Below are 57,671 nucleotides of genomic sequence, written 5' to 3' on the forward strand. Positions count from 1 at the left end.
GTTGAGGATGGGTCTGAATCGGACCGACACACGGACTCGAATGAGACCGCCTCCGAAGATTAACTCAACCCTCGAGTGGTCCCGACTCAGGCCGTCACAGCGGGTCTGCGGCAAGCCGCCCTAGCCAGCTGCTCCAATGGCAAGGCCAGTGATAGCAGCGCCTTGAAGAAGGGCCAGAACAGCCTGAACGGCGACTCGTCCGCATCCGGATCCGAGCCCACCTACGCCATCGGGCTCGAAGCCCCGCTGTCCGGGCAGTACGCCGGGCTCGGCGTCAACGTGCAGTACGCCGTCCAGGTCGCCGTCGACCAGGCCAACGCCTCCAACAGCTTCGGATTCAAGGTGAAGCTGATCAACGGTGACGACCTGGGCGACCCCGCCAAGGCGCCGGCCGCGGCCACCTCGCTGACGCAGGACCCGGCCGTACTTGGCGTCATCGGCCCCACGTTCTCCAGCAGCGTCCTGGCCACCGCCAAGATCTACGGCTCCGCGGGCCTGGCGTTCATCACTCCGTCGGCGACGAACTCGTCCCTGCAGGACCAGAGCTTCGCCGCGTTCCACCGGATCGTGCCGGACGACAACGTCGAGGGCTCCCAGGCCGCCGACTGGCTCCAACACCGCGGGGTGAAGAAGCTGTTCGTGCTGCAGGACTTGAGCGCCTACGGCAAGGGCGTAGCGGACACCGTCGCCGCTGAGGCGCACAAGGACGGTGTTTCCGTCACCGAGCAGGGCCTGGACGCCCAGACGACGACCAACTACAACCCGATGGCCCAGACCATCGTGTCCAGCGGAGACGACGCGGTCTTCTACGGCGGCTACGACGCACAGGCCGCGCTGCTGGCCAAGGCCCTGCAGTCGGCCGGTTTCAAAGGCATCGCGGTCGGCGGCAACGGCATCAAATCCAATGTGTTCACCACGGGAGCCGGTACGGCCGGCAACGGGTGGTACATGACCTGCGGATGCCAGGACGCGACCGTGGCACCCCAGTCCAAGGCGTTCGCCGCCGCGTATCAGAAGACGTTCAACACCCCCGCGTCCACCTACTCCCCGGAGTCCTACGACGCCGCCAATGCGCTGCTCACCGCGATCAAGGATGCCGCGGCCACAGGGGCGCCCACTCGAGCCGGTGTCGAGGCCGCCCTCAACGCGATCGACTTCAAGGGCATCACCAGCGAGATCAAGTTCCAGTCCGACGGAGACGTCGCAGCCTCCGTGCAAACGGTGAACCTCTATCAGCAGCGCGACGGCGCGATCACCGAACTCGGCAACGTCAGATCTGAGAACTGATCCGGCGGTCGGCGGGCCGCGTGGGGCCCGACCCGCCGACGCCGACGCCGACCACCAAGGCCGTAGCGCCGACAACCCGAGGAGTGGAACGTGACGTCGGAAAACTGGTTACAGGAGTTACCACAGAACCTGGTGCTCGGGCTCGAACAGGGGAGTCTGTACGCACTGGTCGCTCTGGGCTACACCATGGTCTACGGCGTGCTCCAGCTGATCAACTTCGCAAACAGCGAAGTGTTCATGTTCGGCGCGTTCGGAAGCTTCCTCACGGTCAACGCCATCCTCGGCAACTGGCACCTCACCGGCGCCTGGATCCCCATGTCCCTGCTCGCGGGCATGCTCAGCGGCGCAGCGTGTGGAGCGGGCGTCGCCTGGTTGCTGGAGCGGGTCGCCTACAAGCCGCTGCGCCGCCGGCGTGCGCCAGGTGTCGCCTTCCTCATCAGCGCGATCGGCGCGTCCCTGTTCCTGTCCAGCCTGGCCGGCAAACTGTTCGATCGGCTTCCCAACAACGCCTTCCCCGGCACCACCGGCGGAGACCGCACCTACTTCGACCTCTCCCACAACCTCATCAGTTCCGGCCACTTCCACGTGCAAACGATCGAGGTGCTCGTCGTCGGCGTCGCCGTCGTCGTCATGTTCGGCCTCGACCGGCTGGTGAACAGGACCAAGCTCGGCCGCAGTATCCGCGCCGTCGCCGAGGACGCCCCCACCGCCGCGCTCTTGGGCGTCGACATCAACCGGACGATCTCCCGCACCTTCGTCATCGGTGGGGCGCTGGCCGGCATCGCGGGCTTCATGTTCGGGGCCGCATTCGGGGTGAGCGCGACCATGGGCTTCGCACCCGGTCTCAAGGCGTTCGCCGCTGCGGTGCTCGGCGGTATCGGCAACGTCCGCGGCGCCATGCTCGGCGGTCTGCTGCTCGGCGAAGCAGAGGTCCTGATCACGAATCTGAGCTTCGTCGGCGCACAGTGGACCAATGCCATCAGTTTCATAGCCCTGGTCCTCGTGCTCATCGTGCGCCCGACCGGCCTGCTGGGCGAACGTCTGGGGCGAGCCGCATGAACACCTCGCCGGCTCAATACCGAGTTCGTACCAGGGCGCTGGTGCGCCGCCTGACCGCCTGTCTGTTCGGCGGGTTCGTCGCGGCATTGATGGTGGGCCCGCAAGAGGGCTCACAGACCGACTTCGGCCTGTCCTTCCACGAGGCGACACGGCCTATACGGCTGCTGGTCTTCCTGTCGATCGGGCTCGTGGTGTTCGGGCTGGTCACGGCCTGGCCGCAGCTCAAGTCCCAGCTGGACAAGCCCGGATCCGCAGCGATCGGCGCCGGCCTCGTCTTGATCGTCACCGGTATGGGCCTGCTGCGCTGGTACGACCCGGTGGGCAAACTCGGCGCGGTGGACAGCGCTGTCAGCTCGACGTCGGGCGCTCCGCCGCTTGTGGCCGCGTTCTTCAGCCCGGCCGCTTGGGCGCTGGCCGGCGTCGGCGCCGTCGTCGGTCTGGCCGCCGTTGCACGCCGCTCCCGGGTACTGGGCTACGTTCAATGCGCCCTGAGCGTCACGAGTGCGGTGATCGCATTCGTCGCGCACGAGCAGCTGGTCCATTTCGCCGGTGGCATCGACCACTCCTTGGGGGTCTACGCCACCGCGGCGGGCTACCTGGTCCTCGCGTTCGCCGGAGTCGTGGCCGCCCACGCGACCGCGGCGCATCGTTCGACGTCGGCCGGTATCGAACAGTGGCTGACCTGGCGTCCGGGTCTGGTTCCCGCGCTCGCCGGGCTGGCCTTGGGGCTGGTCGCCTTCGCCCAGGCGGCGTGGTTCGCGCCACTGCAGGCCGACACGACCTTCGCCGGTACCGGTGACCTGTTCTCCGGCGCCGGGCTCCCCGGCGTCGCCAGTGCCTACCTGAGATGGCTCGGGCCAGTCCTGTTCGGTATCGCCGGCGTCGCGGCGGTCGCGGGGAGTCTGTTCCGCCTCCGGGTCGTCAGCTGGTGTGCGCTCGCCGGCGCCGCCTTCGGGTTGGTCTTGACGTTCGTGACGCTCTATCACATCGCCGAGACCGGCGCGGAGGTCGGGCCGCAGTACGGCCGCAGGTGGGCCAACCTCGGCGCCGGAGGCTGGGTCGCCTGCATTGCCTTCTTCCTGCTCGGCGTCGCCGGGCTGTTCGCCGGGCATCGGCCGGGGAGCCACGACGGGGAAAGCGATGCTGCTCCAAGCGGGATTGCGGTGCGCAGCAGCGACGAGGTGCGGGAGCGTCCGGCGACCCGCGGCACCCTGATCGGGCTTGCCGCCGCCCTGGTCCTGTTCTACCCGCCCACGCTGCCTTCCAACTGGCAGAACGTCATCGTCACTCAGATCGCCGCATACCTCCTGCTCGCCGTCGGCCTGAATGTCGTCGTGGGCTGGGCGGGGCTCCTGGATCTGGGCTACATCGCCTTCTACGGCATCGGCTCATATACGACGGCTTATCTGACCGGCGCACTGCCGCTCAAACCACCTGGCTGGCTGCACTTCAGCCCGCTGGTGGCCATCCCCTTCGCCATTGCCGCATGCCTCGTCGCAGGTGTCTTGCTCGGTGCGCCCACACTTCGGCTCCGCGGCGATTACCTGGCGATCGTCACTCTCGGCTTCGGCGAAATCATCCAGCTGGTCGCGATCAACAACCCGCACGATCTCACCGGCGGCCCCATCGGCCCTACCGTCCCGCACCCGGTCATCCACGCCGGACCGGTGCACGTGACCTTCGGTTTGGACAACCTTCCCTACTGGTACCTGCTGCTGGCGCTGCTGGTGATCGTGATCGTGTTGTTCGCCCGGCTGGAGGGCTCACGGATCGGTCGGGCCTGGGCCGCGATCCGCGAGGACGAGGTCGCTGCCCAGGCCAGTGGCGTGCGTACCACCAGGCTGAAGCTGCTCGCGTTCGCCATCGGGGCCTCGACCTCCGGCGTAGCCGGCGTCTTCTTCGCGACCCAGGTCGGCTACTTCGACCCCTCCCAGTTCACCTTGCAGAATTCGATCCTCATCCTCGCCTACGTGGTGTTCGGCGGGATGGGTTCGCTCGTCGGCACTCTCGTCGGCGCGGCCGTTCTCACCTGGCTTCCTTACTTCCTGCAGTCTCAGGTGCCCTTGCAGGACACCCAGATGTGGATCGGCGCGCTCGTGCTGGCCATGATGATCTTCCGTCCCGAAGGACTCATTCCCGCCCGGCGCCGCAAGGCCGAGCTGTCGGGCCTGGAAGCGGCTGCCGACCGTGAGGTCGGCGCTGTGCCTGCTCGAGAGGGAATATGATGTCTGAACTCGGCACTCATGCCGGAGCCGCCGGCTCCGAGGTGGTCCTGGAGATCGCCGGCGTCTGTCTCCGCTTCGGCGGTGTGGTCTGCCTCAACGATGTATCGCTGTCGTTGCACCGCCGCGAGATCCTTGCCGTCATCGGGCCCAACGGTGCGGGCAAGACCTCGCTGTTCAACTCTCTGACCGGTGTGTACCGGCCCGGGCAGGGATCGATCATCTTCCACCCCGACCCGGCTCGCGGAGCCGATGGGACAGACCTGATCGGCAAATCGATACCAGCCATCAACCGCCTCGGCATCGCCCGCACATTCCAGAACATCCGCCTGTTCCCAGCCCTCACGACGCTGGAGAACGTCAAGATCTCCGTCGAGGCGCGGCAGCGGTCCGGGGCCTTGTCCGCCATGCTCGGCCTGCCCTGGCAACGGCGCGAGGAGAAGGCCAGCAACCGCGCCTCGATGGAGCTGCTCGACGAGGTCGGGCTCGCGGGAAAGGCCAATGACCTCGCCGGCGGGCTCGCCTACGGCGAGCAGCGGCGGCTGGAGATCGCCCGAGCCCTCGGTACCAAGCCGACGGTGCTGCTGCTCGACGAGCCCGCCGCTGGAACCAACGCGACCGAGAAGCGTGAGCTGGCCGCACTGATCACAGCGATCAACGCACGGCACGGCACGAGCATCCTGCTCATCGAGCATGACATGCACCTGGTCATGTCCATCGCTCACCGGGTGGCCGTCCTCAACTTCGGCGAGAAGCTCGCCGAAGGCCGGCCGGCACAGATCCAACAGAACCCGGCCGTCATCGAGGCCTACCTCGGGAAGCCGGACAACGGGCGACGCCACCGCAGGGCTCGTACTCCTCGAGCCGTCTCGGATACCAACGAACTGGACACCCGATGACTCCACCCGACCTGAGCGCCGACCGTGGCGAGCTCGCCGATCCGCTCCTGACGGTCGAGGAACTCGACGTTCGCTACGGTGCCATCCGTGCGCTCAAAGGCATCAGTTTCGTGGTGTACCCCGGCGAGATCGTCGCCCTCCTCGGAGCCAACGGCGCCGGCAAGACCACGACGCAAAAGGCCGTATCCGGAATGCTGAGCCCCACGACGGGCACCGTCACTTATGACGGTGGCCGAATCGACGGCATCCCCGCCCACGAACTCATCCACCGCGGCATCTGCCATGTTCCCGAGGGGCGCCACGTCTTCCCCCGCATGACCGTCCTGGAGAACCTTGAGATGGGGGGCTACAGGTTCCGGCACTTCGACCGCTCACACCTGGAGGAGATCCTCGATCTGTTCCCGCGCCTGCGCGAACGGCTCAACCAGGCCGCCGGCACCCTGTCCGGCGGCGAACAGCAGATGCTCGCCATCGGGCGAGCGCTCATGGGCCGGCCACAGCTGCTCCTGCTCGACGAGCCCTCCATGGGGCTCGCACCGCTGGTCGTCGAGCAGATCTTCCAGATCATCAGCGAGATCAACGAACAGGGCGTGACCATCCTGGTGGTCGAACAGAACGCAGCCCAGGCACTTGCCCTGGCAGACCGGGGCTACGTTCTGGAAACCGGCAACATCGTGCTTCACGGTACGGCCGATGGGCTTCTGGCCGACCAGGCGGTTCGAGCGGCCTACCTCGGCGAGGAGATCGCCATGCAGTAGGCGCCCATGAGCGGGCCCCGACGACAACGCTGCCGTCGGGTTGCCACGCGGGCCCAGGATCAGCTGACACCCGGTCGGAACGGGCCGGCGTGGGGGTGCATCGGCTCGTCGGCGTTGAGGGCATGTTCGGCTACGGCGTCCATTAAGGACTACTCACAAGAGTGGTGGGCTTGACTTGCGGGAATCGGCCTGTATCAGTTTTCACTGACGCCCTCGGAGGACCCACTCGTCAAATGCGCCGCCGGTCGGAAACGGCGGGCACGCGTGCGGCCGAGTTCGGCACGGGAGCGCTGCTCGATCTGTTCGGCGTCCATTTGATCGTCAGCTGCGCCAGCAGGGCGATCACAGCGGCGGCGAGTGGGACGCTGGCGGGGGAGAAGGTCGTAAGGGTGATGCCGCCAAGCGCGCCGGCGGCGGCGACCCCCAGGAACTGCGCCGAGAAGTGCACGCTCAACGCGGTCGAGCGCTGGCCGGGGGCGAGTAGCACGAAACGGGTCTGCTGACTGATGCCTCCAGACCACCAAGCAGCGCCCAGGATCAGCATCGCCGGGAACAGAAGTACGAGGTTCGTGCCCTGATGCGGCCCGGTGGCGGTCAGTGCGGCTATGGCCACGAGCGCCGAGGCGACGACGGTCAGGATCGTGCGCAGGCTGTGACCCAGATCGAAGCGGGCAAGGACATGGCCGATGAGACGTCCACCGATCAGGCCGCCGGCTCCGAACGTCACCATCAGCATCGCGACTGCGCTGGTTCCTCGCCCGGTTGCCTTGGCGACGACGGGCGAGAGATACGTGTAGAGCGTGTACGCGGCCAGGAACAGGGCGAACGTGGTCGCGGCGGCCCAGCGGATGCCGGGTGAGCGGGCCAGATCGGCACGGCGGGCCGCCCCGGCAGTGGCCGGACGCACGTCCGGTAGCAGTATCGCGATCAGGACGGCGGTGACCACTGCGAGTGCGGTGACGAACCAGAACGCCGCGCCAGCCGAGCGCGGACGCGATGACAGTGCCCAGAGGCGCTCCGGCGGTCAGGGCCAGGGCGTTGCCGGTGGCGGTGACCGCGATGGCCTTGGGCAGTTGCGAGGGTGGAGCCAAGGCGGCGGCGATCCCGGCGGCCGGTGCCATGAACAGCGCGGCACCAGCCGCCGCGACGATCCGCGCCGCCACGAGGACGGCCAGGCCGGGGGCGAGTGCGGCAACTGCGTTGGCGGCCGCGAAAAGCAGCGCGGCGGCGACCAGGAGCCGGCGAGGTGGCAGCACGTGGGCGCGCGCGATGAGTGGCGGACCGAGTATCGCGTAGGCCAGGGCGAACACCGTGACCAGTTGGCCGACCAGGGGAACTGTGGTGTGCATGTCGCGGGCGACCTGTGGCAGGACGCCGGCGATCACGTAGCCCTCAGTACCGACGGTGAAGGTGCCCAGCGCGAGCAGGTAGATCCGTGGGTTCAACATGAGTTCAACGGTACAACAAACGTTAAACCACTGGACCGCGAGGTAGGCTAAGCGTATGCGCGACGCTTTCCACGCCGATCCGGCTGACGTGCCCCTGGCCGCGGCCATGCACGCACTCAGCGATCCGCTGCGGCTGCAGATCGTCGATCTGCTGGCGCGTGAGGGCGAGACGGAATGCTCGGCGATCTACAGTGCGCTGGGTATCAGCAAATCCAACGCCTCGCACCACTTCCGGATCCTGCGCGAGTCGGGCCTGATCTGGCGGAGTCACCAAGGCCGACAGCAAAGCGCCAGACTGCGGAAGGACGAGTTCGACACCAGGTTCCCGGGGCTGCTCGACACCGTGTTGGCCAACATCGAAACACATCCCGCGTTGCAGTGAGGCCCGCGGCTCGTCGGTCGTCGGCGGTGGCCGTCGACGACGGCGTCACCGGCGCTCGGGGCCCACATAAACCGCCCGCGGCCGCAGCGGGCTGTTGCGTTCGTATTCCTCGAGCGCGTGTGCCAGCCACCCGGCGGTCCGTGCGATCGCGAAGATCGCCTGACCGGCTCCCGGGATCAGCCCGGCAGCCGCGCCGAAGGCGGCCAGAGCGAAGTCGATGTTCAAATCCGGCAGGCGCCGAGCCGATCTTTCGGCGATGAGGGCCTCGGCGACGGCCAAGCGCTCGTTGTCCGGATACGACGCGCGGACGAGGTCCATCAGGGCCGTTCCGCGAGCGTCGCCTGATTTGTAGACGGTGTGGCCCAGGCCCGGGATGCGTTCGCCGCTGCGCAGCCGTTCGGCGATCACGCGTGGAGCATCGGCGGGGCTGCCGGCGGCGGCGAGCATCCGCTCGGCTCCCAGCGAGGCGCCGCCGTGCATCGGGCCGGTGAGGACGCCGAGTCCGGCCATGACCACGGCGTAGGGGTCGGCGTGGACGGAGGCCGCGACACGTGCGGCCAGGGTTGAGGCAGCCAGTTCGTGGTCGGCGAGCAGGATCATGGCGGCTTCGAGCGGGGTGGTCTGTGTCGGTGCCGCCGGCGACAGCTTCGGCCACAGCGCCGAAGCGATGCTGCCGGTTTGTCTGTCGCGCGCTGCCCGGCTGTACACCCGCTTCGATCCGTCGGCGTTCGGCAGTGCCTCGATCATCCCTGCGATCAGCAGCCGGCCGGTGGCCGTGACTGCTTCGGGCTCCAGGCGGAAGCGGCTCGGGTCCGAGACGGCGTGGGCCGCGACGTCAGGGCGAGCCGGTCGATGGGTAGGGCGTCCGACGCCAACCCCGACGAGGCGGTGCGAACCGCGGTCGCGGCTACCGTGGCATGGCACACGCCGCACGGACACCGCCGCTTCGACGCCGCCGGTCTCCGGCGAAGGTCGGTCTCGGTCGGTCGACAAGACCGAATCCGCCGTCTTTCGCGGTGGCCTGACGCAGCAGGTTGACGGTGCGCTGACAGCCATCATGGCGTTGATCAGAATGCCACGGTACGTCTTTCAAGCACTCGCGACGTGCCTCTGAGCGACCGAGCCGCACCAAGCTGGCGCGACCCGGCCGTCAGTCAACCCGGCAGGCCCTCGAGCGTCTACTGAGGGATGACGCCTCGCCGTGAGTGGAGTTCGCGGCGAGGCGTCATCGGTTCCTTCAACAAGACGCGATTTTGCCGGGAGGGGCGAAGTCGATCGTGCAGAGCTTTCCGCCGTTTGCGCCGAAGAGGTCGACCTTCATGGGGCCCGATACCTGATTCGGCTGTGTCTTGTCTGCGGCTGTGGTGATTGGTTCGGGCGTGAAGAACAGCAGGCCGGCTTGGCCCGAGGCTGCCTCGACGATCGTAGCGACGTGGGTCGTGCCGTCGCCGCCGGTAACGGTCGCGAGCGTTGGCTTTATGTCGGAGAGCGTCATTCCGTAGACGTAGCCGTTGTCTCCGGGAGCAGACACGAAGCCATTGCCCAGCGTCTGAACAGGCGCGGTCTTGGAACCCGCGGTGTTGCCGGCGTTAGGGGTCGTGCCGTAGTGCTGGAGAGGCGGGTTCTTGGAACCCGTGGTGTTGCCGTAGGTCGGCGTGTTGGGGTAAACCAACCCGGTAGGGGGCGTCTTGGAGCCCAGGGTGTTGCGGTCCTGTGGCGTGTTGCCGTCGACCCACTCGAAAGCATGGCCGGGGGCGCAGTCCCCGGTCTTGAAAGTGGGGCCGTTCGGAACGGTATTGGTGACACAGAGATACTTGTCCGTGAACCAGATGGTTGTGCCGGACGAACCGGGCACGGTATAGCGCTGGCCGGGCGACAACTTGATGACGGGTGACTGCTGTCCGTTGGTGACGTCGGCGTTCTTCCCTCCCGCAGCCGCTGAGTCGGCTGCGGAGCTTGATCCGCTTATCCCGCCGACCGTCAGCACGGCTCCGGCTGCGATGCCGACTGTTGCCAGCGCCGCACCGGACAACGTCAGCTGGGTCCTGGTCTGCTTCCGTCGCGCGCTGGCGATGACGGCTGCAGGGGAAAGCGTCGGGTTGTACTCATCGCGGTAGTCCAACGCCGCGATGATGGCGTCTTCTTCTGCGGTTTCCATGTGTTAGCTCTTCCTGTCCGAATACAGCAGTGTCAGGACTTGCGAGCCGCGCAGTCTGGCGAGCGCCCGGTGCATCGTGCTCTTCACCGTGCCCTGGGATATCCCCAGCTCTGCGGCCGTCTGCGCCTCGCTGAGATCGGCGTAGTAGCGCAGCACCACCACCTGCCGCTCCCGTTTCGTGAGCTTTGCCAGGGCATCGAGCACGACCATCCGCTGTGAATGCTCATGCGCGAAGTCGTATGCCGTGGCGCGCTCCGGTACATTGCCGAGCTGCTCCCGGTCCCGGTACCGTCGCCACCACGTCTTGTGCTGGTTGACGAGGATGGTCCGGATGTAGGCCATGGGATTGTCCGACCGGATACGGTTCCAGCGCGGATACGCCTTCTCCAGCGCCGCCTGCGCGAGATCCGCCGCGCGGTGCGGCTCACCGCTGAGCAGCTCGGCGATGTGGATCAGACGTCCGCCATTCGCCGCGACGAACGCTGTGAAATCGGCGTCGAGTTCCTCGCGGCTGAACCCGCGGGTGCGACTCAGGTTTTCGATCTCGTTTTCCACATCACTTAGAGTCTGGCGACCCGGCAAAAGGTTCTGGACCCAGCCGAAAAATTCGGGTGCCCGGCTGAGGTGCCCGGCTCGGCGGGCAGGACTCAGGGCCGACCTGCAAGAGCCAGCACAATGTGGCCGATGAGTCGAATTGTTCGGTCGTTGACGGGCTCGCAGCAGACTGACGCATGCTCGGTGAATGGCAGCCGGCCACGGCAGGACTATGTCCGGGCCGTGGCCGGATCGCGTGCGGGCAACGGCCTACCGCGTTGGCATCGGGGCCATGGCGTCATCGTCCCCAGACGGGCCCGGAGACTGGGCAGCGGCGTGCTCGCGGCTGAGGGCTTCGCCCTCCACATCGACGTGCGGCAGCACTCGGTCGAGCCAGCGCGGCAGCCAGGCGACCTTGTCGCCGAACAGTGCCAGGACGGCGGGAACGAATGCCAGGCGGACCACGAAGGCGTCGAACAGGACAGCGATGGCCAGCCCGAACCCGATCATCTTGATCATGGAGTCCTCGGCGGTGATGAAGCCGGCGAACACGGAGATCATGATGAGGGCGGCAGCCACTACGACGCGGGCGCTGTAGCGGAAGCCGGTGGTGATCGCCGCGCCGGCCTCGCCTCCGTGTACGTAGGCCTCCCGGATCCGCGAGACCAGGAAGACCTCGTAGTCCATGGCCAACCCGAACACGATGCCCACCAGGAAGATCGGCATAAGGCTCATGATGGGGCCGGTTGTGGTGACTCCCAGCAGGCTGGCACCCCATCCCTTCTGGAAGACCGCGACCACACACCCGAGCGCGGCGAGTACCGACAGCAGGAAGCCGACGGCGGCCTTGACGGGGATGACGATGGATCGGAACACCACCAGCAGAAGCAGGATGGCCAGGCCCACCACGACGACGAGGTAGGGCACCAGCGCGCCCTGTACCTTCTGGGCGACGTCGATGTTCAGCGCGGTGGTCCCGGTGACCTCGAACACCGAGCCCGGAGCGGCGGCCTCGATCGCGGGACGCTCGTTGCGGATGGCGTGGACCAGGTTCACGGTCTGCTTGCTGGTCGGCGAGTCGGCTGGGACGGCGGAGAAGACCGCGGTGTCGCCCGCAGTGTTGAACCGCGGCGTCGAGACCGAGACCACTCCCGGAGTGGCGGCGATCCGCTGGCTGATCGTCGCCACCACGGCCTTGGGATCGCCGGCGCCCTTGGCGTCCACCACGATGCTCAAGGGACCGTTGAAGCCGGGGCCGAATCCCTTGGCGAGGTCGTCGTAGGCCCGGCGCTCGGTGGTGGAGGTCGACTTCGCCTCGTCTCCGGTCTGTCCCAGTTGCAGGCTGAGTATCGGCAGGGCCAGCACCACCAGTGTGGCGACCGTGCCGACCAGAACCGGCACCGGGTGGCGCCGGACGAAGCCGGCCCACTGGCTGCCGCGGTTGCCTTCCACGCCCTGGACACGCCGCCCGGTCTTCTTGTAACGGCGGGAGAGCACCGCGCGCGACCAAAAGCCGGTCAGAGCCGGGACCAGGGTCAAGGCGATCAGTACCGCGATGATCACCGCTGCCGCGGCCGACAGGCCCATCTTGGTCAGTAACGGGATGCGGACCACCGAGAGTCCGGCCAGCGCGATGACGACGGTGAGTCCGGCGAACACCACAGCGGAACCCGCGGTGCCCACCGCCAGGCCGACTGCTTCCTCGGTGGGGTGTCCGTTGGCCCGTTCCTCCCGGTAGCGCGACACGACGAAAAGGGCGTAGTCGATTCCGCAAGCCAGGCCGAGCATGGTGGCCAGCGTTCCGGTCGAGGAGGAGAGTCCGAGCGTGCTGGCCAGGGCCGTGATGCCGGCCATGCTGACGCCGACGCCGATGAGCGCGGTCAGCAGCGGCAGCCCGGCCGCGGCCATCGATCCGAACGTCACCAGCAGCACAACCGCGGCGATCAGAATGCCGATCGACTCGCCGGCCCCGCCCGCCGCTGGCTGCTTCGCCAGCGCGGTTCCGCCGATCTCGACGGTTAGGCCGGCATCCCGTGCCTGCTGTGCGGCGTTGGTCAAGGTGGTCTTGGTGGCATCGGTCAGACTTTTCGGCTTCACCGTGTAGGTGATGGCTGCGTACGCGATCGTGCCGTCCTTGCTGACCGCGTCCTGTGTCTGGAAGGGATCGACGACGGTGGCGATCTGCGATCCGCCGGACACCTCGCTGACCGTCTTCTCGATGGCGGCCCGGTTGGCGGCCGAGGTGACTTGCTGCCCGGCGGGCGCGACGAAGACGACCCTGGCGTTCGCGCCGTCTGCCTGCGCGCCGGGGAAGCGCTGCTGCATCAGGTCGAAGGCCCGCTGGGACTCGATGCCGGGCGTCGAGAATGTGGTGTCCGGCGCCGCGGGGGCGGTGACGGCGCCGAAGCCCACGGCTACCAGCACCACCACCCAGGCCAGCAGGACCAACCAGCGTCGCCGGTAGGCGAGACAACCCAGCCGATACAGCAACGTCGCCACGGCGGACTCCCGGTCTCAGGGACTGCTCCAGGACGTTGCGACACCCCTCCCGCCCTCATGCTCCTGGCAGCAATCCGGCTGTTGAGAGCACGATATGCACGAATTGGGAGTGCCGCCTCCGCAGGTAGTCCGCTTCCTCCCCTGAATCCCGTATGGCTGGTCCTGGTTTCGGGACTGGCGCACTCTCTGCCCCGTCGTACTGATGGTGCGGGGGAGTCCCGCTACGAGGAACGTCGGGCGGCGGTCTTCTCCAACAGGTTCTGCAGGGCGCGTTGCTCCTCCGGAGTGAGCGGAGCCAGAGGTGAGCCTTCGGCGAGGAGTTCGAGAAGCCGTTCGCGCAGGGTGCTGCCCTCAGCGGTGAGGACGAGGTGCTTGGCGCGTCGATCAGTGGGATGTGCGCGGCGTTCGACCAAGCCCAGCTTCTGATTAAGGAAGACCTCTACAAGGAAGCGGCGTGATCCGCGCGACGATGATCCGCGCCCACGGCATCCTCGCCGAGTGGGGATCAGAAGGTCATCGAGGCCGGGCCCGGACGCCGGGCGAGACCCGCCGGGATCACGCCATCAAGGCTCTCGAAGCCGAGCTTCGGCTGGTCAAAGCCGAACGCGCGGCCGTTCACGGACGTCTCGACGCCGCCGCCACCGTGATCGCCGCGCTGCACTTCGACAACCAAGCTCTCCGCGACCAACTCCACTACCGCGGCGACATCGTTGACCTGCGATCTTGCCGTCAGGACACCGAAACGGCGGACCCATGGCAAAACGCGACCTCCCGGTGAACGGACCGAGCTCAGCGACCCTCTACCTCCGAAATTGGCTGTCGACAGAAAATGTCGACGCACATCGTCGACCAAGTGTGCTATGCTGAACTCGTCAGGCGGAATGCGTCGGCAATGTTTGATCCAGGAGGATCTTGAATGAGTGCAGTTGAACGGCCCGCCCTGATCGAGGTTCAGCGCGGCCACGCCATGATCTCCACCACGCTGACCCCCATGCAGCTGGGTGCGGTTTCGGATGTCGACATGTATGACCCCGACCGTGGCAACGACCCCGACAACGGCTACCAGCGCCGCCCGTCGCGGACCCGCATCGCCCAGGCCGCGGCCTTCTACGGCGAGGGTTCCGAGAAGCGGCAGGGCCGGGTGTTCGACGACCGTCGCGGCCTGATGCCCAACCCGATCATCGCCAACGTGCGTCCCGGCGAGGATGAGACCCCGGAGGGCATCCACCTCGGCGAGTTCCCGACTGGCGTGAACGTCACCTTCTACTCCGACGCGGACCGCACACGCGTCATGCACGCGATCAAGAGCGAGGGCAACGCGACGGCGAACGCCACCGTGCTGCTCAGCGAGGAGGCGACCGCCTGGATCGTCGACGGCCAGCACCGCGGCGGGGCCGTCAAGCTGCTCTCGCCCAAGCGGCTCGGCGACGACTTCCCCGTCCCGGTGAAGTTCATGCTCGGGTTCGAGCGCGCCGAGGAGATCCGGCAGTTCTACTACATCAACTCGCAGGCGAAGAACGTCCCGACCGACCTCACCGCGGAGCTTCTCCAGCGGATGGCCAGGCAGGACGAGGGCGAGGCCGAGTACCTGAGCGAGCGCAAGAACAAGAGCAGTCTCCTGGCGGGTGCCTCCGTCTATGACGCCATGGTCGAGAATACGAGCCCGTGGATGCGCCGCATCCGGCGTCCCAACGAGCCGGCCTCGAAGGACACCTCGATCGCGGTCTCGCAGTTCATCGCCAGCATCGCCCCTCTGCAGACCGCGCAGATGCCGCGGACGCTGACTTCGCAGGAGTGGGCGCGGGTCATCGACGCCTTCTGGGAAGCGATCTCTCGCCTGCTGTCCCAGCCCTTCGACGCGACCGAGCAGCCCGGCGATTGGGTGCTGTTCAAGGCCACCGGCGTCAACACCATGCACCGTGTCCTCGCGGACTGTCTGCCGATCATCATCCAGCGGGGCGCCAAGCTTGCGGATCCCGACCAGTACGAGCAGCTGCTCGTCGACCTGCCCACGCTGTCGGGAATCGCACTCGACCCCACCACCGGCGACGAGCGGCAGATCGACGGCGCTGAGTTCTGGCGGTCCGCGTCGATCGCCTCGCAGTTCACCGGCCGCTACGGCACCGACCGCCTGGTCGGAATGATCCGCGGTCTCATCTCCAAGACCAACAACGCCGTGGAAGTCTGAACGCCGCCGCATAGCGATTGTCGCCTGCATGCTCGGGCAAGCAATGCCACGGCTGGGTAGTATCGGGGAACGGAATCAGGGATCCACGTGCAGGTTCACAATGTCCTGCGGTGCCGTCCCGCTAGCTGGTAGCGTTGCTTGCTCGAGCAAGCATTGCAGCTGGAGGTATGGATGACTACGTCGGTGAACGAGTCCGCGAGCGAGAAGGCCGCCGAACTGTCGAAGCTCGGCGCGAGCAAGGGGGGAATCGCCCGCGCCCGGAGCCTCGACAGCGAGACCCGCAGCGCGATCGCCGCCCGCGCCGCAGCGGCCCGGTGGGGGGACGTCCAGATCGCCACGAACACCGGGGAGCTGAGCATCGGCTCGCTGTCGATCTCCTGCGCGGTCCTGGAGGACGGGACGCGCCTCGTGAGCCAGTCCGCCGTCCTGCGGGCACTGGGACGCAACCCGGACAAGTCCCGGCGCACCCGCGCTGACACGGAGACCAGCCACCCGCCGTTCCTCTCGGCGAATAACCTGCAGCCTTTCATCCCCGACGACCTCCGCGACCTGGAGGCCCCGATCCCCTACCGGGTCAAGGGCGAGAGCGGGCGGGCATGGGGCTACCGGGCGGAGATGCTCCCGCTGGTCTGCGAGGTCTACCTCGAAGCCCGCCGCCAGGACGTCCTTTTCGAGAACCAGCAGGCCACCGCCCGCGCCGCCGAGATCCTCCTCAGCGGGCTGGCCCGTGTTGGCATCGTCGCGCTCGTCGACGAGGCCACCGGCTACCAGGAGACCCGGGCCGCGCGCGAGCTGCAGCTGATCCTGGAGAACTACGTCCAGGCCGAGCTGCGCCCCTGGGTCAAGATGTTTCCCGACGAGTTCTTCAAAGAGATCTACCGTCTGCACGGCTGGGACCTCAAGCCCAACACGACTAAGCGCACCCCGCTGGTCGGGAAGCTGATCAACAAGTTTATCTACGAGCAGCTGCCGCCGGGCGTCCTCGAGGAGCTCCAGCGGCGGAATCCGCGCCTTCCCAAGGGGTATCGCGCCCACAAGCACCACCAGCTGCTGACCCCGGACACCGGGAACGTCCACCTCGACCGCCAGATCTCGACCGTCACCACGCTGATGCGCATCTCCACCTCCCGGTCTGAGTTCGACGAACTCTTCACGCGCGCGTTTCCGCCGGCCCAGGCCCAGATCCCGCTCGTCATCGACATCCCGAAGACCACCGCCTAGCCATCCCTGAACCCCTCACACCGGGTCGGGGAGCGCGAACCCGTCCAGGAGATCCACACCGGTCTCCGACGGGCGCTTAGCATCTCCAGCGACTGCACCTCGGCTTTCTGCGGCTACGTGACGGACGTGCCTTACACGTGGTTAGGGCCCTGACCTAGTGGCAGCATCACTACCTCTAGATGACGATCGCGCGGGCCGCACATGTCGGCCGGCGCCCAAGCGGTGCTTCATCTCGAAGGACAGGTCCGAGTGCAACCGCAACTGTGTTTCATGAGACAACGGAAGCTGGAGAACACTGCCACCCCGACCACATCGGCTGGGCCGCGCATGCCGGTGCCGGCAACTCACCTGTGTTCGCCCACGCCGAGTACTTGGTCGCCGAGCCGGAATGGTCCCAGCAATCGCTGCCGGCGGCCGCAGGCCTTCCCCGGGAGGCCATCGCGGCCTTGGCACCTTATGTTCGCACCGTGGCCGACGGTCAGGAGATGTTCCCGGGTGTGCAGGTCCGGATCACCGGCGGCCACACCGCTCGGCACGCGGAGTTCGTCATCCACGGTGGCGGCATCCGTCTGATCGCGTTCGGCGACTCCATGCACTCACCGTTCCAGGTGAGCCACCCCGAATGGTCCTCGTGTCTACGATCACGACCCGGCAGCGTCGGCCGAGCGTCGTCGCCGCCTCGTTGCAGAGTTGGAAGAGCCCGACACCATCGGCTTCGGCATCCACTTCGCCGATGTCGTCTTCGGGAAGGTCCGTCGGGACGGCTACAGCCGTATCTGGCAGCCCCTGGCCGACGAGGGGACCGGGTAAGAAAGCGCGCCGACCCGGATGTCGGGCTCCATCGAACTACCGATGCTGATCGTCGAGCAGCGGCTGCTCGAGAGCGATCTCCGGATCTTTCTGGAACCGGTCCGCGCGTGCATCCTGGTCCGGGACCGTGCGTGGTGCCTCGATCGCGAGGTGGGGCAGGCGGTGCTCCAGCCAGCCGGGCAGCCACCAGTTGCCTGTGCCGAAGACGTGCATCGCCGCCGGGACGAGCACGGTGCGCAGGATGAACGCGTCCAGCAGCACCGCCGTGGACAGGCCGATGCCGAACTCGCCGATGGTGCGCTGCCCGCCGAAGGCGAACGCGAGGAAGACGCAGATCATGATGGTCGCGGCCGAGCTGATCACACGTGAGGTCTCTACCTGGCCGACCCGTACCGCGCGTGCGTTGTCCCGGGTGTACACCCACTCCTCGTTCATCCGGCTCACCAGGAATACCTGGTAGTCCATCGACAGCCCGAACAGGATCGAGAGCATCATCACCGGGACGAAGGCCTCGATCGGCCCCGGCTTGCCCAGCCCCATCGGGTCCGAGCCCCAGCCCCACTGGAAGAACGCCACGAGTACGCCGAACGACGCCGCGGCTGCGAGCAGGTTCATGACCGCCGCGGTGAGCGGGATCAGCAGGCTGCGGAAGGCGATCACCAGCAACAGGAATCCGAGCCCGACGATGACCGCGATGAACAGCGGCAGCTTGCCGGCCAGGACCCCGGAGAAGTCCTTGAACAGGGCGGTCGGGCCGCCGACGTAGACCTTGAGCCCGGTGCCCGCCTCCGCGGCGGGAATCGTCCGGGAGCGAAGCCGGTCGATCAGCTGCGAGGTCTCTTTGGACTCCGGCGAGGTGGTCGGGGTCCCCTGGACGACGCCGACCACGGCGCCGGGTTGCATCGGCACCGGGGCGACGCTCGCGACGCCACTCATCGTCTTCAGCTCGGCCGACAGCGCGACCAGTGCGGTCCGGTCGGCATCGGACGGCGCCTGGGCGACGAGGGTCAGGGGGCCGTTGAAGCCGGGCCCGAAGCCGTCGGCCAGCAAATCGTAGGCCTTGCGGGTGGTGGTCGAGGCCGGGTCGTTGCCCTGGTCGGAGGAACCCAGACGCAGTGAGAGCGTCGGCACGGACAGCGCGACCATTACCACCAGCGCGCCGGCGGCGAGAACCTTCGGGCGACGCTGGACCGTGTCAGCCCACTTGCTCCAGATCCCGCTCGGGCCGGTGGTGACCGCCCCATGTGCTTGGAGTCTGCGGCGCTGGCGGCGGCTGAGGACCCTGTGACCCAGCAGCGAGAGCATCGCCGGAAGCAGGGTGAGTGAGGCCAGAACGGTGAACACGACGGTCACCGACGCGCCGATCGCGACGCCGTTCAGGAAGGTGAGTCCGAGCACGAGCATACCGAGCAGCGCGATGCACACCGTGCCGCCGGCGAACAAGACGGCGCGGCCGGAGGTGTTCACCGCGATGGAGATCGACTCCTGGACACCGAGCCCGGACTGCAGACCGCGCCGATGCCGGGTGACGATGAACAGGGCGTAGTCGATCCCGACCCCCAAGCCGATCAGCGCACCGAGCGTAGGGGCGATCGACGAGATGGTGATCAGGTGGCTGAGCAGGCCGACCGCCAGGATAGAGCTGCCGACGCCGGCCACGGCGGTCAACAGCGGCATCAGCATCGCCAGCAGAGAGCCGAAGGCGATGAACAACACGACTGCCGCGGCCAGCACCCCGACCAGCTCGCTGGTGGAGGTCGGCGTCTGCTCGGTCCCTTCGACCGCGGTGCCGCCCATTTCGACCTGGATGGTGTCGGTGGCGGCCGCATGCGCGGCGTCCACGGCCTTCCGGATATCCGATTTGGCCAGTTTGTCAGCGGTCTTGTCGAAGGCGACCGTCGCGAACGCCGTCTTGCCGTCGGCGCTGATGTGCGCGGCCCCGAGGCTTGTGTAGGGGCTGGTGACGGCGGCGACCTCGGGCAGACGGGAGATCGTGTCGAGGGCCTGGGCCATGTGCGTCTCGACGCCGCTGTCACGGACCGATCCGCCGGCCACGTGCCACACGACCGTGTCGGACTCACCGGCCTGGGCCGGGAACGCCGCGGTCAGCAGGTTCAACGCCCGGGTCGAGCCGGTGTCCGGCAACGAGAAGGAATCGCGGTAGGCGCTGCTCGCCACAGTCCCGAGGCCGACGATCAGGACGATCCAGGCGGCGACGACCAGCAGCCGGTATCGCTGGCACCAGCGCGCGATCGATGACATGAACGTACTCCCCAAGGCGGGACGGGCCGGCCGGGCCGGATGGACGTGGTGCCTCACGGATGCCGGTCGAGTGAGGTCTTCGCGCCAAGCCTGACCGCCGCCGGGCGCTTCGATCGTCGCTCTGGGGTCCTACTGCGGTCGCAGTACCGCGGGACCCGGCCTACTGCGCCTTCGGCCGCACGTGGACGAGTCCGGATTCGTACGCGACGATCACCAGCTGAGCACGGTCGCGGACGCCGAGTTTTGCCATGGCACGGTTCACATGGGTCTTGACGGTGAACGGACTGACCGCGAAGCGCTCGGCGATCGCCTGATTGCTCAGCCCGGTCCCGACGAGGGTCACGATGTCCCGTTCGCGTTCGGTGAGCGTGTCCAGGGCGCCGGGGTCGGTGGCGGAGGCCGGCACACCGCCCGGTTGCGTGATGAACGCGGTGATCAGGCTGCGGGTCGCGGCCGGCGAGAGCAGCGATTCGCCGGCCGCGACCATCCGGATGGCGTCGAGCAACTGTTCGGGGCCCATGCCCTTCCCGAGGAAGCCACTGGCACCGGCGCGCAGCGCCTCGGCGACGTATTCGTCGTTCTCGAACGTGGTCAAGATGAGCACCTTCACCCCGGCCAAGTCCTCGTCGCCGCAGATCAGTCGCGTCGCAGCGATCCCGTCCACGCCGGGCATGCGAATGTCCATGAGGACGACGTCGGCCCGGGCGCTGTGTGCCAGGCGGGCAGCTTCGGCCCCGTCCGCAGCCTCACCGACCACCAGCATGTCTCCGGCCGCCTCCAACACCATGCGGAACGCGGCCCGCAGCAGTTCCTGGTCGTCGGCTATCAGGACACGGATGCTCACGCGGCTGCGTCCTCGCGGGCCGACTGACCGCCGAGGTGCAGCGGCAGCCGCGCGGTGACGCGGTATCCACCGTCGGACTGCGGCCGGGCATCGATCTGCCCGCCGACAATGGCGGCTCGCTCGCGCATCCCGATCAACCCGAAGCCTGCCGCGCAGGGAGAAGCATCGCCGGTCCGCGCGGGACCGGCATCCTCCACGGTGATGGTCAGCCGGTCGGTCAGGAACACGACTCCGACTCGGGCCGTGGCCGCATGCGTATGTTTGTGCACGTTGTTCAACGCCTCTTCCACGATTCGGTAGGCCGTCACGTCCACAGCCGTGGGAACGACGCGCGGCCGGCCGGAGACCGTGACCGTGACCTGCAAGCCCGCAGGTTCGAACCCGCGGAACAGTTCGCCGAGGCGGTCCAGGCCCGGAACCGGTTCCAACGGCGCGGCAGGGTCTCCGGCCTGGCGGAGCATGCCGACCGTCGCGCGCAGCTCGTCCAGGGCGGAGCGGCTCGCCTCCTGGATGTGCCCGAGTGCGGTGCGTGCCTGGTCGGGGCGCTGGTCCAGGACGAACAGCGCCGCCCCGGCCTGTGCGTTGACCAGGGTGATCCGGTGGGCCACCGCATCGTGCAAGTCCCGGGCGATGCGCAGCTGCTCCTGGGCGACCCGGCGGGCGGCTTCCTGCTCCCGAGTGCGCTCGGCCCGCTCTGCTCGTTCTTCGATGGCCGCGACATAGGCTCGGCGAGAGCGGATCGCCTCTCCCGCGCAGCCGGCCAAAGCCGACCACGCGACCAGGCTGAGGATCTGGGCGAGCGGCCAGATGTGAGGCGCGAGCACGGTGACTGCGGGCAGCAGCACGATCATCGCCGCGCCGAACGCGGTCGTGGCCTGTCGGCGATCGGTCAGCGTCGACAGGACGAACAGCGCGACGACGACGGGGGTCATCGGCACGGGGGGCGCGCCCAACACAGCACCGGCTGCGGCGCCGCAAACGGCGGTGGCAAGCACAGCCTGCGGCCGTTTCCGGCTCACCGTCAGCAGCAGGGTTGTGCTCATGGTCAGCGCGATCAGTACCGCCGGATGGGGACCGAGCGAGGGCGTGGTGTAGAGGTAGAGCAGCGACGGAACAAGCAGCAAGCAGGCCAGGATGCCGTCGGCTACAAGCGTGTGCCTCTTGGCCCACTGCCGCGCCACGCACACGTTGCCCACGCGATGACGATATGTATCCCACCTGGCCACAGCGTCAACCTCAGGTGTGACGTTTGCCGTACAGCATCCGCAGTACACGACGTGGTCGTGACAGTCAGGCCGCGGCAGCTCACGCTGGGCGGTCATGGCGAGACCTCCTGAAACCGATGTCGGGAACGGTTCCAGGCTGACGTTTCGACCCTTGCATCGTCATCGTACGGATGCAGGCGATCAGTTCTACGGCCGACGCAGTGCTGCCGGCCGCGTGTACTGCCGTTTGAGCAGTGAGGATCGCCTGCATCCACACGACGACGCGGATCACCTCTCCGGGCAGCCTGGTCACGTTCCCAAAACCAGAAGGTGAGGTCCATCGTGGGCTCTCGTATTCGTTGGGCGGCGCGCGCCGTCGCAGCCGTTGTCCCGGTTGGCGTGCTGCTGGCGTCCTGCTCTTCGTCACACAGCAGTTCGCGGCAGGCGTCCGCCGCCGACTCGCTGATCCCACAGGGTTCCTACGTCGCGCTCGGCGACTCGTACACCTCCGGCGCGGGGATCCCCGACCCGGCGGGTGATCCCCGCGGTTGCTGGCGGTCGACTCATGACTACCCAGCGTTGGTCGCACAGAGCCTGCATATCGGTAAGGGCGACGTCCACGATGTGAGTTGTCAGGGCGCGACTATCGCCGACCTGTCGGCCTCGCAGTCGACAGGCGACGGGACCAACCCCGCGCAGTTGGATGCGCTGTCCGCGGGCACTTCCCTGGTCACGCTCGGAATCGGTGGCAACGACGTCGACTTCGTTTCGACTCTGACCCGCTGTGCGACCTTTGATCTGGCACCGGCCCTGATCGGCGGCAAGGCCTCGGATATCGCGCCGTGCCGGGACTCCTACACCACCGGTGGCACTGACCGCATCAAGCAGAAGATCGATGCCACAGCCGGGCACCTGGACGAAGTGCTGAAGCAGATCCGAGGCCGGGCTCCGCACGCCCGGATCCTGGTGGTCGGATATCCGGCCCTGTTCCCGGCCGGCGGTGCCGCGTGCGCGCACACGTTCGGCATCACGCCGGGCGACGTCGGCTTCCTGAACGACAAAGAAGTGCAGTTCAACAGCATGCTGCGACAGCACGCCACTGCCGCCGGGGCCGAATACGTGGACACATACACCCCGTCTGTAGGCCACGACGCGTGCTCTGATCCGGACACCCGCTGGATCGAACCGTTGGTGCCGGCATTACCGGCCGCCCCCCTCCACCCGAATGCTCGCGGAGCACAAGGCATGGCAGACGCGATAGCCCGAGCTGTCGGCACCACGGCTGCCTCATAGGCGTCGACCGCCGGATGATGCCGTGACCCACCGCCGCTACCTTTATGAAAGACATCCCTGAAATGAATGTGTCAAGCAGTAGCGGGTTTGGGCTGGTTTGCCCAGGCGGTGGTCTCGTCGTAGAGGCTGCCGGTTTTCAGGCAGCCGTGCAGGATGCCGACGAGCCGGTTGGCGACCTGGCGCAGGGCGGCGTTGTAGCCGGCGCCGCGTTCGCGCTGCTTGTCGTAGTAGGCGCGGGCGCCCGGCGAGCAGACGATGGCCTTGGACGCCTGGAACATCAGGGCGTCGATGAGCCGGTCGTTGTGGACGTAGCGGGCGGCGACGATGCGTTTCTTGCCGGAGGCGCGGGTGATCGGGCTGGTGGCGGCGTAGTTTCTGCGGGCTTTGGCGTCGGCGTAGCGGGCGGGGTCGTCGCCGAATTCTGCGAGCACCCGGGCGCCGAGGATCGGTCCCAGACCGGGCTGGGAGACGACGATCCTAGCGGCCGGGTGCTGCCCAAAATGGGCCTCGACCTCCTGTTGCAGAGCGGTCGCTTGCGTGTCGACCACGGCCAGTACGGCGGTCAGCGCGCGCACGGAGGCGGCGTAGGCCGCGGTTGTCAGTGGCGGCTGCCCCAGGTGGGGAGCGCGCAGTGCGGCTTGGATCCGGTCGGCCTTGGTCTCCACGTCGCGGCGCCGGGCGCGCTTGAGAGCGGCGGTGATCTGCGACGTCGACAGCCGGGCGGCCGAGGCCGGGTCGGGGGCCTTGGCCAGCAGCTCCAACGCCTCGGGGGCGTCCAGGTCCTCGAAGGCGGCCAGTGCGGCGGGGAAGAAGTCCCGCAGCGCGTGTCGCAGCCGTTGGGTGTGCCGGGTGCGTTCCCAGATCAGGGTCTTATGCGCCCGGGTCACCACCTTGATCGCCTCGGCCAGGTCCGTGTCGCCGGCCACGGGGCGCAGCTGGTGGCCGTCGGCGCGCACCATGTCGGCCAGCATGTGCGCGTCGGCGGCGTCGCTCTTGGCGCCGGACACCGCCAGGCGTTCCCGATAGCGGGCCGCGACCAGGGGGTTCACCGCCAGCACCGTGTATCCGGCAGCGAGCAGCGCCATCACCCACGGACCGCGGTCGGTCTCGATGCCAACCACGACCTCGGTGTCGTCGCTCTCAGCGGCCTCGCCGAGCTGTTCGGCGACCAGCTTGTGCAGTTTGGCGATCCCGGCGACGCCTTCCGGGATCCGGGCCTTGGCCAGGCGCTTGCCGCGCTCGTTCATCAGTTCCACGTCGTGGTGGTCCTCGGCCCAGTCGTCTCCGATGAACAGCCGCACAGCCCCTCCCTCGTCCGCCCCATCGCTTCGCCAGCCTGCCGGAGAGCTATCAGCGACCTAATGAACCAGTGCTCACGCCCAGATCGGGCGGGCACGACATCCCATCAGCGATCAACTCTCCCGGCCGACCGACAGGGGCACGATCTTTCAGCAGGACTCGAAGTCCTGGGAAACCAAGTGCTCACCTGTCGGCGGCTGTCCATCCAGGAGTCTGCCGGATGGCTCACTCCCAGAACTCATTAGGGAAGTCGATGAAGCCCCTTCTGTCCTCTACCCGGGTGCTGTGGTTCCTGTTCCTGGGCAGCCTCGTTGTGGCCGTGATCGCTGCGGCGGGAGTCGCCGGCGACCAAGGGCTGATGTCCGCCGTCGGTATGACGGTCGTGTCGTTCAGCGCCGGCGCCGCCCTTCTCCGCCGCAGCTTCGACCGTGCCGTTCGCAGACACCTGCATCCCTTCGACACCACTGGTGGCGATCTGGCTCCTGTGCGCGAGCGGCTGAGGAAAACCGTCGTAGAAGTCGACGATCAGTAGCGAACGGCGGACTGAGGCCCCGGCGTGGCAAGGTCAGGTCCCGGCTATCTCGTCGGCCGGCCTGATCAACGTCGGGATTTGTACGCGGTGCAGGCACTTCGAGTACCAGTGATCCTTTCGGCGACTCTACTTGTGCGCATTAGCTCTGATTGCTAGCTTGCGCGCCAGGCCTACTAATGCGCAGTACCAAACGCTGCGGAAACGTACTGGCCGAGTACCGCAGGAGAGGACTGTTATGCCCATCGCACTGGATCGTCGCACTCGTCGCGACGCTGACCTGCGCCAGGTCGGCATCGAGGACTTCCTGGCGCATGAGTTCCCTGATCTGGCCGCCCGACACGGGGCGCTCGTGGCCCAGGGGATCGAAGCGCTCGACGCTCCGCCGCTCGCCATCGAGGTCGGGGACGGATCGTGGACGTTCTCGCGGGACGGTGCGAAACTGCTCGTCTCGCGCGGCATCGCGGACGGCGCGCTCGTCGTGACCCTCAGCGAGCAGGAGTTCTCCGACTGGGTGCAGAACCAGCGTTCGTTCAACGCGCTGATCACCGCACGCGAGCTGCGCTATCGCGGAGGCAGCCAGCGTGACCTATCCCTGTGGGACTCGCTGTGGCTCACGCTGTTCGAGGGCTGGCCGATTGTCGACGACGCGATCGAATTCCTCGACCGGCACGGTGAGCCGCTTGACTTCGCCCGCGTCTTCACCCCGGACGACGATCCGGCGGACATCGCCCACTTCCTGCGCGAGGCCGGCTTCTTGCACCTGCGCGGCTGGGTGGACCCGGCGGACGTAGCGCGTGTTTCCGATGACATCGACCGTGCGCTTCCCGAGTACCGCGAGGGCGACGGCCGCTCGTGGTGGGCCGAACTCGCCGACGGCACCCGTCAGTGCGTCCGGCTCCAGGAGTTCGTCGACCGCTCATCGACCACCGCGGCGATTCTGCGGGGCACTCGCTGGGAGCAACTACGGCATATGCTCGCCGCCGCCGACGACCTCGTTCAGAGTCCGGTCGAAGGTCGCTGCATAGAAGCGCTCATCAAGCCACCCGGCGTCGTGGCCGGAGCGTCGGATGTCAGCTTCCACCGCGACTGCCACTTCGGCCGGCACGCCTACATCTGCTCGGGGGCGACCGTGGGGATCGCCGTCACGGCGAGCAGCGAGGCGAACGGTCTGCTGCGGGTCGTCGCGGGCTCGCACCGCGTCGTGATGCCGGTCGAGATCGCGAAGTCGGCGCCGTACCTGCCCGTCATCGCCATCCCGACCGAGCCGGGAGACCTGACGGTGCACTTGTCCTGCACGTTGCACGAGTCGACACCGCCGTTGATCGAGGAACGCAGAGTCATGTACACCGGCTTCGGCCTCGCCCCGCGCGAGGAACAGGTCGATGAGGGGCGCGCGCTGCTGGACCTTCGCGAGCGCGTGTCCGACATCCTTCTCACGTCCGCTGATACGCCCGGCGTGTGACGGTTCTGCGGCGTCCGTTGTTTCTGCGGCTGAGGCGGGGTGCCATGTTGCCCTCTGGCGGGGGATCTTTCAGTCCGTTGGCTTGCGCGGGCTGTTCAGCCTTCGACTGAACGCCTGGGATGAAGTGTCTCGAGGCCGACGGCCACGCTGAGGAGTGGGGTTCAGCCAGGTCTGTCAGCGGACACGGCAAACTCCCCGTTGTGGTCAGTCCGCCTCCCCGCTGGCGGACATGAAAGCTCCCCACTGACGGACAGTGGGTCTCCCCGCGGATGTTCCGGACCCATGATCCACAGTGGTCCGGGTGAAGAGCGCTGAGGAGATCATGGAGATACTTGAGGCCTATGACCTCACCGGTAGTTACCGCAAGGCGGCGGAGCTGGCCGGGTGCGATCACCACACGGTGCGCCGGTATGTGCAGCTGCGCGGGCACGGGGTCGACCCGACCGAGCCGGCCGCGCGGACCAAGCTGATTGACGAGTTTCTGCCGAAGGTCGAGGAGCTGGTCGAGCGGTCGCTGGGGAAGATCGGCGCGGACGCTGTTCACAAGAAGATCGTCGCGATGGGGTTCGGCGGCACCGACCGGACAACCCGGCGGGCGGTCGCGGCGGCGAAGGAGTCGTATCGGGCCGGGAATCGGCGGGTCTACCGGCCGTGGATCCCGGAGCCGGGGATGTGGCTGCAGTGGGACTGGGGTTGGGGCCCGAAGATCGACGGTCGGCAGGTCCAGCTGTGGTGCGCTTGGCTGGCCTGGTCGAGGTTCCGGGTGGTGATCCCGGTGTTCGACAAGACGCTGCCGACGGTCGCTTCCTGCCTGGACGCCACGTTCCGGACGATCGGTGGGGTGCCGACTTACTGCCTGACCGACAACGAGAAGACCGTGACCGTCGAGCACGTCGCCAGGATCGCGATGCGCAACCCGGAGATCGTGCCGATCGGCCGCTACTACGGGACGGTGGTGCGGACTTGCATGCCGGCGGATCCGGAGTCTAAGGGCGGGTCGGAGGCCACGGTCCGGATCGCCAAGCGGGATCTGGTGCCCACCGAGGTGAACCTGCGGCCGGCATTCGAGGACTTCGCAGAGTTGGTCGAGGCCTGCGATGCGTTCATGGCCGAGGTCAACGGCCGCAGACACCGCGAGACCCGCCGGATCCCCTCCGAGATGCTGGCCGAGGAGCAGTATCGGCTGCATCCGGTGCCCGAGCGGGCGTTCACCGCGGCGTTCCGGGCAGTCCCGCCGGGTCGGTAAGGACGCCACGATCCAGGTGGAGGCGGTCCGCTACTCGGTGCCGCACACGCTGATCGACGACAGCGTGTGGGTCCGGTTCCACGGCCAAGACCTGATTGTCACCGCGATGGTGGACCGGTAGCCGGTCGAGGTCGCCCGGCATCTGCGTTCCACTCCGGGCATCCCGAGCATCAACGGCGCGCACTACCCGGCCGGCTCACGCGGGGAACGGACCCCCAAGCCAACCATCCCGGCCGAGGCGAAGTTCCTGGCCATCGGACCAGGCGCGGCGCTATGGCTGCAGGAGGCGGGTGAAGCCGGGATCCGGCACGTCCGATCGAAGATGGCCGACGCGGTTACCCTGGCCAAGCTGCACGGCGCCGCCGAAGTCGGCCGGGCGTTGGGCACTGCGGCGACCGTGGAGCGGTTCGCCGACGGCGACCTGATGGCGATCCTGGCGCACCAGGTCGAGCACGACGATGCCGAGCCCACCAGGCCCGGCGAGGCCCACAGCCTGCAACCGGGAACCTCTGCCTGGTCAGGGTTCGGATCGGCCAGTTGAGCCAGTTACCGGCTTCGAGTTACTCCTCGTCGTCCTCGATGAGGCCGAATGCCTCGGGGAACGATTCCAAGAACTCCCGCTGCGCTCCGTGCTGGGCTTCGGCTGCCAGCTGAGTGATCACGCCGGTCAGCTGCCCGCGCTGCTCCGGCTCCAGGCCGTCGAACACGAACGCGATCCAGTCCAACGTCTTGGATGCGCTGCGGGGCTCGCCATCGTCGTCGATGGAGTCCTCCAACAGCCAGGCCAGCTCGACGACGATCCTGGCCAGCGGCACCACCAGCGGGTCGAGTTCAGTCACAGCCGAAGAACCTATCCGAACCGATCACTTCCCCGACACCGCCACGAACGACAGAAAGCCGACCACACCATGACCGACACCGTCACCACGCCCAGGCCACGGATCCAGGCCCCGGCCTCCGCGATTGCTGCTACCTCCGGCGCCGCTTTGGACGAGATCGTGCCGGTCGCCAAGGCCCAGCGCTGGGATCCCGCCGAGGTCGTCCGGGCCCCTGCTGGCCGAGGAAGCCGCCGGCCGCGACGCCTCCAACCTGCGCACCCGCCGCCAACGCGCCGCGTTCCCCACCGGCAAGACCTTCCACAGTCGTGCTGGTCTCGTCAATCACCGTCCAGACCCACGCGCATTTGGGCCCGGCCGGCGAGAACTTGGCAGTGGAGCAGTTGCTCAAGAAGAGCGGTATGGCCTGGACTACTCTTCGGCCGACGCAGTTCGCCTCCAACACTCTGATGTGGGCCACTTCGATCCGTAGTCACGAAGCCGTCCGCGCCCCGTATGCAGACGTCGCGCTGCCGACCATCCACCCCGCAGACGTCGCGTCGGTGGCGCGCGTGGCGCTGACCGCGCCGGGCCATCACGGACGTACGTATGCCCTGACCGGTCCTGAAGCGCTCAGCGCCCGGCAGCAGGTCGAGGCGATCGCGACGGCGCTCGGTCGGGAGGTGCCGTTCGTCGAGATCACCCGCGGGCAGGCCCGCCCACGTACAGATGGCCGCGGCCTTCGGGGCGGAGGCCGCCGACGCGGTGCTCGACGTCATGGGCGGAGACGTCAACGACGAGCTGCTCAAGGTACGCGACACCGTCACGCGGGTCACCGGAGTCCCGGGCCGATTGTTCCAGCAGTGGGTGGCCGAGAACACCAACGCCTTCCTAGATCACCAGCCGGGCATCCGGCCAAGCCCGAGCTAGACGAGACTCTGAGCATAGAAACCGGCGACGCTACGCCAACGACACCGCCCCACGCGTCCTGAATCCTTGATCGCAGGGACCGGTATTCCGCGTCCTGACCCATGCTTTCGACGCTTGAGAAAGGGAACCTATGCGCAAGTCGTCTCGCTTCATCACCACCGCTGCGGCTGCGGCGCTCGCACTGCTGGGCGGAACCGCAGCGGCGCACGCCAGCGTTCGGCCGGCCGCTGTGGACCGAACCGGATGTACCCCCAACAGCACAGTGGCCCTCCAGCCTTCTCTCAGCCTTGCCGGGTACCCGCCGGGTACCGACTGCTTCGGCTTTGGCGCCGGATCGGTCGCGATCTGGGGCATGCAGGCGCTGTACGTGCCCAGTGACCAGTGTGTGACGATGACCTCGGCCAACTACGGGACGCAGACGTACGGAAGCTATACGGAATACGTCTACAACTTCGGGAAGATCACGTACCTCGACGTCTTCAAGTGCATACCGGTCTGATCGAGTCTGCTACTGCGGACTGCCTTTAACCGAGCACGACGCGGCTCCGCCCTCGGCGCATGTATCCGAGGGCGGAGCTCCGCGTTGCGACGCAATCAGCAGCTGCTGCCCGTGTGGTCAGGGCCATCAATCGACCAGCTTGGCGATCGTCAGAGTGCTCGACGTGGGAGACGAAGACAAGGGGCCGCTGTAGTCAGGGGTGGCATCGACATATGCCCACACCAGGCTCCCATCCGGCAGGGCCGCAATGTCCCCGGCGATCCGCGCATCGACCACCTGGTCCGCGCCCTGCGCCCGGCCGGACCAGTCGATAACGCGCAGGTGCGTGCCGCCGAATTTGCCGGTGCACGTCCCGGCGTTGCAGGAGGCGCCGAGGACGTCTTCCCACGAGACGAGCAGCCGGCTGTTCGGGAGCGGTGCGATGTGCACGTTCACGTGGTCGGTGCCCGGTTCGTCGGTGAGCAGCACCGGGCTTCCGGCCGGAGTGGAGCCGTCCTTCAGGAACGCCACCGCCACCTGGTGGGTGCCTGTGCGCGGGGTCACCGTCCAGCCGCGGCCGCTGCTGTCGGCGGGGTTCTTGGCGGCGGAGGCACTGCCGCGCGAGGCGAAGGCTGTGGCGTAGCGTCCCGAGGGCGATTTCACGATGGCGCCGGCGTTCCCCGGGAAGTCGCCGCCGCAGTAGCCGGCCCAGCACTGCTCCCGCTGCACGACCGGGGCCTCGTCGGGGGCGCCGATCCCGGTGCTGACGAACAGGCCCGATCGCCAGTCGTCGAAGCACAACGACGTGAACGGCGCCGAAGCCTCCGGATACAGCGCGATGCCTTCGTTGTGGTTGCACCCCCAGTCCCAGCCCCCTGACACCGCGGCGCCGTTACCGTTCACATAGACGAGCTTGTCGCCGTAGTGGCCGTCGGCGAAACCGCCCGCGCCGTGGACGACGAAGTAGGCCCCGTATTCGGTCCCGTTCCACTTGAGCGAGCCGTCCAGCACCGGCGCGGTGTCGTTGCTCGCGCTGCCGGTCAGCCTTCCGATGAACACTTGGGCTCCGTTGCGGTACCGGACGAGTGCGGCGGCGGTGTCGCCCCACTTGTTGCTGTCCGGGACTCTGGTCAGCAAGGCGAAGCCGTCGTTCTGGGCCACCAGACCGCCGACTTCGCGTGCTCCGGCCACCACGACATCCGGGCCGCGGCGCTGCAAAGCGGCCGTCAGCGGCGTGACGTGGACCCCGTCGGTGCCGGGCCACGCCACCTGCACAGATCCGTCAGGCGCGGTCTCGGTGTCGATGCGCGTCCACTCCGGCATCTCGTTGTAGCCGGAAGACAGATAGGACAGCGCCGAAGGCAGGCCTAACTTGGACGTCGTCAGCCCGGGAGAAGGGGACGCGCTCGTCGGATGCGGCGCCGACGGCGTGGTCGCGGACGTCGATCGCGAGGACGGCGGGGGAGTCGGCACCGCCGAGGTGGTGCTCGCGGAGGGATGCGTGCTCGGCGTCACTGCCGGTGCGGCGACGACTTGCCGCCGAGCCGACGTGCCGGCCGACGCGTAGACGATCCCGGCACCGGCGACCGCGACCACACCTGCGACGACGGCGACGAGCTTCGCCGAGCCGTGAGCGGCCAGCCACCCCGGCCGGTTGGCGTGGCCTGCCGCATGCCGCGCACTTCCCATCGCCGTGCCCGCCGACGAGTGTGCCGCAATCAGCGCCGACCACCTGGCGGCGATCAGCACCGGTACCGACACCAGGGCGAGTCCGGCCAGGAGGCGCTCGGTGGGGACCAGGCCCTGCGTATGGACACTGCATTGCACGCATTCCCGCGTGTGCCGGCCGAACTGTTTACGCCAGGCCGAAGACGGACGCCCGTCCCATCGATGCGCCAGCTCGAACAGTTCCCCACACCTGGGTACCGCCGCGAGCGCGCGCACGACGGTCCGGGCCGTCTCAAGCTGCTGCTTCATCCGCTGCACCCGCACCGAGGTGTGCCCGGCGGTCAGCCCGAGCGCCTCGACGAGCTCGGCCCGGCTCATCTCGCCGGCGGCTTCCAGCCACCACAACGCCAGCAGCTCCCGATCGTCGGGGTCGAGCCACCGGGTCGCCAGCGCGGTCTCCCGCCGCTGGCCGGACAGCTCCAGCCGCAGGATCGTCAGATCGACGAAGTCCGCCCCCGGATCGGCGGTGTCCGGCGGGACGCCCCAACCGCCATCGGCTCCGGCGACCGGCCGCACCTGCGCGACCCGCCACCGGTCGCGGACGCAGCGGATCGCGATGGCCGCGAGCCACGACCGGAACGCCGCCGGGTCGCGCAAGTCTGTCAACCTCTCGATAGCGCGGACCAGCGTCTCCTGCACGACGTCGTCGACATCGGCGTGGCCGTCCAGTGCGCGGCCGACGATGTTGTAGACCAGCGGCAGGTAGGCGGCGACCAGATCGTCCAAGGCCCGCCGGTCACCGCCCTGCGCTGCCACGACCAGTGCCTCATCGGCCAGCGCGTCCCGTCTTCCGCTCTGCATGCGTGCTCCCTACCTCCACTGGTGATTCTTGCGAACAACCAGGGGACGGCACTGCCCGCGTCCAGAAAACAGAAAAGCTCGGGTGCATCGTGGCCGAACCGTTCGAAGGTGGCATGTGGGCTGTGACGCCTGCGGCGACTGGCGCGCGGGCTTGCCGCCTTTCGCGAGTTCAGCTCGGCCCCTCTCTTTGCCGTTCGAGTCCGTGCATACGGGTGTTGAACGCCGGTGCCGGGCTAAGCGGGGGGACGTTTCAGAAGCGGGTGGCGACTCCGGCCGGGAGATCGATCAGGCTTCTGTGGATCGTCGCGCAGGCGGATCCGCTGTAGCGGCGGCAGGCGGCCAACCGTTCGCCCTGTCTATTGGTTTCTGCTATCCAGTCACGGCGCGGTCGTCTGCTGTTGAAGACGCCAGCTCCGCTGCATTCGCTTCGCCAGGCAGACGGCCGTGCGCGGCTCTGGCGGCGCGCGGCGGTCGTGCCGTGTAAAGGGAAGCGAGCAGGATCGCGGCTGCTGCGAGCGCGGCGTGGCGTACTCCGCCGAGGCCGGGGGGTGTCGCGGCGATACCGCCCAGGACGGCGACGCCGAGCACGTAGCCGGTTTGCCGCCCGGCGTTGAGCAGGCCGCTGGCTATTCCCGCGCGGTCCTGCGGGACGGTCCCGATGACCAGGGCGATCTGCGGGCCGACCGTCAGTCCCACGCCGCCGAGCAGGGCCAGTGCGATCCCGATCCCGAGCGCCGGGTGTGACGCGGGCACGGCCGCCAGTGCGAGCGTGCCGACGGCGGCCAGCGCGAGCCCGGCCGCGACGACGCGGTGCGGGCCGTAGCGTCTGGTCAGCCGTCCAGCCACAACCGGCAGCAGGAAGATCGGCAGTGCTGAGGGCAGAAACTGCACGCCGGCCGCCGCAGCGCCCAGGTGTCGGTCCTGCTGCTGATAGAGACTGAGCGTGAATACGAGCCCGTAGTACGCCGCGAACAACAACACGCCGATTCCCACATAGGACGGCAACCGTGGGGAGCGCAGCAGTTCCGGAGGCAGCAGTGGATGCGGCGCCGAGCGCTCACGCACCACCAGCCACACCGCTGCCACGATGGCGACGGTGATGCCGCCGAGTGCCTGTGTGCTGGTCCATTCTGCGGCGTGACCCTCGATGAATGCGGCGGCCAGGCCGGCCAGGGTGAGGACCGCGGCCACCTGGCCGGGCAGCGCCGCCAGGATCAGGGCGGTCGCCCTGATCGGCAGGTTGATGTGGAAGATGCTGCGCCAGCCGAGTGCGCCGACCAGTACGCCGCCGATGATCGGCCCGAAGGCCTGGTCAAGTTTGGAGATCCGCGCTCGGCGGCGAAGTGGCGCTCGACGCACCGGGCGCTGGATCTCGTCGAGGCGGTCGGTGCGCCTGTGGCACCGCTGGTCGGCAGCGGCCCTGATGGTGATCGGCTGGTGTGGGTTTTCGCATGGGTCGAGGGCTGGACGCCGACTCCTGTCACGGTGCGCGACGCTGCCGCGATCCGGGGCTTCTGTACCTTCAGCCTGATGCTCGGGATGACGTACCAGCTGCAGACGGTGCTGGGCTACTCGCCCTTCGAGGCGGGACTGGCCTTCGTGGGCTTCGTCGGCACGGCCGTGATCTCGTCGACGCAACTGGGCCGACGACTCGCGCCGAGGATGCGGCCCGGCCTGATGATGGCCGTCGGCCTGGTGCTCTACGCCGTGGCGCTGCTGCTGGCCACAAGGCTCACGGCGAATACGGGCTACTGGGCTGACATCTTGCCGTCGATGGCTGTAATGGGCCCCGGGGTGGGCATCCTCACCGTGCCTGTCGTCGGCACCGTCATGTCCGTGAGCGATCTGCGGGACGGCGGAGTCGTCGCGGCGGTCGTGAACACGATGCAACAGGCCGGAGGCTCAGTCGGTGCGGTACTGCTGAACACGATCTCGATCAGTTCGGCCGCCGCCTAGTTGGCCACCCGTCCGCACGACCCGGCGACGAAGATCGCGGCCACGGTACACGGGTTCGTCATTTCCTCGAGAGTGAGCCTTTTCATCGCCCTGGCGGGTGCCGTGATCGCACTGATGGCCGTCAGTGCGTCCTCGCCGCTCGGCGGGGAGAAGTAGCGAAAGGCGGGTTCATGAGCGAGATCCCGCCCCGATGTTCTGCAGCACTCTGATCTTGAATTGTAGGTCCCGCTCATAGGCAACACGCCGAAGGTTCTCGCCGAGTGGCTCAGGGCCCCGGAACGAGACGGGATGATCACTCGCACGTCGTATGAAGGTTCCCCCGCGCGTCGAATACGAGCTCACCGAACTCGGCGGGTCCCTGCACGAGCTGCGCGAGGTACGATGCAAGTGGGTTGATGCTCATATCTATGAGCTGTTGCGGGCCCGTGCCGCGGTGGAGGCCAAGGCGTAACCCGAGACCATCGAAGGGAAACGTGAGCCCGCGGGCGGCGACGGGCGGGGTGTCTGGGTTCGCGGAGCTCGCGACCACCGTCCCCGTCTACACCGATGTCCCGAGCCTGCAGCCCTGATGCCGGAAGTCTTCGGACCATGCGACGGCCTGCCGGCCTAACGAGGTTCGTCAGAACAAGCAGGCTCGCACCAGGTCGGTGGCGCGGGCCGCCCGCCCGATCTGGCGGCGCAACGCGGATGCGGGCAGCGACGATCTACAACTGCCGCACCTGGCCTGAGGCCAAGAGATCATGCAGCTTGGTCCGCACGTCGGCGGCCGTCGGATGGCCCAATTCGTCCAGCGTGGCGAGTGCGGAAACGAAACACTCGTACGCCTTGTCGGGATGGCCGGTATCCCGGAAGAAGCTCCCCATCATCGCGAGGTTCGTTGCGGCTCCGGGCTCGAATCCCAGTTCCTTGAACAGCTGGTCCGCCAGAGTGAAGGCGGCCAGGGACTCCTCGTGGCGGCCCGTCTTCCAGTAGGCCTCGCCGAGGTTGCTGCTAGTGGCAGCCCGTCCGCCCAAGGAACCGGCACGGTCGGTGAGGTCTCGGCTGCGCTCCAGGTGGACCACCGCTTCTTCGGCGAGACCAGCCTCATTGCAGAGCATCCCCAACCTGTTGAGGCTGGCAGCCGAACCGTAGACGTAGCCCGAAGTGTCGAAGGCCTCGATAGCCTGCGCCAGCCAGGTGCGAGCCTCGTTGAGGTCACCCGCCAACTCGTATGCGCGCGCAAGCCGGTCCATGGCTCGGGCCTGGTTCATCTGGTCACCGGCACGCTCGTAGAGCGTCACGCCGTTGTGTGCGTGGGACATGGCCTCTTCGTGCAGTTGTACGCGCACGTAGGCGGTGGCAAGAGTGGTGTGTATATGGGCTTCCTGCAATTCCGATCCCATCCGGCGTGCACTGATCAGCCCGTGGGACGCGGTGTCGATCCACTCCTCGATCCTGAACTTGCTTTCCAGGTAGATCTGGAATATTTGCGGCAGGAGCACCGCGATCTCGTCGAGCTGGAACATCTGGGCCTGGCGGCTGATCGCGACCAAGGCAGCGCTTTCGCTGTCGTACCACTTGACGGCTTCGTCGGCGCTCCCGAACAAGAGTGCTTGCTGCGGCCGCGCAATACCTCCGATGTCATACGTGGGTCTGCCGTCGTACATGAGATCGGATGCCGCCGCTGCGGTGTGCGCGTACCACGCGGCCAGCCGCGCCACGGCACTGCGCTGGTCCGCGACGGGCAGTTCTCGCCGGGCTCGCTCTGCCGCGAAGGAGTGCAGGAGGTCGTGGAAGCGGTAGCGCCCAGGAGCGGGTGATTGTATGAGACTGATATCCGTAAGACGCTCAAGTTCCCGCTCCGCAGTGTCCAGGTCCACGCCGAGCAGGGCGGAGGCGGCGGGAAGGCTGATCTCCAGACCTTCCCAGAGCCCGAGCAGCCTGAGCGCCCGGGCCTCACCGAGCTCCACCCCGTCCACCATCAACGTGTGGTAACTGGTCTCAAAGCACGCTCGCACCGCCAGATCGTCGACGGCCAACTCGTCGAGGGCGTTCGCTGTCGACTGAAGCCGCCGGCCCAACGTGTGAGCCGCCCACTGGGGACGGACCGCGAGCCTTGAGCCTGCAATACGCAAAGCCAGCGGCAAGCCGGCGCAGACGGAGAGTATCGCCAAGCCGTCGTCGGGCTCTGATTCGAAGCGCTCCTGCCCTGCGATCTGCGCCAGCAGGGCGCGCGAGTCCTCCGGGGAGAGCGCGTCCAGAACGATCCGCTGTACTCCTTCCAGCCCGGCGAGGTGGTTCCGGCTCGTGATGATGACACCGCAATCGGGGCTCCCCGGTAGCAGTGGCCTGATCTGCGCGGCGTCGAGCGCGTTGTCGAGAACCAGGAGGATTCGCTGCTCTGCCAGTCTGGATCGCAGCATCGCGGCGCGTTCGTCGACATCAGAGGGGATGGCCGAATCCTCGATGCCGATGGAGTGCAGAAGCCGGAGCAGGGCAGTGTCGACGCCGAGGGGGGCGACACCCCCGCCGCGCAGGTCGAGGAACAATGTTCCACCGGGATAGCAGAAGGATGTCTGGTGCGCCGCACGGGTGGCGAGCGATGTCTTGCCGAGCCCACCCATCCCGACGATCGCCCAGACCGGAGGAGAATCCCGGTCAGCGACTTGCAACGCGGATGTCAGCGCATTGAGCTCAAGCTCGCGGCCCACGTAGTCCGGAACATCGCGCGGCAGCTCAGCCGGCCGGGGACGGCTTATCCCGGCCCCGGAGCCTTCCGCCTTGCCAGCGCCGGACGCTTGAGTCGGCGGCGGCTCCATGCCATCGCCCGCCTCCCGGACTGTCGCGCCGGTCCCGATCCGGTCTAGCAAGGACACCAGGTAGTCGGCGTCCGCACCCGTCACATCAGCGAGACTCATCAGCGCGGCACGGGTGACCACTCGCTTGCCGTTCAGCCACCGTTCCCACGAGGACGCGCTGTAGTGGGTCTTTTCCCCAAGTTCAATCAAAGTCAGGCCACATTCGTCTTTAAGCGTACGCAACGCTTCGACGAGCCGTCGAGCAGCGTCATCAAGAGCGCTTGGCAACGGTACCCAGTTGGTCCGCACGATCGGCACCTCCCCGAAACTAGGGCGACAGTTTACGGCGCCGGGCCGCAAGGACTTGAACAGTTGAACGCCGACCCGCATCCCACCCGTCTCAACCCTTCTTGAGATTTCCCCCCATGCGCTCGGAAGCTGCCCTGAGATCACGTGGGACGCGTTTCCTGATGCGCTCGGTGTATGGACTGTCGTCTCCATAGTCATCGACGATGAATGACGGCGCTCGCAGTTCACGTCGGGTCACCGGGCGGCCGCCGGTGTGCAGTCCCGTCTGCGCCACTCATCAGTACAGTCGCGAAGGGAAAACGAAAATGGGTACTTACTTCCTGCAGACGCCCAAGTACAACCGTGAGTTCAAGGAGACCAAGCCGGTCTCGGCCCCGCCGGCCTTCATGGACCGCCGGGTGCTGGACTCGCTGCTGAAGACGGCGAAGACGGCCGCCAAGTAGTCAATCCATATAGCGTGGTCCGCCTGGTGGCGGGCCACGCGTATTTCTTCGCCCGACGCCGGGACGTTCCCGCCTGGCGCTCTATCCTGCCCGCTTTGCAGAATCCGAGGTTTCCGTCATGGTTGACTTTCCGCCAGTATTCGAACGCACGGTTTCGACCGTCAGCGCGCTTTCCAGCGCACAGTCCGAAATAGATCGCCTCGGGTTCCACGCATACTTCCGCACGTTCGATGAGACGGAGTACACCACGTCCTACTGCGAGTTGGAGGACGCGCACGGCAACGTCCGATCGCGTGCCGCCGGCAAGGGAAACCGTCACCAGTCCGAAGTAGGTTCGTACTTCGAGGCGTTGGAACACTTCTATTCGGCGGGCTACACCGTGGACCGCCGGGAACAGAGTGGGGCTGCTCTCGCCACCGCGCGCAAGGTGGCCGCTCAGCCAGCTCTGGCCAAGAACAGGATGATTCAGAACCTGGCCACGGAGTACCCCGACGCCCAGATGGGCGTCGTCGAAATGCACCGCTACACCACCGCCGAGCCACTGCTGTACCCGATCTTCCCCACCGATGCCCGCTACTGGGACAACCCGCTGCCCGGCGACGAGTTGGAATACGAGCAGTACCTCAACTACCAGGGGACCTCCGGCTCCGCGGCCGGCGTGAACCACGATGAGGCCTTGCTGCACGCCGTGGGCGAAATCGTTGAGCGCGACGCACAGTCCCTGGCACTTATCGAATGGTTCTGTGTCGACAAGCCGCACGTGAGGCTGATCGAACCGGCGTCCCTTACCGGGGCGCTCGCCGACGTCTACCAGGCCGTCCGCGAGGCGGCCGAGCACGGCACCGGCGACGTAGGCGGCCGGGCGGTACGCCTCGTTGATATCACCAGCGACCTGGGGATCCCCGTCGTCATGGCGGTGCTCACCCGCCCCGGAGACCAGGCCAGCCTGTGCGGGCTCGGCTGCTCGATCTCCCCAGGCTACGCAGCCTACCGCGCCATGACGGAGCTGATCCAGGGCTGCCACGCCCTCTCGGCCGACCCGGAGTTCCACCTCGGCGAGCAGCGGGCGTTGGAGCGGCTCGCCGACTGGCCTGTCCTGGGCCAGATGCTTCGGTGCGACCTCGATGAGGTCCTGTCCCGGGCCGTGGTGACCGAGCAGCCGCTGCGCCGTCCCCCCATCGAGACCGGGACGTTGACCCTGGACAGCGCTCTGACATTCCTCCAGACGACGCTGGAGCACCATGGCTTCGAGATCTACTGGCGGCCCGTGGCTGCGGAATCCGAACACATCTCCGTGGTGACCGTGGCCGTTCCTGGACTTGAGGACTTCGCCAAGATCACGCACGGCTACCCGGTAACGCCCACTGGACGTGGGTGGGACCGGTGGGTCGAGATCTTCGGACTGTCCGACGACGATCTGGCGGCCGTCGAAGCCGACGAGGCGGAGAGCGGCGCCGTCCGATGACCGCGACCGAGCTGATCCGATCGGCGGTGCTGGTGTTCCTGGTTGTCGGCGGTACATACGCGGCACTCCACAACCCGCCGGGTCTGTTGTCGTGGCCGATGTACTCCAGCATCGCGTTCTATCGATTCGACCTGTACACGTCCCCCAATATGACGCTCGATTCAAGGATCGACCAGGACCTGCGGACCGGCGTCTTCGACCCTTTCAGCACCGACGGTCAGATCGACCGGTATTTGGAGTTCCTCAGAGACGTGCACGGAATCCACCCGATTGGCACCGTGGTCGCCGTCGGGCGATCCGGCGAGACAACACGGAGTGTGGGACGTGGCGCACCCGTGGATGTATGAGTACATCCGAGCCGGATTCCATGGCGCGATATCGGAGTCCGACGTCCGCTGGTTCCGGATCGGCCTGGCCCTGGCGGCGATCCTGCAGTGGGCCTTCGATCTGGGCGACGGAGGCTGGCACTACCTCGATCGAGACCGGTTCGTCGGCTTCCGCTACGCACGCGTCTTCACACTCCTACCTCGCCAGGAGCGCACGTATCACGTGCTCTACTGCCTCAAGCTGGCCGCCGCGATCTTGCTGCTGTCCGGGTACTTCCCTCAGCCCGCTTCCGGGATGCTGGCTCTCGCCTGGTTCTTCGAACTCAGCTTCAATCCGGCCAATCAGACCTGGCTGATGCTCTCGGCCGCGGTCCTGTCGACCTTCATTGGCTCCGGTGAGCGCGGTACCTTCGCTCTTGACCACGCCACGCTGCGCTACGAGCCGTTCGCCGTATTGCTCGCTGTCCTTTTGTACTGGCAGATGTATTGGGCGTCCGCCGTCCGGAAACTCCGCTCGCCGGAGTTCATGGAAGGGGCCGTCCTGCACCGGATGTTCGAGCACGCCTGGCGGCTGCAGGGGACGACGCGGGTGCGTCAGTCCTGGTATCCCCGCTGGTTCGTGTCAACCATGATCGAACCTGATCACGAGATCTGCAAGCGACGATGGCGGCCGTTCGCGGCGGCCACGGTCGCCACCGAGGCCGCCGTTCCGATCGGCCTCGCCATCCCCGCGCTATGGCCGTACGCGCTGCTCGTCGGCGGCCTGATGCACGTGATTTTCGTGGCCTACTTGCCGCGCAAGATCTTGCCGTTCACGGTGGCCACGATCGCGGGGTACTTCCTGTTCGCCGCGACTCTCGCAGTCTGATAGCCCGCACAAGTCGGAGAGTACTGATGCCGAGCACGACCCGTGTACCCCTCGCCGAGTTCTACTCGATCTACCGCGATGCGCTGCTTCCCGTCGCGCCGTCGGCAGCCGCGCGGGGAGCGCTGCCGTCGCGCGCCGTGTCCTACTGCCCTCCGGTCACCGCGGCTACAGGGCTTGGCTGGTATCTCTTTCCTCCAGTCGACTTCGCACTGCGCTGGAATGCCGAGTCGCTGGAGTTCACGCTGCTGGCAGCCAACGAGCCGACCCGGTGGCAGTCGATGGCCGGCGGCGTGGAATTGCGACTGCCGCAGGCCGATGAGGTGGTGCAAGATGTCGTCGACACCCACCCGCAGGACGCAGAGGCTGTGCGCGAGAACGCGACGATGTTCATCGGCGCTGACCCGATGCTCCCCGATCTGGTCGACATCTCGACGGGCATCGTGGCCAGGACCGCGCCGGGCTGGGCGCTTCTCGTGCGATCCTGCGCGAACTTCCCTCCTCGGACCGGCATCCAGATCCTCGAAGGCGTCCTGGAAACCAGCTGGTACCGCTTCTGCGTCCCGGTCCTGCTCCGGGTCGCCAAGACCGGCGAGGTTGTCCGTTTCCATCGGGAGGTCCCGATGGCGATGCTTCAGCCGGTCCCGGAGGAGCTTCTCTCTCGCGGGGCGCTGGATCTGCCCGAAGGTCGCCCTGGCGTCGCGACGATGGGTGATGACGTTTGGCGCGAGTTTCTGGAGACCCGGATGCGCCGGGTGAACGCGGTCAAGGCCGGCACGTACCGCGACGAGAGCCGGCGCCGACGGAAGGCCGCCGAAGATGAGGGATAGCTTTCACGGGCCGGTTCACCATCGCGTTCTGTCCAACGGGATGGCCGTCGTCGTCGGTCCCGACCGCCGTCGGCCGCTGGTCGGCACCTGCCTGCTGGTCGGTGCCGGCTCCGCTGACGAGCGCGATGGCGAGCGAGGCGCTGCGCACCTGCTTGAGCATCTGCTGTTTCGGATCGAGGCTGCTGGCGGTGCGGATTATTCAGAGCGGATGGAGAGTATCGGCGCCGTCGGCGTGAACGCGCTGACCGCCTCCGACTTCACCGCGTACTTCTCAGTCGCTCCCTCCGATCGAATCCATGACGTCCTGCGCTGGGAGGCGAAACGCCTAGCGCCACTTGTCGTTTCCGAGCAGATACATCGCGACGAACTGCGGGTCGTCCGCAACGAGCGACAGCAGGAGTGTGACGATCGTCCGTACGCGTTGTGGCTGGAAGAGCTGCTTGCGGTCACGCTTCTGCCGGAAGACAGCTACCGTAATCTGCCGAGCGGCCGTCCTCAGGACCTTGAGACGCTGGACCTGGCTAGCGTCAAAACATTTCACCGCCGGAACTACTCGGCGCGCAACGCTGTCCTCTGCGTCGTTGGGGATGTGAGCCCGGAGGCTGTCATGGATGCCGCCGAGGCTTTCGTGAACGGCGCTGACGGCCTGACATCGGACGGCCGTACCAACGACGCGCCAGCACGGCATTTACTGGGCGCAGCAGGGATGCGCATGGTTCCCGCCGTCGGCATTCCCGCACGCATGGTGTTCAGCACGCATTGGGCGCCCTCCATCAGACATCACGATTACGCCGCGCTCACCGTTCTCACCGGCCTGCTCGGCCGCGGCCGAGGCTCACGCATCTTCCGCGAACTCGTCCTGCGACTCGATCTGATCGCCCCACAGGAAGGTTACGTTGATGTCTGGCCCCTGCTACGGCGACCGTCATATCTGACCGGTTTCTTTTCTCCAGGTCCGGATGTGAATATCGATCACGCTTTTGATGGGTTTCTCGCCGTTCTGCGTGATCTCGCGTCGGGCAAGGCCGAAGTCACACAGGAGGAAGTGGATCGAGCCGTCCTACTGGCCCGTCATGATGCTGCGAGTTCTTGGTGCGATCTCGGCACGCGGTCGCTGGCGCTGGCCAAGACGGTGTGGACTCATGGCAGCGGTGTGGAGCCCGGCTACGACGACAAGCTGATCGGCGCCGTCACGCCGGAGATGGTGAACCACTTGGCCGCCTCGGTCCTGTCCGACGACAATCGCGCGACGATCTGCTACGTCCCGTCAGAACCCCGCCCCGACGTCGGGAGTCATCAGTGATTCGAGACAATCCCACGCCGACGTACCTGTTCGACTTGGGCGTCTCTGGTATCGCGGTCGATATGCCAGGGTGCCCGATGTTCTACCTCGGATACGGCACTCGCCCGGGCCTGCTCGCGGAAGGCCCAGGGAAGGACGGAGTCTCCTCATTGCTGTACCGGCTCATCACCGACAGGATGATGGCGGCAATGGACGGCCTCGGTATCCCCGAAGGGGCATTGAGCGGGTTCGCCGGTCCCGATAGCGCGGGGATCCAAGCCAGAGTACTGCCACAGCAGGTCGTTCCCGCTGTTCGGATCATCGCCGATCAGGTGCGGACTGCCGACTACGACGACGCGGAGTTCCAGATGAGCCGTCGCGACTATCTGCAGGACGTCGTCTCTGAGGAGTTCGTGGTCGGTCGGCGTGCGCGGCAGTCGCTGCTCGCGCAGTTGTACGGTGGGCGCGGGCGCCTGGCCCGACCGTGGAACGGGACGTACGAGACGGTGGCCGAGCTGACATTGAGTGACGTCGTACGATGCCACACGGCCGGTCGCCGACGAGGTCGCATGGTGCTGGTCGGCGATCTCGGCGAAGCCCGAGTTCTCCAGCATGTTCCGGAACTGCTCAAGGACTTGTGCCCCGTCGATCGTGAAGAGAGCTTCGCGCCAAGTCCCGAGCAGGCTGTCGTGTCACCTGAATACGGCATCGAGGTCATCGACAGACCGAACTCGGGAATGGTGAAGGTCTGCGTAGCCGCTGTTGCGCCTGCAGCAGGAGACGACGACTCTCTGGTGGCCGAATTGTTGGCAGCGGCTGTGGGAGGCAGTCCCTCGTCTCCTCTGAACCGTGTATTGCGCGACCAAGAAGGCGTTGCTTACAGCCCTTCCGTCACTTACGAATCCGGAGCGCGCCACGGGTTCTTCCTGATTGACGCGCTGGTGCCGAAGGAGAAGACCAGAATCGCTCTGACCTCGATCTTTCGAATGCTGACAGAACTCGCTGACGAGGGCGTCACGGCCGCTCGGCTCGGTGTTCTCAAGGCGTCCTACGCGGCCACCTGGCCGGCGCTGCATCAGACCCCTTGGGCGGTGGGGGAGTGGCTGTTGACCGGTTTCCACGGCGAGAGGAGTCGCGATCCCCTCGGCGACAAGGTCCGACAGATCGCGGATCTGGACCTTGACCGGGTGAACAGCGTGGCGCGGCGCATGTTCGGCGTCGAAGGCGTGGCCGTCGCCTTGGAGGGTGCACGGGACGAGATCGAACGCCAGTTGGCATCATGAAATCCTCGGGTTCGGAGTCTCGGCGGGAGAGTATGCAGCCCAACATCCTGCGCGCGTTGTCGGCCGACAAGCGGATACTGACGGTTCTGGCAGCAGAATGGCTTTCGACCTTCGGCGACCAGATGCTGTTCATCGTCGTCGCTCTGTGGGTCCGGCAGACGACCGGTAGCGCATCCCGGGCCGGTCTGACCTTCTTCGCGATGGCCGTCGGAGGCGCGATCACACCGCTCGTGGCCTTCCGGATCGACCGCTGGCGCCGGCTCAGCGTCCTGCGCTGGACGAACATCCTGACCGCGGTCGCGGTCGCGAGCCTTGGTCTCGCCGGACCGCGTCACGGCCTGTGGCTCGTCTATGCCGTCATGGCCGCATACGGGTTGTCCGGAGCCGTCTCCGGATCCGCGTCGGGGGCGCTGTTGCCGGACTTGGTGCCGCGCGCCGACTTGGGCCGAGTCAATGGGATGAACACTTCGGTGAGCCAAGCGATCCGGATCGTCGCACCTCCCGCGGGCGCTGGCGTGCTGGTGTGGGCGGGTGCGCACGCCGTGGTCATGATCGATTTCCTCACATTCGTGGTCGCCGCGGTGATGCTGTCTTTCACCAAGATCGAGGAGTCGCCTGGCGAACCAGAAGCGGGGCGCTACTGGCACACGGTGTTGGCCGGCGCCAGGCACCTTCGCCGTCAGCACTCGCTTCGCGACATCACCGCGGCCTGCGTCGCGACGATGCTCGTCGTCGGCTTTCTGGAAACGCTGATCTTTCCGGTGGTGACCGACGGCTTGCATCGCCCGGTGTCCTTCATCGGCGTCTTGAGCGCGGCTCAAGGAGCCGGCGCCGTGATCGGGGGCCTGGCAGCTGCAGCCTTCCTCGACCGGCTGCGGCCCCCATCGGTGGTGGCGCTCGGCATCGCCTTCCTCGGGACAGGAACCGCCTTGGTGGCGATTCCCTCGATCACCCCGGTCATCTTCGGGATGGTGCTGACCGGCGTGGCGATTCCGTGCCTGTCAGTGGGAGCCGCCACTGCCATCCAGCACGAGACGCCCGATTTCCTGCTCGGACGAACGTTCACCGCCTTCTCGTTCGCGTTGAACACGCCCAGCGCGATCTCGATCGCTCTCGGCGCCGAAGCCGCAGCCGTGCTGGATTACCGCCTGGCGATCGCCTCGGTGGCGGCGCTGCTCGGGGCCGTCGCTACGAGCCTTCTCTTCAGGTCGGCGAGTTCCGACTTTGATGAAGCCGGACACGAGGAATCCATACGCGTCGGCTCGACGAACTGAGGAGCGCCAAGGCGTGAAGCGCCTTGGGCTTCCGTTACAACGGAAGCTTGACAGCGATCGGGTCCACCGGCGTGGTGTAGGTAATCTTCGCCGGCGACGGGACGCGAGACGGGCCCGAGCAGCGGACGTGACCTTTGGCGGCAGGTCGGGACCCGTTGCCTGGCCTGCCGCCAGGAAGAAGAGTGCGGCGCGATCCCACGAGTGTGCGGCCATGCAGAAGGCCTTCACCAGCGGATACAGGTGGCGATCCTATGGCGAGACGAAACCAGACGGCGAAACCAGCCCTGTTCGCCCTAGCTGCTACTCCGGAGCGCTCCCCGAGGTCCGATACCGTCGCAACAACGACCTGCCTGGGCAACCGAGAGGGCCTGGTCGGTTGGGTCGCGGGCCGTACGCGCGCTGCTACTCGGCTGGTGGCGGGTGGTCTGAGATTCGCGATCTACTGGCGGGTGTCGACCGAAGGCCATCAGGATTCTGTGATGTCGTGGGCCCGGCAGCTGTGCCGGGCGCTGGCGACAATCGCCTGCGAGGCCCGGAGTGTGATCGGGCCGCATGCTGGGCACGTCTACCTGCGGCATCCGGCCGATGTGTCGCTGGCGAGGTTGCCGGTGCGCCTGGCACTGAGAGCTCGCCGGTTCGTGCGGATAGCGCATCGTCACGGCGTCCGTATCAGGGCGACGTCGCTTGGTCAGGATTCCGCGACGATGAGCGGCTGGGCCCCGTCCGGGATGTGCCCGATCCACTCTTTGCTCAGCACACCGGCAACCGGATGTGGCGTGCTTTCGGTCGCCGCTGCCGCAGCCTGCGAACGGATCTCGGTTGCGGTGTCGGGGTCCAGACCATGCACCCATACCCGCTGGGGGTTGCCGCGCCGGGGGAAGAGGACGGCTCTGATCTGGTAGTCCGCCAGGATCTCGCGGCGCTCGGCGTTGTCGGCGGCTTGGCTCCACTGGTCGGCGACGGTCAGACCGGTCATAACCCACTGCATTGATGCCGGCCGGTCCGGTAGTGCCTTCAGCTGCTCGATTTCCGCGCCCATGCGGGCGTAGTGCTCGCGGAACCATTTCGCGTCGTCGGCGTGGTCGTACAGCCCGGCGCTGCGGTCTTCGCGGAGGCGCGCACGGTCCGCCTCCAGCTCCGCGATTCGTGCGGCGTGCCCGGTGCCGGGGTCGTATTCTCGCCGGAACAGTGGGATGCGGCCGTATTCGTTGAGGAACCACTCGGTGACGATCTCGTCCATCTTGGATTTGGCAATGGTTGGGGCGGGTTGGCAGTCGGCTGCGGCCGGGACGCCGCGCACTCGGGATGTGCAGCCGTAGGCCATGCCTCCGGTCCTCCCCGCTATGTACAGCTTCTGCCCGCAGGTTCCGCAGTATCCAAGTCCTGACAGTAGGCTGACTCCCTTAGGGGCGCGCTTGCCATCGCGCTTGGGTGCGCACTTCGCGACGAGCGCATCGCGAGTGGCGCGATCCCACAGGGGCGGGGCGATCCGTCGCGGGTGACCGTCTGGACCGAGCACCGGTCGCCCGCCGTGCATCAGGTAGCCCAGCGCTGCTTCGGAGGTCAAGATGTCACGCAGGGCCTTGGGGGTCCACGGGCTGCCCTTGGGCTGGCGGCCGTACATCACGGCACGATGGTCGGCGGGCGACAGCACTCCGGTGCGTGTTAGTCGTACTGCCTCGGTCGACGGGGTGACATTCCCGGTCTCGTCGGCCAGTAGCCGCTCGGCCACCGTGCGGATGACCTCGGCCGCGGTCTCGTCAATCGCGACGTGGTCGACCTTCCCGGTCGGTATGAGCCGTACAAACCGGTACCCGTAGGCGTTTTTCTGCTTAGGTTGTCCGGCCGTGCGCGCGCGAAGCGTCTCGTCGCGGTTGCGCCTCTGGATCGCCCGGAGCTCCATCTGCGCTCCGAACGCCTCCATCGAGAAGCGCATCTCATCGCTCGAGTCGTCCAGGTCCCACGGCCCCGGGTGGCCGAAGGTGACCAGCAGGCGACCTTCGTCCTTCATCATGTACCCGGTGTTGAGCACGTCCCGCTGGTTGCGCCCGATCCGGTCCACGGCCGCCCCCGCTATGCCGGCATACGGCCCCATCTCTCCCCGCAGCCACGGCCCGAGCGCCGGGCGATCGAGGGGATTGGTCGCACCGGACACCTCCCAGTCATCGGCCCACGCGATGACGTGTCCGTCCACCGCCGTGACAGCTTCGAGCACTTGATCGCGCTGACGCTCCGGGGAAGAGGTAGCGTCGACCTTGCGGGACAGCCTTCGCACACCTACTAGGCATTTCCCGCATCCGTCGTATTCGGTCGTGATCATGTCCTCTATCATGGCATCTGGCCCCATTGGTCCACTCCAACGCGTGTGCGAATAGGTGGGGTACCCCGGCGGGAAGAACCACTTCGAGGTGGACCGCGAGGCCGCCGAGGTGGCGATGCAGGCCGCGCCCGCGGCCCGGGCCATGGTGCTGGAGAACCGGGCCTTCCTCGGCCGCGCCGTCCGCTACCTCGCCGAGGCGGGCATCACGCAGTACCTGGACATCGGCACCGGCCTGCCCGGCGCCGGCAACACCGGCGAGGTGGCGCGCGCGATCCAGCCCGACGCCAAGGTCGCCTACGTCGACTACGACCCCATCGTCGCCGTCCACTCCCGCGCACTGCTCTCCGGCGACGAGAGCCGCACCACGGTGGTGCTCGCCGACGTGCGCGAGCCCAAGTCGATCCTGGAGCACCCGCAGGTCCGCGAACTGCTCGACTTCGACCAGCCGGTCGCGGTCCTGATGGTCGCGCTGCTGCACTTCGTCGCGCACGAGGAGGACGCCGCCGGCATCCTCGAGACCTTCCGCGACGCCCTGGCCCCCGGCAGCGCCCTGGTCATCTCGCACGGCACCGACGGCGGCCAGCCCGAGGTCTCCGCCGCCGCCCGCAAGGGCTGGGACAACGCCAAATCCCGGCTCGTGGTCCGCGACCACAAGGAGATCGCCGCGCTGTTCGGCGACTTCGAACTCGTCGAGCCCGGCGTCGTGCAGCTGCCGCTGTGGCGCCCGGTCGGCGAGGTGCGCGCGGACTGGGAGACGATCTGGCTCGACGGCGGGGTCGGCTTCAAGCGCTGAGCGCGGTCGTGGCGGTTCTCGGATAGATCGCCGCGGTTCTTGGATAGTGGGTCGGGTCCGGTGTCGAGAACGCCGGACCGGCTCCGTCCCAGGGGTGCAAGCGGCCGACGGGGCCGCGCGACACCGAAGGAGAACCGCCATGACGACCCCCACGACGACCACCCGGAAGATCCGGCGCATGGACCACGTCAGCATCAACGTCGAGGACATGGACGCCGCGAAGCGCTTCTTCCTCGACGGCCTCGGCATGGAGCTGGTCGGCGAGGCGAAGGTCGGCGGCGAGCTGGTGGGCCGGGTCATCGGGCTCCCCGAGCCGATGTCCGACGTGGTCTTCGTCCGCACCCCGGACGGCCACAGCCAGATCGAGCTGGTCAAGCACCTGGCCGCCCCCGACAAGCTCGGCCCGCACGCCCCGGCGTCGAACCGGCTGGGGCTGATCCACATCTCGTTCGTGGTCGAGGACCTGAACGGCGTCCTGGCCGACCTGCGGGCCCAGGGCTACGACACCATCGGAACGGTCGAGAACTACGCGGACCTCTACCTCCTGTGCTTCCTGCGCGGGCCCGAAGGGGTCATCGTCGAGCTGTCCGAGGACATCAGCCCGGAGCAGAACGGCTGAGGCCGGCGATCGCCTGATCGTTTCGCTCCCACCCTCACTGCGAAGGGAAACACCATGAAGTACCTCCTCCTCAAGCACTACCGCGGCGGCCCGGTCCCGGCCGTCGACTTCCCGCCGATGGACCAGTGGACGCCCGAAGAGGTCGACGACCACGTCCAGTTCATGCGCGACTTCGCCGCCCGGCTGCACGAGTCCGGCGAGTTCGTCGACATGCAGGCGTTGTCCGCCGACGGAGCTTTCGTCCGCGGCGGCGGCCAGGGCCGGCCGCCGGTCACCGACGGGCCGTTCGCCGAGACCAAGGACCTGATCGCCGGCTGGTACATCATCGACGTCGACTCCTGGGACCGCGCGGTCGAGATCGCCGGCGAGCTGTCCGCCGTGCCCGGCCCCGGCGGCGAGCCGCTCTACGAGTGGCTGGAGGTCCGGCCCTTCCTCGGGGCCGAGGCCCCGAAGTCCTCCGAGTGAGCTGCGAATGAGCGAGCCGCGAATGAGCGAGCTCGACGAATCGCTGCTGCGGAACCTCGTCCCGGCGGTGATCGGCGTCCTCGTCCGGCGCGGGGCGGACTTCGCCGCGGCCGAGGACGCCGTCCAGGAGGCGCTGATCCGGGCGTTGCAGACCTGGCCGGAGGACCCGCCGCGCGATCCGAAGGCCTGGCTGGTCACGGCCGCCTGGCACAAGTTCGTCGACGCCGCCCGCGCCGAGACCTCGCGCCAGCGCCGCGAGCTGGCCGTGGACGCCGAGCCGCCGGCCGGCGAGGTCGTCGGCGCCGACGACACGCTGCGGCTGTACTTCCTGTGCGCACACCCGACGCTCCCGGCAGCCGCCGCCCTCGCGCTGACGCTGCGCGCGGTCGGCGGCCTCACCACGCGCCAGATCGCCGACGCCTGCCTGGTCCCGGAGGCGACCATGGCGCAGCGCATCGTCCGGGCCAAGCGCAAGATCGAGGGCCTGCCCCTGGACCAGCCCGGCGATCTGGCGACCGTCCTGCACGTGCTCTACCTGGTCTTCAACGAGGGCTACGGCGGCGACGTCGACCTGGCAGCCGAGGCGATCCGGCTGACCCGGCACCTGGTCGTCCTGACCGACGGCGAACCCGAAGTGTCAGGCCTGCTGGCGCTGATGCTCCTGCACCACGCGCGCCGCGCCTCCCGCACCGGCCCCGGCGGCCGGCTGATCCCGCTGGCCGAGCAGGACCGCTCCCGCTGGGACACCGCGCTGATCGCCGAAGGCGTGGAGATCCTGCAGGTGGCGCTGGCCAAGGACCGGCTCGGCGAGTACCAGGCGCAGGCCGCGATCGCCGCGCTGCACGCCGACGCGCCTCAGGTCGCTGCCACGGACTGGGTGCAGATCGTGGAGTGGTACGACGAGCTGCTGGCCTTCACCGACAGCCCGGTGGTCCGCCTGAACCGCGCGGTGGCGGTCGGCGAGGCCGACGGACCGCAAGCGGGCCTGGCGGCGCTGGTCGACGTGGACGCCGACGTGCCCCGGCACACTGCGGTGGCCGCGTACCTGCACGAGCGCGCCGGGGATCTGACACTGGCCGCCGAGCTGTACGCGGAAGCGGCGCGCGCCGCGACCAGCGTGCCGGAGCTGGAACACCTGACGCGGGAGGCGGCTCGGGTGCGGCAGCTGTCGCGCTCCTAGCTGCCGCACCCGAGCTTGGGAATGTGTCTATTGCACAGATTCGGCCTACTGCGCGGCCCAAGCAGCAGCCTGCTGCGCCGCCAAAGCGGTCAGATCCCCGAGCGCGACGTTGTAGTCCACGACGTGCGTCCCCAGATCAGAGGTCTGCGTCGAGGTCGGCAACAACCCGCCGAGGTCGGTGAGCTCCAGCCACGAGGCGCCGTCCTGGTTCTCGCACTGCCCGAGCAGCTCGCCGCGGAAGTGCGCGAAGCCCGCCGGGACGTCCGGCAGCGTGTACCCGGCGGCGACGACGGCGAGGTCGCCGTTCGGCAGCAGCGCGTTGCCGTCGACGAGCTGGCGCGAGGGCAGGTAGCTGTCCAGCGGCTGCTGGCTGTCCGGCGCGGCGCCGGCCAGCAGGGCGTGCGGGTTCGTGCACGCGATCTGGTACCCGGCGCCGGTGGGCTGGCCGAACACCGCGTTCGCGCCCGGCGCCTGGCCGGCCGGCTCGTTGTAGCTGGAGTACGCCACCACGCAGCCGAACGCCGTGTCGTTCGAGCACACCGGGATGTGCTGGAACGTGGCCCCGGAGTCGGTGCCGCCGCCGTCGGCCTTCCCCACCGGCACCTGCACGTTCCCGCCGAGCAGGTACGCCCCGACCAGCTGCCGCTGCATCGCCGCGTTCCCGTCGATCTGGTTCTGCATCAGGGTGATGAGGTCGGCGCTGCCCTGCGAATGCCCGATCAGGATCACGCCGCGCCGCTTGCCGGTGGCCGGGTCGACGTTGTCGTGCGTCCAGTAGTCCTGCCAGGCCTGCGCCACGTCCATCTCGCCGGTCGCCAGGTCGGCCGGGGACTTCAGCACCAGCCCCAGCGCCACCTCGGTCAGCGGCGCCTGGCGGTACACGGGCACGAACATCCGGCAGGTGCCGGCGAAGCGCTCGGCCTGGGCCAGCGTCACCGCCATCTCGGCGTCGGTCGGCGTCGGCGGCAGCGAGCCGACCTGGAGCAGCGGGTTCGGCAGCGTGTCGATGGTCGGGTAGACGTAGAAGCAGTCGACCGGCTGCGCCGAGGGGATCGGGAACGGTTCGTCGACCGCGCCGACGTCCTCCGGCTTGCCGCTGGGGTAGTGCACGGTCGGGCCGCACAGGTTGTTCGCCAGTGCCGGATTGCACAGCCACACCGGCGCGGCCAGTGGTGAGGCGACCGATGGGCTGGCCGAACTCGACGTGTCGGAGGCGGCGCGCGCCGCCGATATCGGTGCGGTAGCTACGAGGCCTGAGATCAGCAGGCTGGCGGCGAGGGCGGGAATCGACCTGTTTCGCTTCATGGACGGGCTCCTTCCCCGGGACGCGTGGTCAGGTGAGCGGGACCATGCGCCGACCGGGTGGCAGGCTGACGGGGGGTTGGTCGTCGCGCAGGCTGAGGTCGACGGGGACCGGGGAGTCCACGAGGACCGACAGGTCGTCGACGCGTACCTCGACCGGACCGTGCGGCGTCGGCACGGAGCCGCGGGCCCAGTCGAGGTCGCCGAGGCGGGGTGCGACGCGGACCCGGGCGTACCCGGGCTCCGCGGGGGTGATGCCGAGCACGTACACCAGCAGGTCGCGGCTGGGGGTGGCGGACCAGCCGTGGCAGGCGCTGCCGCCCTCCCAGGTCTCGCGCAGGGCCGTGGGCCCGGCGTCCAGGAGCTTGCCCCAGTCGCGGCACAGATCGGGGACGCGGTCGGCCGCGCCGAGCAGCGCGAGCGCGTCGTGCACCACGTAGCGGAAGAACGGCTGCGCGCCGACGACCAGGTGCTCGGTGTCCCAGTCGGGCACCGGGGCGGCGAACATCGCGGCCGCCGCCGGGGCGCCGTCGGCGTCATCGTGGCGTTCGGCGGGTCGGTCGAGGAAGCGCGGGAGACGCTGACCCGGCTCGCTGACGAGATGGGCGAGATGGGCGAGATGGGCGAGATCCAGCTCGATCTCAGCCGTCGGCGAAGAGCTGGACTACCGCCGCACAGCCAGCTCCATATCCTCCATCGCGACATCCTCCCCATCAGCGTTCTGCATCCGCACCCGCACCGCCGAGCCGCTGCGCGTGTCGACCACCTTCAGCGGCGCCGCGTCGTCCTGCAGGTACTTGTCGCCCCACTGCATCAGCCCCAGCACCACGGGCAGCAGGTCGCGCCCCATCTCCGTGAGCACGTACTCGTACCGCGTCCGCTGGCCCGGCTCCCGATAGGGCTGCTTCGCCAGCACCCCGAGCTCGGTCAGCTCCTTCAGCCGGGCCGCCGCGACCGCCTCCGTCACCCCGACCCGGCGCGCGAAGGCGTCGAAGCGCGTTGTGCCGTAGTACGCCTCGCGCAGCAGGAGGATCGCCGATCGGGTGCCGATCGCGCTGATCGCCTTGTCGATCGAGCACTGCTCGGCCGTCCAGCGGTCGCGGTCGGCCAGGACGGGTTCCAGCTGCATCGCCATGTGAGCCACCTTACCTTGACTTGAGTCGACCATAGCCAGGATCTATCCTCTAGCTATAGTCAACAAAAGTCAGAGAGGGGCAGGGTCATGGCGACTGCACGGGACGCGGTGATCGTGGGGGCGGTCCGCACTCCGATCGGCAAGGGCAAGCCCGGCGGCGCGCTGTCCGGCGTGCATCCGGTGGACCTGCTGGCGCACACGCTGCGCGCGCTGGTGGAGCGGACCGGCGTGGACCCCGCGCTGGTCGAGGACGTCATCGGCGGCTGCGTCGACCAGGCCGGGGAGCAGGCGATGAACACCACGCGCAACGCCTGGCTGGCCGCCGGGCTGCCGGAGACGGTGCCGGCGGTGACGGTGGACCGGCAGTGCGGCTCCTCGCAGCAGGCCGTCAGCTTTGCCGCGCAGGGCGTCATCGCCGGGGCGTACGACCTGGTCGTGGCCTGTGGCGTGGAGTCGATGAGCCGCGTGCCGATGTGGTCGAACGCGGCCGGCAAGGACCCGTTCGGTCCCGGCGTCGCGGCCCGCTACCCCGAAGGCCTGGTCCCGCAGGGGATCAGCGCGGAGCTGATCGCGGCCAAGTGGGGCCTCAGCCGGGAGCGGCTCGACGAGTTCGCGGCCGAATCGCACCGCCGCGCGGCGGCGGCCCACGCCGCAGGGCGCTTCGCGGACGAGACCGTGCCGATCCTGACCGAAGCGGGCCTGGTCACCACGGACGAATCGGTGCGTTCGACGACTACTCCGGAAGTCCTGGCAGGCCTGCGCACCGCCTTCGAGGACCCGAGCTACGCCGAGCGCTTCCCGCAGATCGACTGGTCCGTGACCGCCGGCAACAGCAGTCCTATCAACGACGGCGCGGCGGCCCTGCTCATCGCCAGCGCCGAGACCGCCGAGCGCCTCGGCCTGACCCCGCTGGCCCGCCTGTACAGCTTCGCCGTCGTCGGCGACGACCCGATCATGATGCTCACCGGCATCATCCCGGCGACGGAGAAGGTCCTGCGCCGCGCCGGTCTGAAGCTCGACGACATGGACCTGATCGAGGTCAACGAGGCCTTCGCCTCCGTGGTCCTGGCCTGGCAGGCCGAAACCGGCGCCGACCTGGCGAAGGTCAACGTCAACGGCGGCGCCGTCGCCCTGGGCCACCCCCTCGGCGCCAGCGGCGCGCGCATCATGACGACGCTGGTGCACGAGATGCGGCGGCGCGGGGTGACCTACGGCCTGCAGACTATGTGCGAGGCCGGCGGGCTGGCGAACGCGACGATCATCGAAGCGCTCTGATCTGCCACGAAGGCCGCTGAACTGCGGCTACAAAGCCGCGAGCCAGCGGTGCTCGGGATACACGCCGCCGATAAGCTCGGCCAGCCGTCCGCGCTGCGCCGAGCTCAGCTCCGGCACCGCACCCTCGAAGTCCCGCTGATCCTTGGGTCGCGCGTGCTTGGCCTTGAACAGCAGCACCAGCTCAGGGGTCAGATACGGGATGCCGTCGGCGGTGCGGCGGATGATCTCCGCATACGGCAACCGGATCGTCGGGACGTGCCGACAGATCCACGCGCCTTCCTCATGCGGCTCGCGCATCACGTCGACGAGGTAGTCCCCGCTGGCCTGGTCGCGCAGCCAGGTCTGGTGCGTCGCGGCGATCACCTCGGCGGTGGCGTCCTCCCACAGCTGGTTCTGGCCGACGCCGTCGAAGACGTAGCCTGGAAAGAGCCCGCTGATCTCGGCGAAGTCCGCGGCGGGGATCGCGATCTCCAGGTCGGCGTGGCGTCGGGTCTGCCGACCGAGGAACAAGTCCAGCGCCCAGCCTCCCGCCACATACCAGGGTGTCGCGACACCGGCCAGCCGCTGCGCGATCTCCGGCGGCGTCCAGGCGCGGGCCCACCTGTCGTCGAGGGCCTCGATGTCGGCGGGGGACAGGTCGATCCAGCCGCCGTGCTCTGATTCGCTCACCAGAGTGAACCTACCAAGGTTGTCGGGCCACTCTACAAAACCGTTAAATCAGTGTTCTCCCTCTATCGCCCCGCCGAACGCGCAGGTCCGATCCTGGACACGGTAATCGGGCAGCATTGTGTGGGGGGATCCATGACATCGAGCACGTCAAAACAACGTTGGCACAGATGGTCCTTAGGCGGCCTGAGTTCCCTGGCGCTGGCCCTCGGGAGCGTCGGCGTGGCCGTCGGCCTCGTCTCCGGGCCCGCCGGGACGGCGCACGCCTCCAGCGGCGCGCCGACGTTCGTCCAGCAGGCCTGGGCGCACGCCGGCGGGGTCGGCGCGCTGACGGTCAAGCCGACCGCCGCCGTCGCCACCGGCGACCGGCTGGTCGTCGAGGTCGGGGTGTGGAGCGTGGGGGCGGCGACCGCCGGGTCGGTGACCGACTCCGCCGGCGACGCCTACACCGAGCTGACGCACTTCACCGCCTCGGACGGCACCGAGATGAGCGTCTGGACCGCGCAGGTCACCTCCGGTGGCGGCACGATCCCCACGCTGACCGCCAAGCCGACCGGCTCCGCCGACGTCGGCGTGGCGATGCTGGAGTACTCGGGCGTCTCCAGCATCGGCGGCGCCTCGGTCGTGGACGTCCAGGGGCACGCCACCGGCAAGACCTCCGGCGCGGGAACCATTGCGGCCGGCGCCACGGCGCCGACGACGGCCGCCGGGGAACTCGCGCTCGGCTTCTACGCCGACTCCGGGTTCGGCAACGCCCTGACCGCCGGCGCCGGTTTCACCAGCCGGGTCAACGTCTCCCAGGTCAGCGACATGGAACTGGCCGCGGAGGAGCAGCTCACCGGCGCGGCCGGCGCCACCCCGAACGCCACGTTCGGGACCGGCGCCTCGACGATCTGGCTGGCCGCGACCGTGGTCCTGAAGCCCGAGGGCTCCGGCGCCGCGACCGCTCCGGGGACGCCGACGAACGCCGCCGCCACCGCCGGCAACGCCTCCGCCAGCGTCACCTGGAGCGCGCCCGCGGACGGCGGATCTCCCGTCACCGCCTACACCGTCACGCCATACGCCGACGGTGTCGCTGGCACCCCGACCATCGTGACCGGCACCCCGCCGGCCGCCACGGCGACTCTGACCGGGCTGACCAACGCGGTGCCGTACACCTTCACCGTCAGCGCGACCAACGCCGTCGGCACCGGCCCGGTGTCGCAGCCCTCGAACACCGCGGTCCCGGACCCGGTGCCCAACGGGCAGTTCGGCGCGCTCCAGACCTGGCCGATCGTCGGCGTGCACTCGGCGGTGCTCGACGACGGCAAGGTCCTGGTCTGGGACGGCTGGCAGAACCCGCAGCCCACCCACGTCTACGACCCGGCGACCGGGACGTTCACCACCGCCACGCCGAGCGACAGCCTGTTCTGCAGCGGCCTGGCCAAGCTCCCGGACGGCCGGGTGCTGGTGGCCGGCGGCTACGGCGCCTCCTCGACCGGCATGCTCGGCATCGCCGACACCAACATCTTCGACCCCGCGGCCAACACCTGGACCCGCGCCGCCGACATGCACCTGAAGCGCTGGTATCCGGACCTCACCGAGCTGCCGGACGGCCGCTACGTCGCGCTCAGCGGCAACTCCAGCGGCGCCAACACCTGGTCGGACACCCCCGAGGTCTTCGATCCGACGGCCAACACCTGGACGCTGCTGTCCGGCATCAGCACGCCACAAGTCCACGAGGTGGAGTACCCGTTCTCCTTCCTCGCGCCGAACGGCAAGATCTTCACCATCGGCCCGGAGGAGGACGTCTCCTACTGGCTCGACGCCGCCGCCGCGACCCCGACCTGGACCTCCGTCGGCCCCAGCGGGCTGAAGAACGGCTCGGCGGTGATGTACCGGCCGGGCAAGATCCTCTACAGCGGCGGTGCCGCGAGCGTGGAGACCACCAGCAGCTCGGTCGCCGCGTCGGCCACCATCGACCTGACCGCGGCCACGCCGGCCTGGCAGGCCGGCGCGCCGATGCACTACCCGCGGACCTACCACACCCTGACCACGCTGGCCGACGGCCGGGTCCTGGCGGTCGGCGGCGAGGCGACCTCGGACCAGAGCGTCGTCACCACCGGCGCGCTGCCGGCCGAGATCTGGGACCCGGCGACGAACCAGTGGACGACGATCGACTCGATCGCCGCCGCGCGCAACTACCACTCCACAGCGGTTCTGCTGCCGGACGGCAGAGTCCTGATCGCCGGCGGCGGGCACCCCACCGGCCTGAGCGACCCGGGCCAGTACAACGCGCAGATCTACTCGCCGTCGTACCTGTTCGACGGCGCGCGCCCGACCATCGCCACCGGTCCCGGGTCGGCCACCTACGGCAGCACGATGACGGTGAGCACCCCGGACGCTTCGTCGATCGCCGCCGTCAACCTGGTCTCCTTCGGCTCCGACACCCACCAGTCGGACATGGACCAGCACTTCGTGCCGCTGTCGTTCACCGCGGGCAGCGGGACGCTGTCGGTGCAGGCACCCTCCGGCGGCGCGCTCGCGCCTCCCGGCGACTACATGCTGTTCATCGTGAACAAGGCCGGCGTGCCGTCGGTCGCGGCCACGGTGCACCTGAGCGCGGCGGCGCCGACGGCGCCCGCCGCCCCGACCGCCGTCACCGCGACGGCGGGACCGTCCTCGGCGACGGTGTCGTGGACCGCCCCGGCTTCCGGCGGCGTGCCGATCACGTCCTACACGGTGACGCCGCACGCCAACGGCAGTG

46 protein-coding genes and 6 pseudogenes (1 of these 52 running past the window's edge) are annotated in these 57,671 nt (G+C 68.0%); 33 read left to right on the forward strand and 19 right to left on the reverse strand.

The genetic code is table 11. The features are described from left to right. Positions 1 to 162 precede the first annotated feature (162 nt). The 5 genes from GWK61_RS13280 (at position 163) to GWK61_RS13300 (ending at position 6,225) form a co-directional block, all read left to right on the forward strand. Positions 163 to 1,287, forward strand: a complete 1,125-nt coding sequence (locus GWK61_RS13280; protein WP_194908656.1) for a branched-chain amino acid ABC transporter substrate-binding protein — start codon at positions 163 to 165, stop codon at positions 1,285 to 1,287. Between the two features lie 90 nt (positions 1,288 to 1,377). Continuing rightward, complete coding sequence (locus tag GWK61_RS13285; protein WP_323747546.1) at positions 1,378 to 2,346, forward strand: branched-chain amino acid ABC transporter permease; 969 nt, start codon at positions 1,378 to 1,380, stop codon at positions 2,344 to 2,346. Beyond that, positions 2,343 to 4,571 (forward strand): branched-chain amino acid ABC transporter permease, encoded by a 2,229-nt coding sequence (locus tag GWK61_RS56320; RefSeq protein WP_228562249.1) that lies wholly within the window; start codon positions 2,343 to 2,345, stop codon positions 4,569 to 4,571. Before GWK61_RS13285 ends, GWK61_RS56320 begins: the two co-directional genes overlap by 4 nt. Continuing rightward, positions 4,571 to 5,467, forward strand: coding sequence for an ABC transporter ATP-binding protein (locus GWK61_RS13295; RefSeq protein ID WP_228562250.1), 897 nt, complete (start codon positions 4,571 to 4,573; stop codon positions 5,465 to 5,467). Before GWK61_RS56320 ends, GWK61_RS13295 begins: the two co-directional genes overlap by 1 nt. Next, positions 5,464 to 6,225, forward strand: coding sequence for an ABC transporter ATP-binding protein (locus GWK61_RS13300; protein WP_194908658.1), 762 nt, complete (start codon positions 5,464 to 5,466; stop codon positions 6,223 to 6,225). Before GWK61_RS13295 ends, GWK61_RS13300 begins: the two co-directional genes overlap by 4 nt. Before the next feature lie 229 nt (positions 6,226 to 6,454). On the opposite strand, the pseudogene GWK61_RS60695 reads toward GWK61_RS13300, so the two are convergent. Beyond that, positions 6,455 to 7,781: pseudogene (locus tag GWK61_RS60695) on the reverse strand (MFS transporter). Here GWK61_RS60695 and GWK61_RS13310 point away from each other — a divergent pair. Then, positions 7,729 to 8,055 carry an ArsR/SmtB family transcription factor gene (locus GWK61_RS13310; protein ID WP_194908660.1) on the forward strand — a complete coding sequence of 109 codons (327 nt, stop codon included), beginning with the start codon at positions 7,729 to 7,731 and terminating at the stop codon, positions 8,053 to 8,055. The pseudogene GWK61_RS60695 and the gene GWK61_RS13310 overlap by 53 nt on opposite strands. A gap of 45 nt (positions 8,056 to 8,100) precedes the next feature. Here the strand turns inward: GWK61_RS13310 and GWK61_RS13315 are convergent, their stop codons facing one another. The 5 genes and pseudogenes from GWK61_RS13315 to GWK61_RS13335 all read right to left on the reverse strand — a co-directional run. Next, a complete protein-coding gene (locus GWK61_RS13315; RefSeq protein WP_194908661.1) occupies positions 8,101 to 8,802 on the reverse strand; it encodes a citrate/2-methylcitrate synthase in 702 nt (233 codons plus the stop codon). Between the two features lie 490 nt (positions 8,803 to 9,292). After that, positions 9,293 to 10,213, reverse strand: coding sequence for a hypothetical protein (locus GWK61_RS13320; RefSeq protein ID WP_194908662.1), 921 nt, complete (start codon positions 10,211 to 10,213; stop codon positions 9,293 to 9,295). Between the two features lie 3 nt (positions 10,214 to 10,216). Then, the gene (locus tag GWK61_RS13325) at positions 10,217 to 10,768 is read right to left on the reverse strand and encodes a SigE family RNA polymerase sigma factor (protein WP_323747547.1); all 552 of its coding nucleotides are present in this window, start codon (positions 10,766 to 10,768) and stop codon (positions 10,217 to 10,219) included. Between the two features lie 249 nt (positions 10,769 to 11,017). Then, positions 11,018 to 13,246 (reverse strand): MMPL family transporter, encoded by a 2,229-nt coding sequence (locus GWK61_RS13330; RefSeq protein ID WP_194908663.1) that lies wholly within the window; start codon positions 13,244 to 13,246, stop codon positions 11,018 to 11,020. Positions 13,247 to 13,467: 221 nt separating this feature from the next. Continuing rightward, a pseudogene (locus GWK61_RS13335) lies at positions 13,468 to 13,668 on the reverse strand (winged helix DNA-binding protein); the annotation flags it as partial. Between the two features lie 32 nt (positions 13,669 to 13,700). On the opposite strand from GWK61_RS13335, the gene GWK61_RS13340 reads away from it, so the two are divergent. The 4 genes and pseudogenes from GWK61_RS13340 to GWK61_RS61520 all read left to right on the forward strand — a co-directional run. After that, on the forward strand, positions 13,701 to 14,024 hold the full coding sequence (locus tag GWK61_RS13340; RefSeq protein ID WP_194908664.1) for a hypothetical protein: 324 nt from the start codon (positions 13,701 to 13,703) through the stop codon (positions 14,022 to 14,024). Between the two features lie 138 nt (positions 14,025 to 14,162). Beyond that, positions 14,163 to 15,434, forward strand: a complete 1,272-nt coding sequence (locus GWK61_RS13345; RefSeq protein ID WP_194908665.1) for a DGQHR domain-containing protein — start codon at positions 14,163 to 14,165, stop codon at positions 15,432 to 15,434. 171 nt (positions 15,435 to 15,605) lie between these two features. Further along, positions 15,606 to 16,655, forward strand: coding sequence for a P63C domain-containing protein (locus tag GWK61_RS13350; protein WP_194908666.1), 1,050 nt, complete (start codon positions 15,606 to 15,608; stop codon positions 16,653 to 16,655). 179 nt (positions 16,656 to 16,834) lie between these two features. After that, positions 16,835 to 17,218: pseudogene (locus GWK61_RS61520) on the forward strand (MBL fold metallo-hydrolase); the annotation flags it as partial. 283 nt (positions 17,219 to 17,501) lie between these two features. Here GWK61_RS61520 and GWK61_RS13360 read toward each other — a convergent pair. The 3 genes from GWK61_RS13360 to GWK61_RS13370 form a co-directional block, all read right to left on the reverse strand. Beyond that, entirely contained in the window at positions 17,502 to 19,727 is a 2,226-nt protein-coding gene (locus GWK61_RS13360) for an MMPL family transporter (RefSeq protein ID WP_194908667.1), read from the reverse strand. A 160-nt stretch (positions 19,728 to 19,887) separates the two neighbouring features. Next, positions 19,888 to 20,571, reverse strand: coding sequence for a response regulator (locus GWK61_RS13365; RefSeq protein WP_194908668.1), 684 nt, complete (start codon positions 20,569 to 20,571; stop codon positions 19,888 to 19,890). Then, the gene (locus GWK61_RS13370) at positions 20,568 to 21,767 is read right to left on the reverse strand and encodes a sensor histidine kinase (protein WP_194908669.1); all 1,200 of its coding nucleotides are present in this window, start codon (positions 21,765 to 21,767) and stop codon (positions 20,568 to 20,570) included. Before GWK61_RS13370 ends, GWK61_RS13365 begins: the two co-directional genes overlap by 4 nt. 351 nt (positions 21,768 to 22,118) lie before the next feature. On the opposite strand from GWK61_RS13370, the gene GWK61_RS13375 reads away from it, so the two are divergent. Beyond that, a complete protein-coding gene (locus tag GWK61_RS13375; RefSeq protein WP_323747548.1) occupies positions 22,119 to 23,069 on the forward strand; it encodes an SGNH/GDSL hydrolase family protein in 951 nt (316 codons plus the stop codon). 71 nt (positions 23,070 to 23,140) lie between these two features. Here GWK61_RS13375 and GWK61_RS13380 read toward each other — a convergent pair whose 3' ends face one another. Further along, positions 23,141 to 24,316 carry an IS110 family RNA-guided transposase gene (locus tag GWK61_RS13380; RefSeq protein WP_369125585.1) on the reverse strand — a complete coding sequence of 392 codons (1,176 nt, stop codon included), beginning with the start codon at positions 24,314 to 24,316 and terminating at the stop codon, positions 23,141 to 23,143. Positions 24,317 to 24,588: 272 nt separating this feature from the next. Here GWK61_RS13380 and GWK61_RS13385 point away from each other — a divergent pair, with 272 nt between their 5' ends. From GWK61_RS13385 to istA, 3 genes and pseudogenes are all read left to right on the forward strand, one after another. Further along, on the forward strand, positions 24,589 to 24,900 hold the full coding sequence (locus tag GWK61_RS13385) for a hypothetical protein (protein ID WP_194908671.1): 312 nt from the start codon (positions 24,589 to 24,591) through the stop codon (positions 24,898 to 24,900). 235 nt (positions 24,901 to 25,135) lie between these two features. Beyond that, the gene (locus tag GWK61_RS13390) at positions 25,136 to 26,362 is read left to right on the forward strand and encodes a phytanoyl-CoA dioxygenase family protein (RefSeq protein ID WP_194908672.1); all 1,227 of its coding nucleotides are present in this window, start codon (positions 25,136 to 25,138) and stop codon (positions 26,360 to 26,362) included. Positions 26,363 to 26,663: 301 nt separating this feature from the next. Further along, positions 26,664 to 28,149, forward strand: a pseudogene (gene istA / locus GWK61_RS13395) (IS21 family transposase). Between the two features lie 19 nt (positions 28,150 to 28,168). Here the strand turns inward: istA and GWK61_RS13400 are convergent. Continuing rightward, on the reverse strand, positions 28,169 to 28,447 hold the full coding sequence (locus GWK61_RS13400; RefSeq protein WP_194908673.1) for a hypothetical protein: 279 nt from the start codon (positions 28,445 to 28,447) through the stop codon (positions 28,169 to 28,171). A 69-nt stretch (positions 28,448 to 28,516) separates the two neighbouring features. Between GWK61_RS13400 and GWK61_RS60705 the strand changes: the two are divergent. The 3 genes and pseudogenes from GWK61_RS60705 to GWK61_RS13410 form a co-directional block, all read left to right on the forward strand. After that, positions 28,517 to 28,745, forward strand: a pseudogene (locus GWK61_RS60705) (ATP-binding protein); the annotation flags it as partial. Between the two features lie 4 nt (positions 28,746 to 28,749). Then, positions 28,750 to 29,353 (forward strand): annotated as a pseudogene (locus tag GWK61_RS60710) (Rossmann-fold NAD(P)-binding domain-containing protein); the annotation flags it as partial. Positions 29,354 to 29,483: 130 nt separating this feature from the next. Continuing rightward, positions 29,484 to 29,852, forward strand: a complete 369-nt coding sequence (locus GWK61_RS13410) for a hypothetical protein (RefSeq protein ID WP_194908674.1) — start codon at positions 29,484 to 29,486, stop codon at positions 29,850 to 29,852. Between the two features lie 126 nt (positions 29,853 to 29,978). Here the strand turns inward: GWK61_RS13410 and GWK61_RS13415 are convergent, their stop codons facing one another. Both GWK61_RS13415 and GWK61_RS13420 read right to left on the reverse strand, forming a co-directional pair. Continuing rightward, entirely contained in the window at positions 29,979 to 32,360 is a 2,382-nt protein-coding gene (locus GWK61_RS13415; RefSeq protein WP_194908675.1) for a sigma-70 family RNA polymerase sigma factor, read from the reverse strand. A 369-nt stretch (positions 32,361 to 32,729) separates the two neighbouring features. Continuing rightward, entirely contained in the window at positions 32,730 to 33,719 is a 990-nt protein-coding gene (locus tag GWK61_RS13420) for an MFS transporter (protein ID WP_194908676.1), read from the reverse strand. A 78-nt stretch (positions 33,720 to 33,797) separates the two neighbouring features. Between GWK61_RS13420 and GWK61_RS13425 the strand changes: the two genes are divergently transcribed. Together GWK61_RS13425 and GWK61_RS56345 are read left to right on the forward strand one after the other, a co-directional pair. Then, the gene (locus tag GWK61_RS13425; RefSeq protein ID WP_194908677.1) at positions 33,798 to 34,316 is read left to right on the forward strand and encodes an MFS transporter; all 519 of its coding nucleotides are present in this window, start codon (positions 33,798 to 33,800) and stop codon (positions 34,314 to 34,316) included. Positions 34,317 to 34,623: 307 nt separating this feature from the next. Then, on the forward strand, positions 34,624 to 34,767 hold the full coding sequence (locus GWK61_RS56345) for a winged helix-turn-helix transcriptional regulator (RefSeq protein WP_228562256.1): 144 nt from the start codon (positions 34,624 to 34,626) through the stop codon (positions 34,765 to 34,767). A 253-nt stretch (positions 34,768 to 35,020) separates the two neighbouring features. Here the strand turns inward: GWK61_RS56345 and GWK61_RS13435 are convergent, their stop codons facing one another. Then, entirely contained in the window at positions 35,021 to 37,402 is a 2,382-nt protein-coding gene (locus GWK61_RS13435; protein WP_194908678.1) for a tetratricopeptide repeat protein, read from the reverse strand. A gap of 305 nt (positions 37,403 to 37,707) precedes the next feature. On the opposite strand from GWK61_RS13435, the gene GWK61_RS13440 reads away from it, so the two are divergent. The 8 genes from GWK61_RS13440 (at position 37,708) to GWK61_RS13475 (ending at position 45,170) form a co-directional block, all read left to right on the forward strand. Further along, positions 37,708 to 37,845, forward strand: coding sequence for a hypothetical protein (locus GWK61_RS13440; RefSeq protein WP_194908679.1), 138 nt, complete (start codon positions 37,708 to 37,710; stop codon positions 37,843 to 37,845). 118 nt (positions 37,846 to 37,963) lie between these two features. Next, the gene (locus GWK61_RS13445) at positions 37,964 to 39,310 is read left to right on the forward strand and encodes a YcaO-like family protein (protein WP_194908680.1); all 1,347 of its coding nucleotides are present in this window, start codon (positions 37,964 to 37,966) and stop codon (positions 39,308 to 39,310) included. Next, positions 39,307 to 39,657, forward strand: a complete 351-nt coding sequence (locus GWK61_RS13450; protein ID WP_194908681.1) for a hypothetical protein — start codon at positions 39,307 to 39,309, stop codon at positions 39,655 to 39,657. The genes GWK61_RS13445 and GWK61_RS13450 overlap by 4 nt, the downstream gene beginning before the upstream one ends. After that, positions 39,635 to 40,504 carry a hypothetical protein gene (locus GWK61_RS13455; protein WP_194908682.1) on the forward strand — a complete coding sequence of 290 codons (870 nt, stop codon included), beginning with the start codon at positions 39,635 to 39,637 and terminating at the stop codon, positions 40,502 to 40,504. The genes GWK61_RS13450 and GWK61_RS13455 overlap by 23 nt, the downstream gene beginning before the upstream one ends. A gap of 26 nt (positions 40,505 to 40,530) precedes the next feature. Then, positions 40,531 to 41,331 carry a DUF6065 family protein gene (locus GWK61_RS13460; protein WP_194908683.1) on the forward strand — a complete coding sequence of 267 codons (801 nt, stop codon included), beginning with the start codon at positions 40,531 to 40,533 and terminating at the stop codon, positions 41,329 to 41,331. Positions 41,332 to 41,371: 40 nt separating this feature from the next. Beyond that, positions 41,372 to 42,634: a M16 family metallopeptidase gene (locus GWK61_RS13465; RefSeq protein ID WP_194908684.1), complete on the forward strand. Its 1,263-nt coding sequence runs from the start codon at positions 41,372 to 41,374 to the stop codon at positions 42,632 to 42,634. Further along, positions 42,631 to 43,896 carry a M16 family metallopeptidase gene (locus tag GWK61_RS59470; RefSeq protein ID WP_194908685.1) on the forward strand — a complete coding sequence of 422 codons (1,266 nt, stop codon included), beginning with the start codon at positions 42,631 to 42,633 and terminating at the stop codon, positions 43,894 to 43,896. The genes GWK61_RS13465 and GWK61_RS59470 overlap by 4 nt, the downstream gene beginning before the upstream one ends. A 32-nt stretch (positions 43,897 to 43,928) precedes the next feature. After that, entirely contained in the window at positions 43,929 to 45,170 is a 1,242-nt protein-coding gene (locus GWK61_RS13475; RefSeq protein ID WP_194908686.1) for an MFS transporter, read from the forward strand. A 688-nt stretch (positions 45,171 to 45,858) separates the two neighbouring features. Here the strand turns inward: GWK61_RS13475 and GWK61_RS13480 are convergent. Next, a complete protein-coding gene (locus tag GWK61_RS13480; protein WP_194908687.1) occupies positions 45,859 to 47,490 on the reverse strand; it encodes a recombinase family protein in 1,632 nt (543 codons plus the stop codon). Positions 47,491 to 47,545: 55 nt separating this feature from the next. On the opposite strand from GWK61_RS13480, the gene GWK61_RS13485 reads away from it, so the two are divergent. The 4 genes from GWK61_RS13485 to GWK61_RS13500 all read left to right on the forward strand — a co-directional run bounded on the left by GWK61_RS13485 (position 47,546) and on the right by GWK61_RS13500 (position 50,547). Next, positions 47,546 to 48,283 (forward strand): SAM-dependent methyltransferase, encoded by a 738-nt coding sequence (locus GWK61_RS13485; protein ID WP_194908688.1) that lies wholly within the window; start codon positions 47,546 to 47,548, stop codon positions 48,281 to 48,283. A gap of 139 nt (positions 48,284 to 48,422) precedes the next feature. After that, on the forward strand, positions 48,423 to 48,902 hold the full coding sequence (locus tag GWK61_RS13490; protein ID WP_228562258.1) for a VOC family protein: 480 nt from the start codon (positions 48,423 to 48,425) through the stop codon (positions 48,900 to 48,902). A gap of 54 nt (positions 48,903 to 48,956) precedes the next feature. Further along, positions 48,957 to 49,367 (forward strand): YciI family protein, encoded by a 411-nt coding sequence (locus tag GWK61_RS13495; RefSeq protein ID WP_194908689.1) that lies wholly within the window; start codon positions 48,957 to 48,959, stop codon positions 49,365 to 49,367. Positions 49,368 to 49,389: 22 nt separating this feature from the next. Beyond that, entirely contained in the window at positions 49,390 to 50,547 is a 1,158-nt protein-coding gene (locus GWK61_RS13500; RefSeq protein ID WP_194908690.1) for an RNA polymerase sigma factor, read from the forward strand. 45 nt (positions 50,548 to 50,592) lie between these two features. Here GWK61_RS13500 and GWK61_RS13505 read toward each other — a convergent pair whose 3' ends face one another. From GWK61_RS13505 to GWK61_RS13515, 3 genes are all read right to left on the reverse strand, one after another. Next, positions 50,593 to 51,852, reverse strand: coding sequence for a DUF3089 domain-containing protein (locus GWK61_RS13505; RefSeq protein WP_194908691.1), 1,260 nt, complete (start codon positions 51,850 to 51,852; stop codon positions 50,593 to 50,595). Between the two features lie 28 nt (positions 51,853 to 51,880). After that, a complete protein-coding gene (locus GWK61_RS13510) occupies positions 51,881 to 52,357 on the reverse strand; it encodes an alpha-L-rhamnosidase C-terminal domain-containing protein (protein WP_194908692.1) in 477 nt (158 codons plus the stop codon). A 156-nt stretch (positions 52,358 to 52,513) separates the two neighbouring features. Continuing rightward, positions 52,514 to 52,984, reverse strand: a complete 471-nt coding sequence (locus tag GWK61_RS13515) for a winged helix-turn-helix transcriptional regulator (protein WP_194908693.1) — start codon at positions 52,982 to 52,984, stop codon at positions 52,514 to 52,516. A gap of 87 nt (positions 52,985 to 53,071) precedes the next feature. Here GWK61_RS13515 and GWK61_RS13520 point away from each other — a divergent pair, with 87 nt between their 5' ends. Beyond that, a complete protein-coding gene (locus GWK61_RS13520; protein WP_194908694.1) occupies positions 53,072 to 54,259 on the forward strand; it encodes a thiolase family protein in 1,188 nt (395 codons plus the stop codon). Between the two features lie 27 nt (positions 54,260 to 54,286). Here GWK61_RS13520 and GWK61_RS13525 read toward each other — a convergent pair whose 3' ends face one another. Beyond that, positions 54,287 to 54,928, reverse strand: coding sequence for a nucleotidyltransferase domain-containing protein (locus GWK61_RS13525; RefSeq protein WP_323747549.1), 642 nt, complete (start codon positions 54,926 to 54,928; stop codon positions 54,287 to 54,289). A gap of 219 nt (positions 54,929 to 55,147) precedes the next feature. Here GWK61_RS13525 and GWK61_RS13530 point away from each other — a divergent pair, with 219 nt between their 5' ends. Continuing rightward, positions 55,148 to 57,671, forward strand: partial view of a fibronectin type III domain-containing protein gene (locus GWK61_RS13530; protein WP_194908695.1) — the 5' portion only. Its footprint extends 815 nt past the window's final position; 2,524 of the gene's 3,339 nt are visible here — the first part of the coding sequence; its start codon is at positions 55,148 to 55,150; the stop codon falls past the right edge of the window.

The organism is Catenulispora rubra, from assembly GCF_015356825.1.
In the GTDB taxonomy this organism is placed as follows: domain Bacteria; phylum Actinomycetota; class Actinomycetes; order Streptomycetales; family Catenulisporaceae; genus Catenulispora; species Catenulispora rubra.

Coding starts and splice junctions, on each gene's coding strand:
- GWK61_RS13515 (WP_194908693.1), bottom strand. CDS start 52,984: ATGGCGATGCAGCTGGAACCCGTCCTGGCCGACCGCGACCGCTGGACG.
- GWK61_RS13450 (WP_194908681.1), top strand. CDS start 39,307: ATGACCGCGACCGAGCTGATCCGATCGGCGGTGCTGGTGTTCCTGGTT.
- GWK61_RS13500 (WP_194908690.1), top strand. CDS start 49,390: ATGAGCGAGCTCGACGAATCGCTGCTGCGGAACCTCGTCCCGGCGGTG.
- GWK61_RS56320 (WP_228562249.1), top strand. CDS start 2,343: ATGAACACCTCGCCGGCTCAATACCGAGTTCGTACCAGGGCGCTGGTG.
- GWK61_RS13385 (WP_194908671.1), top strand. CDS start 24,589: ATGGCTCACTCCCAGAACTCATTAGGGAAGTCGATGAAGCCCCTTCTG.
- GWK61_RS13505 (WP_194908691.1), bottom strand. CDS start 51,852: ATGAAGCGAAACAGGTCGATTCCCGCCCTCGCCGCCAGCCTGCTGATC.
- GWK61_RS13465 (WP_194908684.1), top strand. CDS start 41,372: ATGGCCGTCGTCGTCGGTCCCGACCGCCGTCGGCCGCTGGTCGGCACC.
- GWK61_RS13480 (WP_194908687.1), bottom strand. CDS start 47,490: ATGATCACGACCGAATACGACGGATGCGGGAAATGCCTAGTAGGTGTG.
- GWK61_RS13360 (WP_194908667.1), bottom strand. CDS start 19,727: ATGTCATCGATCGCGCGCTGGTGCCAGCGATACCGGCTGCTGGTCGTC.
- GWK61_RS13415 (WP_194908675.1), bottom strand. CDS start 32,360: ATGCAGAGCGGAAGACGGGACGCGCTGGCCGATGAGGCACTGGTCGTG.
- GWK61_RS13495 (WP_194908689.1), top strand. CDS start 48,957: ATGAAGTACCTCCTCCTCAAGCACTACCGCGGCGGCCCGGTCCCGGCC.
- GWK61_RS13510 (WP_194908692.1), bottom strand. CDS start 52,357: ATGTTCGCCGCCCCGGTGCCCGACTGGGACACCGAGCACCTGGTCGTC.
- GWK61_RS13295 (WP_228562250.1), top strand. CDS start 4,571: ATGTCTGAACTCGGCACTCATGCCGGAGCCGCCGGCTCCGAGGTGGTC.
- GWK61_RS13490 (WP_228562258.1), top strand. CDS start 48,423: ATGACGACCCCCACGACGACCACCCGGAAGATCCGGCGCATGGACCAC.
- GWK61_RS13350 (WP_194908666.1), top strand. CDS start 15,606: ATGACTACGTCGGTGAACGAGTCCGCGAGCGAGAAGGCCGCCGAACTG.
- GWK61_RS13390 (WP_194908672.1), top strand. CDS start 25,136: ATGCCCATCGCACTGGATCGTCGCACTCGTCGCGACGCTGACCTGCGC.
- GWK61_RS13380 (WP_369125585.1), bottom strand. CDS start 24,316: ATGAACGAGCGCGGCAAGCGCCTGGCCAAGGCCCGGATCCCGGAAGGC.
- GWK61_RS13320 (WP_194908662.1), bottom strand. CDS start 10,213: ATGGAAACCGCAGAAGAAGACGCCATCATCGCGGCGTTGGACTACCGC.
- GWK61_RS56345 (WP_228562256.1), top strand. CDS start 34,624: ATGAAGGTTCCCCCGCGCGTCGAATACGAGCTCACCGAACTCGGCGGG.
- GWK61_RS13520 (WP_194908694.1), top strand. CDS start 53,072: ATGGCGACTGCACGGGACGCGGTGATCGTGGGGGCGGTCCGCACTCCG.
- GWK61_RS13345 (WP_194908665.1), top strand. CDS start 14,163: ATGAGTGCAGTTGAACGGCCCGCCCTGATCGAGGTTCAGCGCGGCCAC.
- GWK61_RS13460 (WP_194908683.1), top strand. CDS start 40,531: ATGCCGAGCACGACCCGTGTACCCCTCGCCGAGTTCTACTCGATCTAC.
- GWK61_RS13315 (WP_194908661.1), bottom strand. CDS start 8,802: ATGATCGAGGCACTGCCGAACGCCGACGGATCGAAGCGGGTGTACAGC.
- GWK61_RS13445 (WP_194908680.1), top strand. CDS start 37,964: ATGGTTGACTTTCCGCCAGTATTCGAACGCACGGTTTCGACCGTCAGC.
- GWK61_RS13410 (WP_194908674.1), top strand. CDS start 29,484: ATGCGCAAGTCGTCTCGCTTCATCACCACCGCTGCGGCTGCGGCGCTC.
- GWK61_RS13300 (WP_194908658.1), top strand. CDS start 5,464: ATGACTCCACCCGACCTGAGCGCCGACCGTGGCGAGCTCGCCGATCCG.
- GWK61_RS13440 (WP_194908679.1), top strand. CDS start 37,708: ATGGGTACTTACTTCCTGCAGACGCCCAAGTACAACCGTGAGTTCAAG.
- GWK61_RS13310 (WP_194908660.1), top strand. CDS start 7,729: ATGCGCGACGCTTTCCACGCCGATCCGGCTGACGTGCCCCTGGCCGCG.
- GWK61_RS13475 (WP_194908686.1), top strand. CDS start 43,929: ATGCAGCCCAACATCCTGCGCGCGTTGTCGGCCGACAAGCGGATACTG.